This window comes from Stieleria neptunia, from assembly GCF_007754155.1.
GTDB lineage: Bacteria > Planctomycetota > Planctomycetia > Pirellulales > Pirellulaceae > Stieleria > Stieleria neptunia.
In genome coordinates this window covers 4804865-4862535 of record NZ_CP037423.1, presented here as the reverse complement: position 1 = coordinate 4862535, position 57671 = coordinate 4804865, and the positions used below count along the sequence as shown (strand labels likewise).

At 59.5% G+C, this 57671-nt stretch carries 41 protein-coding genes (1 of these 41 cut by a window edge); 22 read left to right on the top strand and 19 right to left on the bottom strand.

The window, feature by feature from the left end; genetic code table 11:
* Nucleotides 1-282 carry the 3' portion of a potassium channel protein gene (locus Enr13x_RS16890; RefSeq protein WP_197456084.1) on the top strand. Its footprint begins 921 nt before the window's first position, so 282 of the gene's 1203 nt are visible here — the last part of the coding sequence; its start codon lies off the left edge, out of view; it ends in the stop codon at nt 280-282.
* On the opposite strand, the gene Enr13x_RS16885 is transcribed toward Enr13x_RS16890, so the two are convergent.
* Nucleotides 225-659 carry a VanZ family protein gene (locus Enr13x_RS16885; RefSeq protein ID WP_145387979.1) on the bottom strand — a complete coding sequence of 145 codons (435 nt, stop codon included), beginning with the start codon at nt 657-659 and terminating at the stop codon, nt 225-227. The two genes, Enr13x_RS16890 and Enr13x_RS16885, sit on opposite strands and share 58 nt — an antisense overlap.
* Before the next feature lie 105 nt (nt 660-764).
* On the opposite strand from Enr13x_RS16885, the gene Enr13x_RS16880 reads away from it, so the two are divergent.
* The 3 genes from Enr13x_RS16880 to Enr13x_RS16870 all read left to right on the top strand — a co-directional run bounded on the left by Enr13x_RS16880 (nt 765) and on the right by Enr13x_RS16870 (nt 3608).
* Nucleotides 765-1682: a family 16 glycoside hydrolase gene (locus tag Enr13x_RS16880; protein ID WP_145387977.1), complete on the top strand. Its 918-nt coding sequence runs from the start codon at nt 765-767 to the stop codon at nt 1680-1682.
* An 8-nt stretch (nt 1683-1690) separates the two neighbouring features.
* A complete protein-coding gene (tadA, locus tag Enr13x_RS16875) occupies nt 1691-2167 on the top strand; it encodes a tRNA adenosine(34) deaminase TadA (protein ID WP_261344186.1) in 477 nt (158 codons plus the stop codon).
* A 319-nt stretch (nt 2168-2486) separates the two neighbouring features.
* Nucleotides 2487-3608: a hypothetical protein gene (locus Enr13x_RS16870; RefSeq protein WP_145387975.1), complete on the top strand. Its 1122-nt coding sequence runs from the start codon at nt 2487-2489 to the stop codon at nt 3606-3608.
* A gap of 108 nt (nt 3609-3716) precedes the next feature.
* On the opposite strand, the gene Enr13x_RS16865 is transcribed toward Enr13x_RS16870, so the two are convergent.
* The 4 genes from Enr13x_RS16865 to Enr13x_RS16850 form a co-directional block, all read right to left on the bottom strand.
* Nucleotides 3717-3899 (bottom strand): hypothetical protein, encoded by a 183-nt coding sequence (locus Enr13x_RS16865; protein ID WP_145387973.1) that lies wholly within the window; start codon nt 3897-3899, stop codon nt 3717-3719.
* A gap of 187 nt (nt 3900-4086) precedes the next feature.
* Nucleotides 4087-4773: a TIGR04283 family arsenosugar biosynthesis glycosyltransferase gene (locus Enr13x_RS16860; RefSeq protein WP_145387971.1), complete on the bottom strand. Its 687-nt coding sequence runs from the start codon at nt 4771-4773 to the stop codon at nt 4087-4089.
* Nucleotides 4770-5912, bottom strand: coding sequence for an LptF/LptG family permease (locus Enr13x_RS16855; RefSeq protein WP_145387969.1), 1143 nt, complete (start codon nt 5910-5912; stop codon nt 4770-4772). Before Enr13x_RS16855 ends, Enr13x_RS16860 begins: the two co-directional genes overlap by 4 nt.
* Before the next feature lie 179 nt (nt 5913-6091).
* Nucleotides 6092-6295 (bottom strand): hypothetical protein, encoded by a 204-nt coding sequence (locus Enr13x_RS16850; RefSeq protein ID WP_145387967.1) that lies wholly within the window; start codon nt 6293-6295, stop codon nt 6092-6094.
* Nucleotides 6296-6579: 284 nt separating this feature from the next.
* On the opposite strand from Enr13x_RS16850, the gene Enr13x_RS16845 reads away from it, so the two are divergent.
* Nucleotides 6580-7692, top strand: a complete 1113-nt coding sequence (locus Enr13x_RS16845) for an aminotransferase class V-fold PLP-dependent enzyme (RefSeq protein ID WP_145387966.1) — start codon at nt 6580-6582, stop codon at nt 7690-7692.
* Nucleotides 7693-7774: 82 nt separating this feature from the next.
* Complete coding sequence (gene coaD, locus Enr13x_RS16840; protein ID WP_145387964.1) at nt 7775-8281, top strand: pantetheine-phosphate adenylyltransferase; 507 nt, start codon at nt 7775-7777, stop codon at nt 8279-8281.
* On the opposite strand, the gene Enr13x_RS16835 is transcribed toward coaD, so the two are convergent.
* From Enr13x_RS16835 to Enr13x_RS16825, 3 genes are all read right to left on the bottom strand, one after another.
* Entirely contained in the window at nt 8278-9123 is an 846-nt protein-coding gene (locus Enr13x_RS16835; RefSeq protein ID WP_145387962.1) for a sugar phosphate isomerase/epimerase family protein, read from the bottom strand. The two genes, coaD and Enr13x_RS16835, sit on opposite strands and share 4 nt — an antisense overlap.
* A gap of 82 nt (nt 9124-9205) precedes the next feature.
* Nucleotides 9206-10120 carry a sugar phosphate isomerase/epimerase family protein gene (locus tag Enr13x_RS16830; RefSeq protein WP_145387960.1) on the bottom strand — a complete coding sequence of 305 codons (915 nt, stop codon included), beginning with the start codon at nt 10118-10120 and terminating at the stop codon, nt 9206-9208.
* 7 nt (nt 10121-10127) lie between these two features.
* Nucleotides 10128-10622 (bottom strand): hypothetical protein, encoded by a 495-nt coding sequence (locus tag Enr13x_RS16825; protein WP_145387958.1) that lies wholly within the window; start codon nt 10620-10622, stop codon nt 10128-10130.
* A gap of 494 nt (nt 10623-11116) precedes the next feature.
* On the opposite strand from Enr13x_RS16825, the gene Enr13x_RS16820 reads away from it, so the two are divergent.
* From Enr13x_RS16820 to Enr13x_RS16800, 5 genes are all read left to right on the top strand, one after another.
* Complete coding sequence (locus Enr13x_RS16820) at nt 11117-13402, top strand: Hsp70 family protein (RefSeq protein WP_145387957.1); 2286 nt, start codon at nt 11117-11119, stop codon at nt 13400-13402.
* Between the two features lie 188 nt (nt 13403-13590).
* Nucleotides 13591-14994, top strand: a complete 1404-nt coding sequence (locus Enr13x_RS16815) for a vWA domain-containing protein (protein ID WP_231744345.1) — start codon at nt 13591-13593, stop codon at nt 14992-14994.
* 589 nt (nt 14995-15583) lie between these two features.
* Entirely contained in the window at nt 15584-17254 is a 1671-nt protein-coding gene (locus Enr13x_RS16810) for a sensor histidine kinase (RefSeq protein ID WP_145387955.1), read from the top strand.
* A complete protein-coding gene (locus Enr13x_RS16805; protein ID WP_145387952.1) occupies nt 17255-17965 on the top strand; it encodes a response regulator transcription factor in 711 nt (236 codons plus the stop codon).
* Between the two features lie 228 nt (nt 17966-18193).
* Nucleotides 18194-19117 (top strand): sugar phosphate isomerase/epimerase family protein, encoded by a 924-nt coding sequence (locus tag Enr13x_RS16800; protein ID WP_145387951.1) that lies wholly within the window; start codon nt 18194-18196, stop codon nt 19115-19117.
* 91 nt (nt 19118-19208) lie between these two features.
* Here the strand turns inward: Enr13x_RS16800 and Enr13x_RS16795 are convergent, their stop codons facing one another.
* Nucleotides 19209-20051 carry an alpha/beta hydrolase gene (locus Enr13x_RS16795; RefSeq protein ID WP_145387949.1) on the bottom strand — a complete coding sequence of 281 codons (843 nt, stop codon included), beginning with the start codon at nt 20049-20051 and terminating at the stop codon, nt 19209-19211.
* Between the two features lie 483 nt (nt 20052-20534).
* Between Enr13x_RS16795 and Enr13x_RS16790 the strand changes: the two genes are divergently transcribed.
* Together Enr13x_RS16790 and Enr13x_RS16785 are read left to right on the top strand one after the other, a co-directional pair.
* The gene (locus Enr13x_RS16790) at nt 20535-21428 is read left to right on the top strand and encodes a phosphatidylserine decarboxylase (RefSeq protein WP_145387947.1); all 894 of its coding nucleotides are present in this window, start codon (nt 20535-20537) and stop codon (nt 21426-21428) included.
* Between the two features lie 172 nt (nt 21429-21600).
* Nucleotides 21601-22785 (top strand): serine hydrolase domain-containing protein, encoded by a 1185-nt coding sequence (locus Enr13x_RS16785; protein WP_145387945.1) that lies wholly within the window; start codon nt 21601-21603, stop codon nt 22783-22785.
* Nucleotides 22786-22914: 129 nt separating this feature from the next.
* Here Enr13x_RS16785 and Enr13x_RS16780 read toward each other — a convergent pair whose 3' ends face one another.
* The 4 genes from Enr13x_RS16780 to Enr13x_RS16765 form a co-directional block, all read right to left on the bottom strand.
* Nucleotides 22915-23451 (bottom strand): hypothetical protein, encoded by a 537-nt coding sequence (locus Enr13x_RS16780; protein ID WP_197456183.1) that lies wholly within the window; start codon nt 23449-23451, stop codon nt 22915-22917.
* A 769-nt stretch (nt 23452-24220) separates the two neighbouring features.
* Nucleotides 24221-25363, bottom strand: coding sequence for a BON domain-containing protein (locus tag Enr13x_RS16775; protein ID WP_145387944.1), 1143 nt, complete (start codon nt 25361-25363; stop codon nt 24221-24223).
* 215 nt (nt 25364-25578) lie between these two features.
* Complete coding sequence (gene trpA, locus Enr13x_RS16770) at nt 25579-26394, bottom strand: tryptophan synthase subunit alpha (RefSeq protein WP_145387942.1); 816 nt, start codon at nt 26392-26394, stop codon at nt 25579-25581.
* 80 nt (nt 26395-26474) lie between these two features.
* Entirely contained in the window at nt 26475-27770 is a 1296-nt protein-coding gene (locus Enr13x_RS16765) for a hypothetical protein (RefSeq protein ID WP_145387940.1), read from the bottom strand.
* 350 nt (nt 27771-28120) lie between these two features.
* On the opposite strand from Enr13x_RS16765, the gene gpmI reads away from it, so the two are divergent.
* Nucleotides 28121-29731 (top strand): 2,3-bisphosphoglycerate-independent phosphoglycerate mutase, encoded by a 1611-nt coding sequence (gene gpmI, locus Enr13x_RS16760; RefSeq protein ID WP_231744343.1) that lies wholly within the window; start codon nt 28121-28123, stop codon nt 29729-29731.
* A gap of 128 nt (nt 29732-29859) precedes the next feature.
* Nucleotides 29860-32091, top strand: coding sequence for an NADP-dependent isocitrate dehydrogenase (locus Enr13x_RS16755; RefSeq protein WP_145387936.1), 2232 nt, complete (start codon nt 29860-29862; stop codon nt 32089-32091).
* A gap of 91 nt (nt 32092-32182) precedes the next feature.
* Here the strand turns inward: Enr13x_RS16755 and Enr13x_RS16750 are convergent, their stop codons facing one another.
* From Enr13x_RS16750 to Enr13x_RS16740, 3 genes are all read right to left on the bottom strand, one after another.
* Nucleotides 32183-33886: an EF-hand domain-containing protein gene (locus Enr13x_RS16750; RefSeq protein WP_197456083.1), complete on the bottom strand. Its 1704-nt coding sequence runs from the start codon at nt 33884-33886 to the stop codon at nt 32183-32185.
* 137 nt (nt 33887-34023) lie between these two features.
* A complete protein-coding gene (locus Enr13x_RS16745; RefSeq protein ID WP_231744342.1) occupies nt 34024-35337 on the bottom strand; it encodes a DUF1501 domain-containing protein in 1314 nt (437 codons plus the stop codon).
* 88 nt (nt 35338-35425) lie between these two features.
* Nucleotides 35426-36985, bottom strand: coding sequence for a DUF1549 and DUF1553 domain-containing protein (locus tag Enr13x_RS16740; protein ID WP_145387932.1), 1560 nt, complete (start codon nt 36983-36985; stop codon nt 35426-35428).
* Between the two features lie 205 nt (nt 36986-37190).
* Here Enr13x_RS16740 and Enr13x_RS16735 point away from each other — a divergent pair, with 205 nt between their 5' ends.
* Genes Enr13x_RS16735 through Enr13x_RS16720 form a run of 4 tightly spaced genes read left to right on the top strand, consistent with a single transcriptional unit; the run spans nt 37191 to nt 44333 of the window.
* Nucleotides 37191-39884, top strand: a complete 2694-nt coding sequence (locus Enr13x_RS16735; RefSeq protein WP_145387930.1) for a hypothetical protein — start codon at nt 37191-37193, stop codon at nt 39882-39884.
* Complete coding sequence (locus tag Enr13x_RS16730) at nt 39881-40894, top strand: ABC transporter ATP-binding protein (RefSeq protein WP_145387929.1); 1014 nt, start codon at nt 39881-39883, stop codon at nt 40892-40894. The genes Enr13x_RS16735 and Enr13x_RS16730 overlap by 4 nt, the downstream gene beginning before the upstream one ends.
* Nucleotides 40891-42555, top strand: a complete 1665-nt coding sequence (locus Enr13x_RS16725) for an ABC transporter permease subunit (protein ID WP_145387927.1) — start codon at nt 40891-40893, stop codon at nt 42553-42555. Before Enr13x_RS16730 ends, Enr13x_RS16725 begins: the two co-directional genes overlap by 4 nt.
* Complete coding sequence (locus Enr13x_RS16720) at nt 42555-44333, top strand: HEAT repeat domain-containing protein (RefSeq protein WP_197456082.1); 1779 nt, start codon at nt 42555-42557, stop codon at nt 44331-44333. The genes Enr13x_RS16725 and Enr13x_RS16720 overlap by 1 nt, the downstream gene beginning before the upstream one ends.
* Before the next feature lie 68 nt (nt 44334-44401).
* Here Enr13x_RS16720 and Enr13x_RS16715 read toward each other — a convergent pair whose 3' ends face one another.
* Both Enr13x_RS16715 and Enr13x_RS16710 read right to left on the bottom strand, forming a co-directional pair.
* Complete coding sequence (locus Enr13x_RS16715; protein ID WP_231744341.1) at nt 44402-45778, bottom strand: hypothetical protein; 1377 nt, start codon at nt 45776-45778, stop codon at nt 44402-44404.
* Between the two features lie 215 nt (nt 45779-45993).
* Nucleotides 45994-47289: a transposase gene (locus tag Enr13x_RS16710; protein WP_197455625.1), complete on the bottom strand. Its 1296-nt coding sequence runs from the start codon at nt 47287-47289 to the stop codon at nt 45994-45996.
* 569 nt (nt 47290-47858) lie between these two features.
* On the opposite strand from Enr13x_RS16710, the gene Enr13x_RS16705 reads away from it, so the two are divergent.
* From Enr13x_RS16705 to Enr13x_RS16695, 3 genes are all read left to right on the top strand, one after another.
* Nucleotides 47859-49013: a DegT/DnrJ/EryC1/StrS family aminotransferase gene (locus Enr13x_RS16705; protein ID WP_145387923.1), complete on the top strand. Its 1155-nt coding sequence runs from the start codon at nt 47859-47861 to the stop codon at nt 49011-49013.
* Between the two features lie 128 nt (nt 49014-49141).
* A complete protein-coding gene (locus Enr13x_RS16700) occupies nt 49142-51361 on the top strand; it encodes an O-linked N-acetylglucosamine transferase, SPINDLY family protein (protein WP_197456081.1) in 2220 nt (739 codons plus the stop codon).
* Between the two features lie 926 nt (nt 51362-52287).
* Complete coding sequence (locus Enr13x_RS16695; RefSeq protein WP_145387919.1) at nt 52288-55722, top strand: FG-GAP-like repeat-containing protein; 3435 nt, start codon at nt 52288-52290, stop codon at nt 55720-55722.
* A gap of 482 nt (nt 55723-56204) precedes the next feature.
* On the opposite strand, the gene Enr13x_RS16690 is transcribed toward Enr13x_RS16695, so the two are convergent.
* The gene (locus Enr13x_RS16690; protein WP_145387917.1) at nt 56205-57308 is read right to left on the bottom strand and encodes a hypothetical protein; all 1104 of its coding nucleotides are present in this window, start codon (nt 57306-57308) and stop codon (nt 56205-56207) included.
* Nucleotides 57309-57671: the final 363 nt, after the last annotated feature.

The following is a 57671-nucleotide window of genomic DNA, read 5'->3' as shown; positions in this document are numbered from 1 at the left end:
CATTCCCGTTTGTTGCGTCAACGCATCGCCAAGTTGAAATTCAAATGCGCCGAGCAAGAGACACTGGAGCAAGAGGCACTGGAGCAAGAGGCACTGGAGCAAGAGGCGGACGGTTTGAAATCGATGTCCGCCGGGATGCCGATCGCCGAGCTGCCGGTTTGTACCCTCTGTAACGTCGCGTCACTGCAGCCCTGTCGTTGTTCTGCGGCTCACGACTCGCAGCTTCACGACTCGGTGGCTTCGGTGGACACCGGCGGCGACGAAAATCGACGGACGATTTGACGGGCGGCATTGTAAAGGCCGACGGCGGTCAGGATTCCCAGCACATCGGCCAGCGCATCGAGAACGTCGGGGTGCCGGCCCGGCGAGAACGCTTGCGTCAGTTCGTCGAGGCTGGCGTAGACGGTCAACACGATGATCACGCCCAGAAAACGCCGCGCCGACCGGCGGCGGTCGTTGCCGGGAGACTGGGTGACGTAGCAGCACAGGATCGCCAGGCCGAAGTAGCCGGAGAAGTGTTTCACCTTGTCGTTCAATTGGGGGCCGACATCGATCCCCGCCGGCCAGTGTGTTCCCAGAAAAAGTGCGATCCAATAGAGGGCCAGAGCGATGACGCCAAGGCGAAAGCCGAGTATGGTGATGCCGGTGATTGGACGCATTGGATTGGTCGGTTTGTCGGCCCGCCGAGGTGGGGCCGGATGTCGTCTGATCGAACAGAAACTGAATCGTGAAGCTTATTGATCTTTAGGCAAGAGGACACCAACGTGCAGCGTCTCCATCGAACCACCACCCGCAGCCGGATGCTGTTTGCCGCCCTGGTCGCTGCGGCGGTTGTAGCAACCGTGACGCCTGCCCGGCAAGCCACAGCTCAGCAAGCTCCAGCAGAGCATGCCCCAGCAGAGCAAGCTCCAGCAGAGCATGCCCCAGCCGCGCAAGCCGAAACGGCGGGTCAGGAATCTGACCAGGCTGTCGGCGGCGAGGTCTCCGAAAACTCCTCCGCAAAAGACTCTGCCGCACAAAACCCGACGGCGGCCGAAAACTCGGCGGACAAATCCGAAAAGACGCCCTGGATCTCGCTGACCGGCCACTGGAAAGCCTGTCAGTTCGGAGGGGAAGGCGACGTGATCATCAAAGACGATGTGATCAAGTTGGAACACGGCGACCCGTTGACCGGCGTGGTTTGGACGGGGCCGTTTGAGGGTGATGCGGCCAAGACCGGAGCGAACGAGCCGGCATCCGACAGCGCCCAGCCGCTGCCGCGCGACAACTATGAAGTTCGCTGGGAATGTCGACGCAATTCGGGCTATGACTTTCTGTGCGCCTTCACCGTTCCGGTGGCCGACCAATACATCAGCCTGGTGATGGGCGGATGGGGGGGCGGGATCACCGGGATCAGCAGCATCGACGGCCGCGACGCCAGCGACAACGAGACGACGATGTTCATGAGTTATGACGACAAAAAGTGGTACAGCGCCCGGCTGCGTGTGGAGACGACCAAAATCACGGTCTGGGTCGACGGCAAGGAATTGTTCAGCCACCCGCGCGCGGACCACGAGTTTGACATCCGTTTTGAGATGGATCCCTGCACGCCGATGGGGATTGCCAACTTTGAATGTGATTCGCAAATCCGCAACGTCCAATTGCGGCGGCTGCACGCTTCTGAAATCGCAGTGGCAAAGTAGGTTCGCCGGTGATTCCACAACAGCAGGTCGACGAGCACTTCATGGGCCGCGCCCTTGAGCTGGCCTATCAGGCCGTCGAACTCGACGAGGTGCCGGTCGGGGCGATCGTCATCCGTGACCACCAGATCATCGGTGCGGCGTCCAACCAGCGGCAAATGCTGAAGGATCCCACGGCGCATGCGGAGATGATTGCGATCACGCAAGCGGCCGCGGCGATCGGCGATTGGCGGTTGGAGAACACGACACTGTACGTGACCCTGGAACCGTGCCCGATGTGTGCCGGGGCGATCCTCCAGGCCCGGGTCCCCCGGGTGGTCTTTGGTGCCAGCGACGGCAAGGCCGGCGCGGTGACCAGCCTGTTTCAGCTGCTCAGCGACGATCGGCTGAATCATCAGGCCGAAGTCATCGCCGGTGTCCAGGCGGAGCGCTGCGGTCAAATCTTGACCGATTTTTTCGCTAGCAAACGAGCGATGGGGAAAAAGTGAGCCTGTGAAGGTGTACCGGTATTCAAGATTCTCGGACTTTTGCGACTTCTCGCGATAATCGGACTAAGCCCTGGCGTTCCACCTGTCCGATAAGACCGTCACGACCGAATCTTTGTGTCAAGAGACAAAAGAAAATCGGTCAATGCACCCCAACGCGGGCCGCGGATGGAATCTGCAGGCAGGTTCCGGCGGCCACTACGGACGACTTCTAATAGACGGTGGAACAGCGATGTCGGTACGGAAGCTGACGGCTAGAATTTTTGGATCCCTTGTACTGCTCTGTGGTATGGCTTCGGCCCAGGCTCAGGAGCACGTCCCCGTGGCGGATCCGCTTCAGTTCGATCCCGACTTCCGTTGGTTCGAGCCGATCTACGACATGGACTTGGCGGACATGAAGCCAAAGAAGCGAGCCAATACGGGTTGGTTCGCCACCTACGACCGCTTGAACCTGTACGGTTCGCGGCCTGAACTGGAAAACAATGCCCAGGGACTTGAGTCCGGACTGGACAGTGGCTGGGGCCACCGTTACGAGGTCGGGTTCATGTTGCCCGATGCCGACAAGGGCTGGTTATTCAGCTGGGTCGACAACGACGTCGGTCAGTTCTTCAGCGTCCGCAAGGAACGCGGCAATCGCTTCAACGAAGACGAGCTCGACGGCGAAGCGACCAACGCGGCACCCCCGTTCGGATTCGAAGCGATTCCCGGGATCAGCAACAATCGCGGATTCAATTATCGATTCGTCGATGAGAAGCGAAGCGAAAACGTGATCGATTTCGACAGCTACGAACTGAGCAAGACGTGGCGGTTGGAACCCTATCATTACGGTGGGATGCTGGAGCCGATGGTCGGATTCCGTTGGTTCCGAATCGAAGACACCAACGTCCGTCAGAACTTCATCAGTTCGAACGATCCGGATCAGATCGCAGACGGGCTCGCCGGACGTCCGAACTTGGTCACCACCTACGGTGCCGCGTCGGAGTTGATGACGACCGATCAGGCATTCACCGAGAACGAAGCGATCACCGGACAGATCGGATTCCGATACTTCAAGTTCTTTGATCGATTCACCTTCGCGACCGACTTCAAAGTCTTCTCGGGGGCGAACTTCCAAAGCAGCTACAACAACCGACACACCGAAGCGGTCGTGTACGACGGCACCGACACGATCGAAGAAGGCGACGAAATCTCTCGGATCCTGTATGAGGAAACCGACCGCGACTACACCCGCAACGAAGAGTTCTTCCTCGGGTTCGATGTCCGCGGCGAACTGGGCTACCAACTGTCCCGTGCGATCACGGTGCGAGCCGGGTTCCAGCTGATCGATGTTGCCCGCGGTCTGTGGCGGGGCGGTGACATCGACAATTCGATCCTGCGAGGCGGTGACAACGACCAAGACTACTTGATGGTCGGCGGCACCTTCGGGATCACGCTGAACCGCTAGGCGGGCTCAGCCATCGGTCTTACAAAATGAAAGCCGCGGCGGAATCATTCCGTCGCGGCTTTCTTTGTTTGATGCGGCATCGGTGGCCGCGATTTTTCGGAGAGGTGATCAAGCTTTCTCGGCCAACTCTCGCAATTCCTCTAACTCCTGGCTCAATCGGTGCCGCAACGGGCTCTCCGGCCGGAGTTCTTCGTCCAGGAGATCTTCTGCTTCATCAAAAACGTTTTCCCCACGTTGGGGGTCGCTAATCAACTTGCGGAACATCTCTTCAACGGTGGCTTCAGTAAGCAAAACGATAACCTCGAGGGGTCATCCGAGCGGCAAAACGTGATTGCGTGTTTGTCCCGATCAAACACTCACTGCGTCAATCGCGCGCCCTCAGACGGACAATCGATTCTAAATTCAGTGCAGCCGGCCGCAAGGTCCCGCGTCGGATTCGAACGAGAATTCGAGCTGGAAAGACCAAAAACGCCGCGAATCATCGATACCATTTTTCAAGATGGCTCTCGGACACCCCCAAGCAATGAGCGAGTTGAATGCCCCAGTTTCGAGCGGTCTGTCTCAAAACGCCGCGTTTTGTCCAGCGCCGCGCGTCGATGTGAACGAGGGCATCGACCAGCATCGGCCAAGAATGTCTGCGCAGTGCGCGCGACAGCAGAACGTCTTCCATCAACGCAACGGACGGGAATCCTCCCACGCGGTCATACAGCGTTCGGGTGACAAACACCGCTTGATCTCCAAATGGTACGCCGCGCCATCGGATGCGGATGGCATTGCCCCACTCCAGCAACCTGAACAGGACTCTGGGCTCCTCAATTCGCTGCTTGAATCCCCCCCAACACTGTTGTGGTTGGGCGGACGCATCAATGCGCTGGCACATCGCATACAAACAGCCGTCGCTCAATCGATTGTCGGCGTGCAGGAACAGCAGCACGCATCCCGTGGCGGCTTGGGCCCCGGCACCGAGTTGGTTGCCTCGGCCGCGTGCGGCGGTGACGACGGTCGCCCGTCGGGCCCGCGAAAGCTGGGGGGTTGAATCGCTGCTGCCGCCGTCGCAAACGATGACTTCGCCCGCATCGTTGTTCCAGGCCGATTCGATTGCCGCTTCGATCCGTGCGGCTTCATTGAGCGCCGGGATGATGACCGAAACCTGTTGCGGCGTCATACCGTTTCAACTTCGCGAAGTCTGACATAGGCGATCGGTCCGAGCACCAGAAAGGGCATCCACGCGGCGACCGCGGGTGAGAGCAGGTAGCCCCCGCCGCCCATCGCGCTGCCGGCGGTCTTGAGCGCGAAAAACAGCATCACCGTGCCGATGGCCGCGCCGATCATCATGAACAGGTTGCGGCCGCGACGATTGACCACCAATGGCAACCCGAGCAGGAACAGCGAAAAGTCCAGTGGCACCCTCATGATCCGCTCGTGCAACAGCACACGCGTCGCCATCGAGTTGTGAACCGCAGGATTGCGCAGGCGTTCCAGCAGCTGCAGGCTGCTGCACAGCCGGGTGGAGGACTGATCGGTCTGCAGGATTTCTGCATTGACCGGTGTGACCACAAAGCATTGCCCCGGCGCGAGCCAGGGTTGGTCGTGGGCCGTCATCAGAACCAGACGCCCGTCACGTCGCGCCGAAGCGATGGAGTCGATCGCCGGTGGGTTGAAGACGTCTTGCATCAAGTAGCCTTCATCGTGGTTTTCGTCGGCCGGCAACCAGCGCGCCGAGGCCGAGACGATGGCTTCACCAAAGCCCGCGTATTCGACATCGAGGCGAAAATTGGGCTGATGGATTTCTTTGCTGCGCGGGCGGATCGAGTGACCTTCGAGCAAGATCCCGCTGATCTTGTCATAGCTGGGCAAGATCGGCTGGGGGGCGTCGCCGGAGAGATCTTTGCTTTTCATCGACAACGCATCGCGCATCGTGGGCAACAGCAGTTCGCGGCTGGCCAGTTGAACCAACACGATGGCCAGGGCGGCGCAAACCATCGCGCGGAAAATCCGTCCGTGCGACACGCCGGCGGCCAGCGTCGCGGTCAATTCGCCGGTTCGGCGCAGCCATCCGACCACGAACAACAGCGACATCAAGGCGATGATCGCACCCGTCCAGTCGAACAGCAGCAGCATGTAGGGGCCGTAGTAATACCACATGACGCGGGAGATCCCGACGCCGCGTGATTCGGCCAGTTCCGCCAAGTCGTTCATGTTCTGGAAAGCATGGAAAACGACAAAGATTCCAGACAGCGAGGCGAAACAGACCAGAAACGTCCGGAAGAACAGCCCCAGAATGTAACGATCGATTTGCGTCACGGCGGATCGGACTCACAGAGATGGAAACGTTTTGCCTGCCACGCTGACCATACCGGCCGAATCCCTTGACGATTTTCCGCGACGCGAAAACGACGCGTTGAAAGAGCACCAGGGGGATCCTCAGCGATCGTGCAAGCATCCCACCGGGTCGGCGGCCGACGCAAGATCGAATCGAAACGCTATCGCTGTTCGCGATACGTCGACCAGCTCAAGTAGATCAGAACGCCGCCCAAGATCGCAAAGGTGAGGTCCATCATCAGACTCGCACCACCCAAAATCGCCAAGCTGGTTTGGCCAGACAGTAAGGCAACGGCGTCTAAAATGAACAGGCTGACGACCAAGATCGACGCGACAAGGCTAAAAAGACAGAGTGCCTTGGGCATCAATTGAACCTCGGAACGAATGTGAAATGAGGGAAGGGCCAGACGGAACGCTCGTATCGCGGCCGGGAAAGGGCCGCAGTATAGTTGCCCGAGTACATGTTTCCCAAGCCTACGTGATATCGCTAGTTTACCGAGAGCCACTCTGGCCCCGGATTGGGACAATTTTTCGGTAAATTCCGTTTAGAAGGGCGATTCGACGATCCAAAATCATGCCAAACACGTCCTCTCAGCCGATTTCTGACCCACAACTCCGTTCCGACCCATGGGGCTGGTGGCGAAAAAAAATGCCGATCACGGAAAATTGGGCCTATTTGGACCATGCCGCCGTCGGCCCGCTTTCGATGCCCGCCGCCGCAGCGCTGCGGAACTATGCCGACGAAGCCGAACGCCAGGGAGATACCGTTTGGCCCACTTGGGCGGGGCGGGTGGAATCGCTGCGTCAAGCGTTCGCCGAGCTGTTGCACACCGAGACGGACGAGGTCTGTTTTGTCCCCAACACCTCGGCGGGGATCAATCTGGTCGCCGAGGGGTTTCCCTGGCAGAGCGGCGATTCGGTCGTGATTCCCGAGGGCGAATTCCCCAGCAATCTGTACCCCTGGCAAAACCAGGCCTCCCGCGGCGTCGAGGTGCGGATCGTGCCGCGCCGCGATGGACGTGTCGAGCCGGATGACTTGTTTGACCACGTCGATGATTCGACGCGCATGATCTCTCTGTCATGGGTCGGGTATGCCAGCGGTTTTCGCGCCGATCTGGAATCGATCGTCCAGCGGGCGCACGCGGAGGGAGTCTTGGTGTTCCTCGATGCGATCCAGGGGCTGGGGGTGTTTGATCTGGATCTACAGAAGACCGACGTCGATTTTCTGGCCGCCGATGGTCACAAATGGTTGCTGGGTCCGGAAGGGTTTGGCGTGGCGGTGATTCGCAAGCGTCATCTGGACCGGCTGCGTTGCTGTAGCGTCGGTTGGAACAGTGTCCGCAACACATTCAATTATGCGGAACCGAAACTGGATCTGCGGCGAACGGCGGCACGGTTCGAGCCGGGGTCGGCCAACATGTCCGCCGCGGCCGCATTGGGAGCCAGCGTGGCGATGTTCAACGCGATTCGCCAGACACATGGACCCAACGCGATCGGCGACCGGGTGCTCGGTTTGGCGACCGAACTGGATGACCGGTTGCGCGCGGTCGGTCTGCCGACCCAGATGCCCGGCAAGCGTCAGCACCGTTCGGGGATTGTGACGTTTGGGGTGCCTGGGAAAGATCCCGCGGCGGTTCGCAACCGGGCGTTGGAGCAGGGCTGTGTCGTCAGTTGCCGCGGGGGCGGCATCCGGGCCGGCATTCATGCTTACAATGACAGCGCGGACCTGGAGCGCCTCGTCGACGTGGTTGCGTCGGCATAGTGCTTTCGCACCACTCGTCGGATCAAACGAGCGATCGAATCAAACGAGCGATCGAAACCTTTTCTACCCCCCCGAATCACGCATGAATGAAAACAACGAGCGGCGGATCGCTGTTTACACCGGATCCTTTGACCCGATCACGCTGGGGCACCTTCACATCATCCATCGAGCGAGTCGCTTGTTTGAAACGTTGGTCATTGGGATCGGGATCAACGCTGAAAAAGGGTCCCTGTTTTCGCCGGAGCAACGCCGCGAGTTGGTGCGGACGGTGACCAAGGACATCGAAAACGTCCGCGTCGAATTCTTTGACGGGCTGGCGGTCGATTTCGTCCGTTCGCTCGGGTCGCGACTGATGGTGCGTGGGATTCGCCCGATGACAGATATCGCCGGCGAATTCACGATGATGATGGCCAACCGGCAATTGGACGAAGACGTCGAAACCGTGTTCCTGATGGCTGACGAACGGTTCTCGCACGTCAGCAGTTCGCTTTTGAAACAGATCGCCAGCGTCAGTCGGGACGATGAGCAGTTGGCGAAGTTTGTCCCCCGCGAAATCATCGCGCCGTTGCGAGAGCAGATGGGGGCCTAACCCAGGATGTCGTCGCGGAGTCGGGTGAGCAGATCGATCGCGCCGCCGATTTCTTGTTTTTGTCGGACGGGATCCTCGGGGATTTCTCGTTCGATCGTCAGCGGGCCTTGGTAGCCGATTTCGTGCAGCGTTTCGAGATACTTGCGCATGTCGACATCGCCTTTTCCCAGCGGCACTTCGCAGCCCCAGGTTTCGCCCGGCTTGTCGCTCCACGTGGCGTCTTTGCAGTGGATGCTGCGGATGTGTTTGGCGAGCATGCGGAGCGCTTCGATCGGTTCGCCGGTGCCGTAGAGGATCATATTGGCCGGGTCGAAATTGATTTTCAGATTCTCGCAGCCGACCGCGGCGATGAATTCCAGCAAGCCTTCGGCGGTCTCTTGTCCGGTTTCCAAATGCAGGAATTGATCGTTGCCGGCGCAGTGTTGGCAAAGTTCCGCGGCGACCTTGACGATCTCGGCGTATTGCGGATCGGAGCTGTCGTGGGGAATGAAACCCAGGTGCAGCGCGACGGCGTCACAGCCGAGCCAGTTGGCGAAATCGGCGATGTCACGCATCTCGGCCAAGCGGCTTTCGCGAGTTTCTGCCGGCACCAAGCCGATCGTTTTGACGACCGTGGGGATGTCGGCATAGCTTTCGCCGTCGAATCCGCCGAACACCGCCGTGCAACGCACGTTCATTTGGTCCAGCTGTTGCTTGAGTTCTTCCGCCGTCGCCCGGTCACGCTTGGCGGGCTGCGGTGCGTGCAGTTGGATGGTGGGCAGTCCCAGTTCTTTGATGACGTCCCATTTGACGCCGAGTCCGGCGTCGAGCGAAGCGAACACACCGATGGGCCAAGATTCCATTTGTTTGATATCCGAAAGAGTGGTAAAGCGTGATTGAATGATTGAGATCACCGACGGCGATCGAGGCGTTGTCGGCGGAACGTCAGACGACGAAGTTGCGAAGAAAGTTGTATGACTGTTTCAACGCCCGCAAACAGTCCTCGTCGGATCCTGCGTAAGCGCGATCCTCGACTTCCACGCAAACCGGACCGTTGTAGCCGGTGTCGGTCAACGCGGCAAAGAACGGTCCCCAATCGACGTCGCCCATCCCCGGTAATTTCGGCGAGTGCCACTCGTTGGGGTTTGCCAGGACGCCGACGCGGTCCAGTCGTGCCCGATCGACGCGGACGTCCTTGGCATGGACGTGAAAGAGTTTATCGGCGAATTCGGCCAGCGGTGCAAGGTAATCGATGTGCTGAAACACCAGGTGCGAGGGATCGTAATTGAGCCCGAAATGGTCGCTGGGGATGTCGTCGAACATCCGCTGCCAGATGGCGGGCGAATGGGCCAGGTTTTTGCCCGCCGGCCACTCATCGTTGGTGAAAAACATCGGACAGTTCTCGATCCCGACTCGCACGTCGTGTTGTTCGGCCAGTTCGATGATCGGTTTCCACGTCTCCAGAAAACGTGGCCAATTGTCGTCAAGATTCTTGGTCCAATCGCGACCGATAAACGTGTTCATCGTGCCGATGCCCAATCGACGGGCCGCCAGGATCACCGCCCGAAGATGCTCGACCGCCAAGTCGGCTTCGTTGCGATCGGGGGACAGGGCGTTGGGGTAGTAACCCAACCCGCTGATCGTGACCCCGCTGTCTTGTTGCAGGGTCTGGATGGATTCGACGGTCGCGTCGTCGAGTGCGTGGACATCGATGTGGGTGATGCCTGCGTACCGCCGCGTCGCCTTGCCGCGCGGCCAGCACATCACTTCCACGCAGTCGTAGCCGATCTCCCCGGCGGTCTGAAAAACCTGCTGCAGATCCGCTTCGGGAAGAATCGCGGTGACGTAACCGAGTTGCATGGCTGATCTACTCGTCGAGTTGGGTGTCGGGGACGGTTTCGCCTTTCCCATTCCAGTTGGGGGCGCGATACCGGGTGGTGGGAGGACGCACGGTCGTCTTGTTCGTCAGCAACCGCAATTGGTCGCCCGAAAACAGCTTGGGGACCAGTTGTTCGCCGCGTCGCAGCCGGTACAAGATACAACCTTTGCGTTGGACGTAGTACATGCCCCAGACGGTCGCCACGAAACGCTCGCGCTCGAGCCCCACGCCTTTCGTTTCGACTTGATCGCCGATTTCAATCGCTTCGATGCGGATCGGCAACCACATCGCCGGTCGCAATCGAAACCGCAGCCGGCCATAGACGTAGTGGTAATAAACGCCATCGAACGAAACTCGCTTGAGCACCCGCGGGCTGGGGATCAATTGAGTCGCGATCGGTGTGTCGTCGGGGTGGATGAACCCTTGGCCATTTTCCGGCCATCTCAAGAAACATCCGTAATCGGGTAGCTGCGGCCATTGCATGGGCGGGCAAAACTTCACAACGCGGAAATGGACGTCGACGCGGGGGCAATAGTGTACAGGATGCGACAGTCTAACCGAATCGATCGCACCCGCCGCGCGGCCGCTTTTTCGGGTACGACGGCCCTTCCGGGCCGTCGCCGCCAGGACTCTCCCTATTGGGTACGACGGCCCTTCCGGGCCGTCGCCAGCAGCACTCTCCCTCGACGACCTGGAAAGGACGTCGTACGCCGTCGGCGGCAGGACTCTCCCCCCGACGACCTGGAAAGGACGTCGTACGCCGATCCGCAAACCGCATCACACTGAATCGGCAAACTCGTTGGTCTTGGTCGCGTTTCGCGTCCTTTTCCGGAAGCGAACCGCGGGAAGCCTCTCCTGCAGGAACGTAACGGCATCACGTCGGACAGACCGGGCGGGTACAATCTGATACCTTCGGCGTTCTCCTACGACAATCTTTTCTCTCTACTTCGTTCCGTTGGACGGACTCGTTTTTCTTTATGACTGACAGCAAGACGCAGCCACCGGTCGGAATCGACCTCGGCACAACCTTTTCGGCGGTCGCCTTCCTGGACGGTGAGGGTCGGCCCGAAACGATTCGCAATTCCGAGGGCGACCTGACCACGCCCAGCGCCGTGTTCTTCGATCAAAAACGCCCGATCGTGGGGATCGAAGCCGTCGAAGCCGGACTGCTCGAGCCCGATCGATTGGCCCAGTTTGCCAAACGGAACGTCGGCGAGCAGTATTATGAAAAAGCGATTCGCGGCAAACATCTGCCGGCGGAAGTCATTCAAGCCTTGGTGTTGCGAAAGCTAAAAACCGATGCGGAATTGAAACTCGGCCGAATCAGTGAAGCGGTGATCACGGTGCCGGCATTTTTCAACGAGCCCTGTCGGAAGGCGACCCAGGATGCGGGGCGACTGGCCGGACTGAAGGTGCTGGACATCATCAATGAGCCGACCGCCGCGGCGATCACCTATGGTGTCCAGCAAGGTTTTTTGGGTGCCGGAGTTGCCAACCAGCGGCGCGAGACCGTGTTAGTGTACGACCTCGGCGGCGGCACCTTTGACGTCACCGTGATGGAGATTGAAAAAGGAAATTTCAATACGATCGCGACCGCCGGCGACGTGTACCTCGGCGGTATTGATTGGGACAGCCGACTGGTCGACCTGATCGCCGAAGCGTTCCTCGCCGAACACGGACTCGATCCCCGGCAGGATCCCCAGGCCGAACAGGAGTTGCTGCGCAAGGCCAACCAAACCAAGCACGCGCTGACGCAACGCGAATCGGTCACCGTGGCGTTCGCCAACGACGGTCGGCGGCTGCGGACCGAGATCACGCAAAAGGAATTCTCCGAGCGCTGCGTGGATCTGGTCGAGCGGACGATCATGACCGTTCATCTGGTGCTCGACGACGCCGGCATCGATTGGCCCGATCTGACACGATTGATTTTGGTCGGCGGCTCGACGCGGATGCCGATGATCCGCGACGAACTGCAGCAGCTCAGCGGAATGGAACTCGATCGATCGCTTTCGCCCGACGAAGCGGTCAGCCACGGCGCGGCGTTGTATGCGGGCATGTTGTCCGCCGGCGCGAATGACAAGACCGGCATCTCCGTCAGCAACGTCAACTCGCACGATCTGGGCGTCTTGGCCCTCGATCCCAAATCGAACCAACCGCGACGCAAGATCATGATCCCACGCAACAGCAAGTTGCCGGCGCGGAAGATGGTGCGGTTTCGAACCCACGTCAACAATCAAGCCAACGTCAAAATCCAGATCGTCGAAGGCGGCGATAAACGCGGCATCAATGCGACCCCGATCGGCAAATGCGTCGTCGCCGACTTGCCCAAGGGCACGCCCAAGGGAACCAACGTCGAAGTGCGATTCGATTATCGCGCCGACGGCCGGCTGACCGTTCATGCGTCGCTGCCCGAAATCGATCGAAAAATCACCATGACCCTCAATCGGGCTGCCGGATTGTCGGGCGACGAACTCGCAGCCTGGACGCGTCGAATGGACGACGGACTCAGCGACGCCATGTTGGCCAGCCTGGCCGAGCACGGTGACGACGCTTCCGCCCTATTCTCGCCGGACGACTTGACCGGCGACGCCGCCGACGTTTTGCCCGATGAAAGTTCCATCGACAAATCCGCAGCTCCCGTGGCCGATCAAGTCCAAGGGTTCGCCGCCTTGCAGCACGCCGAACCGGAACCCGCGTCACCGGCAACGCCGGTGGTCGCTTCCACGGCCGCCGCGATTTTGGGTGTGTCTCAGCCGCCGAGTTCGCCCGCACCGGGCGAATCGGCCGACCGCCCAGATGCCGACCACCCAGACGGCGACCGCCCAGGCGCCGTGCGTGAATCCAGGCCCGTCTACGCCGCCCGCTCGGTCGGGTCAGGAAACGCCGCCTCCGCCAAGCACGCCTCGGGCGAACGAGCCGCGATCAAGATCGAGACCGACGACCGCGCCGCCGCTCCGAAGCTGTCGGTCGCCGACGCCCAGAATCTGGCGGTCGCGGCCGGATCGGCCAAGCCGACCGTTTCGGAAAAACCGAAATTGGATTTGGATCCCAAGGACGCGGCGCCGACGGTCAAAGCCGACGCCGACGATTTGGCCATGTTGGCGGCGTTGGGCGGCGAGGCAAAATCGCCCCGCAAGGGCGACGTGCCGTTGATCGTCACCGACGCGCCCACCGGCAAGGGGCGAGGAAAACCCGCGGCGGAATCGAAGGATCCGGCCAAGCCGCGCAAGGCCGGCGGCCTGTTCGGTCGCAAACGAAAGTGACGTGACATTTCTTTTACATTGTTTTGAGACGATCCAGACCATTAAATCGCTGAATCATCGTTTACTAGGATAGCTGCGGCGTGCCATTGGTTCTGAGCCGATGGCGTGGATCGGTGTGTCGGCGATTTCTGTGATCGCCCCCGGATGTGCAGCTGACGAGTGACCACCTGAACAAGGGAATCGAAACGATGTCTGCGACTCATTGGAAAAACGCGCCCGTCCTGCTGGCGATCGGGCTGGCGGTGGCGGCGATGCTCGGCAGCGGATCGAACACGTTGCGTGCCGAACAGTTGTCATTGGACGTCGGGGTGTCCAATCCGACGATGCTGGCCGGGGAAAAGCAGATCAATCACATCCGCATTTCCTTGACGGGGTTTGACGTTCCGCAGAACGAAAAACGTCCGCCGGTGAACACGGCGATTGTGATCGACCAAAGTGGGTCGATGGGCGGTCAAAAGATCGTTCAAGCCCGCGCGGCGGCGATCGCAGCGGTCCGCCGGTTGCGCGATGACGACATCGTGTCCATCGTGCTGTATTCCGATTCTGCGACCGTGCTGGTGCCGGCCACCAAAGCCACCGATCGCGAATCGATCATCCAAAAAATTCGCTCGGTCAACGCCGGCGGCAGCACCGCCCTGTTTGCCGGGGTCAGCAAAGGGGCCGCCGAAGTCCGCAAGTTCCTGGACAGTGATTCGGTCAATCGGGTGATCCTGCTCTCCGACGGCCAGGCCAACGTGGGGCCGAAGAGCCCGCGTGAGTTGGAACGATTGGGGGCGTCGCTGGTCAAAGAAGGGATCAGCGTCAGCACGCTCGGACTCGGACTCGGATACAACGAAGACCTGATGAGTCGGTTGGCGTCGGCCGGCAGCGGCAACCACATGTTTGTCGAACAAGCCGATGATTTGGTAGCCGTCTTTCAAAAGGAATTCAATGACTTGATGAGCGTGGTGGCCAGCGATTTCAAGATTCACGCGAAAATCGGCGAGGGCATTCGTCCCGTCCGCGTGCTCAACAACAAAGCGGACATCAGCGGACAAGACATCTACATTCCGCTGGCCCAACTGTACGCCCGCCAACAACGCTACTTTGTGATCGAAGTCGAAGTCGACGCCGGCGAAGCGGGCAGCAAACGGCCGCTCGCCTCGGTCACCGTCGAGTACCAGAACATGCTCAGCCAGACGACGGACACGTTGACCAGCAGCATCGAAATTCGGTTCAGCGACGACAAACAAGCGGTGGCCCGAGAATGCGATCACGAAACCGCGGCCTACTGCGCGATCCAACTGGCCAACGAAAAGAACGTCCAAGCCACCGCACTGCGTGACGCCGGACGCATCCAAGAGGCCAAGGAGCTGTTGCTGGGAAATAGCGTGCAGTTGCAAAAACTCGAAGACCTCTACGGCGCCCAGCTCGGGGAGGAACTGTCCAGGGAACTGAAACGCAACGCCAAGCTCAATCAGGATCAATCGGTGATCATCCAGAGTCCGGCAGAATGGAATTACTCGCGCAAAGCGATGCGTTACGAGCAAAGCAAGAACGCGGCGCAGCAACAGATGCGAGTGAAAAAAGCTCCCCCGGCGGACAAGAATTAGGTCCCACCGCGAAAGGTCATGTCGCGACTCGTTCCCAGGCTCCGCCTTACGCCGCGAACGATTTGTTAGCGGCAGGGCGCGAGCCCTCCGGTGTGTTGGCAATAGAGATCGTCCAGCTTAGGGCGAGCGCGAAACGCGACAAATCTGAATGATCTGCCGAATGGGTGAGAGGTGGTCGGCGGAGGGGTGTACGACGTCCTTTCTAGGTCGTCGTGCAGAGCCCCACGGGCGACGGCCCGGAAGGGCCATCGTACGTCAGAAAAGCGATCGCCTTAAGCTGGACGGTCTCAATAACAAAGAACCGGAGAGCTTGTGGCGGTCGATGGTGAGCCGCTGGCCGTAAGGCCTCGGGCGGGCGCCTGGATGCCCGGCCGCTGACGCGCCCGCGGCTCACTCAATCGACAGCGCGCTTGCGCCCTGCCGCTACAACCTCGTCAAACACAGGAAATATATCGTTCCCAGGCGGAGCCCGGGAACAAGTCTTAAGACCTCTGTGAAGGAGGGGAACGTCATAGCGCGACGCCGGGCGGTTTAAGGTCGGGAGCCCGACGATACAATGAACGGAATTCAGGAATAGGACCCTCCCCCCATGCCGCGTCGATTGTTCCTCGCACTGATCCTGCTAGTCGCGGCACCGATGGTGCTGTTGGGGTGGATGAGTGCCAACGCGGTCAAGGCCAGCCAGGTGGCGGCGAAAGAGAATCTGGCCGCGCTGCTTTCGTCCCAGCTGACCGATGCCGACCGCCGCATCGTTCAACTGTTCGATGCTTATGCGTTGCGTTTGGACGAACAGCTCGACGCTTCGTCCTCCGTGTTTGAAACGCTGGGACGGATGCGGCGTGAGGTCCCGATCGTTCGCCAGGGGATTGTCGTCGACCCCTCCGGAACCATGGTCTTTCCCAGACCCAGCGATTCGGTCGGCATCGATGCCACCGAGGTCGCCGCGGCGCTTCCCGGCCTGGTCGACGCGCGTCCGTTGCCGAACGTGAATTCGGATTCACAATCGTCCGGCGGGAAGGTCTCGTCCAAATCGACCACCGCCAAATCTTGGTCTACCGAATCGGCGTGGCAGCAATGGTACATGGCCGATGGCGCGCAAGTGGTTTATTGGCGAACCCGCGGTGACGGTTCCACCGTGGGCGTGTTGCTGGAACGGAGTCGTTGGATCGCGGATTTGATCGCCGCGTTGCCGGATCATCGCGGCCGGTCGGTTGCGCCATCGTCGTCGCGAATCACCGCGGCAGGGTCAAAGGTGGATCTTCCGGAACTGACGTCAACTCCGATCGGCAGCCTGACGTTGGTCGATGAGGCGAAGCGATTGGTCTATCGATGGGGCAAGGCGGAAGAGTTTTCGTTGCCTCCCCTGGTCACGTCGCCGTTGTCATCGCCGTTGGCCAGTTGGCAGTTCAGGTTGCACGTCGATCCATCACTGATGCCGTCGTCCAGTTCGATCCCCACGTATCTGTCGTCGGCGGGGCTGGCGCTGATCCTGCTGTCGGTCGGTTTTTATGTGCTGACGTCGGTGCAGCGGCAGGTCAACGAAGCCAAGAGCCGTGTCAATTTTGCCGGTCAGGTGTCGCACGAATTGCGCACGCCGTTGACCAACATCCGGCTTTACACGGAACTGGCCGAGTCCGATTTGCAGCGCGTCGCCAAGAGTGATGCGAGCGATTCGCTTGCCAAGCGGCTGGAGGTGATCGACCATGAAAGTCGGCGTTTGCAGCGTCTGGTCAGCGGCGTGTTGGAAATGATTCGCCCCAGCGGAAAACCGCTCGGGGTGCGCCGCGAGCCGACGGACATCGGTGAGCTGATTGCCGGGATCGCCGAGCAATTCACGCCCAGTTTTAAAGCGGCGGGGTTGACGTTGGAGACCGTGTGCCGGTGTCGCGATCAGGTTTCGATCGACGGCGACGTGGTCGAAATGGTCTTGGTGAATCTACTCAGCAATGTCGAAAAATACGTCCCCCGCGGCGGCCATTGTGTCATCGAGTGTGATCTGTTGGACGACCCCTCGGGGCCGACACGCACGTTGCGGGTGGTGGTCAGCGATGACGGACCGGGCATCGCAACGGCTGATCGGGAAAAAATCTTTCGTCCCTTCCAACGCGTCGATGATTCGATTCATGCCCCCAGCGGAACCGGCATCGGTCTGACCATCGCGCGCCGCGCCGCGGCACGTCACGGCGGCGCCTTGCTGTTGTCTTCGGCAGCTCCGCTTGGTGGAGCGACGTTTTCATTCACCCTGCCGATTGGTGATTAAATGACACATCACATCTTGATTGCCGAAGACGACCCGAACACCCGAGCCGCGTTGGCCGAAGTGCTGCGAAGCGAAGGGTACCTTGTCACCGAAGCCGCCGATGGACGGCATGCCAAGGACCTGTTCGATGCGTCGCCGCCCGACATCGCTTGCCTCGATGTGATGATGCCCGGGCTCAGCGGCTTTGACGTTTGCAAGTACTTTCGCCAACAGTCTCCGACGATGCCGATCTTGTTCATCACGGCCAAGGCGGAAGAGATCGACAAGGTGATCGGACTGGAACTCGGCGGTGACGACTACATCGTCAAACCCTTCGGGACCAAAGAAGTGATCGCGCGAATCCGCGCCGTCGCCCGTCGCAGTCTGGCCGAATCCACCGACGTTCGGGAGACCTTTTCCGACGCGCCCTTTTCAATGGGGGGACTGGAGGTGTGCCCAAAAGAACTTCGCGCCCGCCGGGGGGATGAAGCGATCTCGCTGACCCGCCGCGAAGTCTTGATCCTGCAAACCCTGTTCGCCCGGCCCGGCGAAGTCGTCAAGCGGGCCGACCTGTTCCGCTCCGCGTGGGAGGATGACCACGTTCCCAACAGCCGAACGATCGACCAGACGATCAGCCAGCTTCGAAAACGGATCGAGATCGATCCCAAACATCCCCAGATCGTCCAGACCGTCTACGGCGTCGGCTACCGCTACGAACCTACGGTGGGGTAAGCATCCTGCTTGCCTTCCCCGGAAGCGTCAGCTTCCGCGTTACTGTGGAGCCGCAAGCTGGAAGCTTACGCCACCGTGGGGTAAGCATCTTGCTTGCCTTCCCCGGAAGCGTCAGCTTCCGCGTCACTGTGGAGCCGCAAGCTGGAAGCTTACGCCACATGGGCCCAGATTGGTGTAGAATTGCCGGGCCGTTTTGAGTTCTCCCTCCTTTGTTCTTTCCATGTGACCATGACCAACCGCCGTCAATTCCTCCAATTTGCGTCTGCCTCCGCCGCTTCACTCTCCATGGCTCCGCTGTTCGCGGCCGATGCGGGCGAAGCTCCGTTCAAGATTTCGCTGGCCGAGTGGTCGTTGCACCGCACGCTTCGCGACGCCAGCAAAGGGCTGACGAACCTGGATTTCCCCCGCGTTACCAAGGAAGAGTTCGGCATCGATGCGGTTGAATACGTCAACCAATTCTTTAAAGACAAAGCCAACGACCAAAAGTACCTCGGCGAGTTGAAGACCCGTTGCGACGACTTGGGCGTCAAGAGTTTGTTGATCATGTGCGACGGCGAAGGAAACTTGGGTGACCCCGACGATGCCAAACGCACCAAGGCCGTCGAAAATCATTATCGTTGGGTCGACGCCGCCAAGTTCTTGGGATGCCACTCCATCCGCGTCAACGCCAGCAGCTCGGGTAGTTACGAAGAACAGATGAAACTGGCCGCCGACGGGCTGCGGCGTCTAAGCGAGTACGCCAAGCCGCAGGGATTGAACGTGATCGTCGAAAACCACGGCGGCCTCAGCAGCAACGGCGCCTGGCTGGCCGGGACGATCGCCAAGACCGAAATGGACAACTGTGGCACGCTCCCCGATTTCGGCAACTTCTACCTGTCGCGTGGGAAAGAGCCCAAGATGTACGATCGCTACAAAGGCGTCGAGGAATTGATGCCGTTCGCCAAAGCGGTCAGTGCAAAATCGCATGACTTCGACGAAGACGGCAACGAAGTTCACACCGACTATTTCAAGATGATGGAAATTGTGCTGCGGCACGGCTACCACGGCTACGTCGGCATCGAATACGAAGGCGGCAAGGTCTCCGAGTACGAAGGCATCAAGTTGACCAAGGCGCTGCTGGAACGCGTCGCGGCGAAATTGGCCAAAGCGTAGTCGCGATTCGGGTGAGCGAAAAAAGGCAGAACGATACGGGGCAGAATCATTTTAATGCCCGTATCATTCTGCCTCTCCTCCGTACGGCGACCTATTCCCCTTGGAGAAACCCGAGCGACGTTAGAAACCGGATCGATTTTGCCAAGGTGTCTTTGTAGGCGTCACCCTTGTTGAAGAAACCGTGGGCGGCATCTTGGTAGAGGTGCAATTCGTTTCGCACACCCAGCGTGTCGAGTTGGGCTTTAAACGCCTGGCCGGTTGCGACGGGAATCAGTTTGTCCTTCGTTCCCAGATAAACGATGGTCGGCGGAGTGTCTTTGCTGAGGTTGTGCAGCGGTGAGATGTCTTTCCAGTACTCTTGGACGCGGTCGTAGCCGTACCCGTCGGGGCCGTTGTCGTAGACGGGATTGAACAGGACCAGTGCGTCGGGACGGCAGCTGATCGAGGTGTCATCGGCCGGATCATCAAAGGCGGTCACCGTTGCGGTCGCCGCGGCCACATGCCCGCCGGCTGATCCGCCGCCGGCGGCGATTCGATTTGGATCGATTCCGTAGCGAGGCGCGTTCTGGCGGGCCCATCGCATTGCAGACTTGCCGTCGGCGACACAGGTCTTTGGTGGCGTCCCATGCGTCTTCTTGACGCGATATTCGGCGCACATCGCGACCATGCCCCGATCCGCCAAGGCACGGCTTTGGCCGTAAAACTGGCTCGGAGTTCCGCCGTTCCATCCGCCGCCGAAAAAGAAAACGATCGCGGCACGCGGTTCGGCCGAATCCGACGGGGCGGGTTTAAAAACGTGCATCGACAATTGCACGTCGCCGACGGTTTTGTAGACGACCTTTTCATCGGGTTCGGGTTTCGCATCGGCGGCAAATGCGAGCGGCGAAGTCAGCAGCGCCAAACTGCAGACGGTGATCCAGGGGCGAAGGTTCATGATCAGGCAACGAATGGGGAAGGAAAGGTGGCGGGAAAGCATCCGATTGTATCCGAGAGACGCCACATCATACACCGAATCGCACACGCTCTCGCCAAAGTCGACGCGGCATGTCACTCTATGTCTGCCGGCACGCGGCGTAGGCCCAATGCCACCTGTCTTTGACACGGAAGGGGGCAGCGGAACAGCGCGAGCAGGCTGTCGATTGAGTCGGGATCTGCTGAGTCAATGGTGAGCCGCTGGCCGTAAGGCCTCGGGCAGCGTCGCAGTGCCCGGCCGCTTACGCACCCGCGGCTCACAAAAACGACAGCCCGCGAGCCGTCCGGTTTCGGCTTGAAAACAACCCGAAGGACCGGAGGGCTCGCGCCCTGCCGCTAACAAAACGTCTGACCGTTCGGCGTCATTCGCAAAACCGTCCCACGCCGGTCGCTCACGCGTCCCGCTCGTCTGTTCATCTTCCTGTTGGTGTGCAAGAATCCACGAATGGATGAAATCGTCTATCACGACCGTTACCGCAATGAATTGTGCGTCGAAAAAGTCTACGGCGACAAGGCGCTTCGTTGGACGTACGGGACGTGGGGCGGAAAACTGGCCTTGGCCGCGATGGTGAAACGGGCTTGGTTTTCCCGCTGGTATGGTTGGCGGATGGACCAACCGAAAACCCGCGAGAAAATCCGACCCTTCATCGCGGAGTATGGGCTTGATGCGAGTGAGTTTGCTCGCCGGCCGGACGAATTTGCCAACTTCAACGAGTTCTTTTTTCGCAAGTTGAACCCGTCCGCCAGGCCGATCGATCCGGATCCCTCCACGATCGTCTTTCCCGCCGACGGACGCCACCTCTGCGTGCCCGATCTGTCACGTTGCGAGGGACTGTTTGTCAAGGGACAGATGTTTGACCTGGCGACGTTGCTGGATGATCCGGAGTTGACGCGGCGGTACGCCGAGGGAAGCCTGCTGCTCTCTCGGCTCTGCCCGGTCGACTATCATCGGTTTCACTTTCCCGCCGCGGGGCGACCGGGGCCGGCGCGTTTGATCAACGGACCGCTGTACTCGGTCAACCCGATCGCGCTGCGTCAAAACATTCAGATTCTGGCGACCAACAAACGTGTGATCACGAGTCTGGAAACCGAAACGATTGGCAAGGTCCTGTTGTTGGAAATCGGTGCCACCTGCGTCGGCGGGATTCGCCAGACCTATCGCCAGGGCGACACGGTTTCCAAAGGGGACGAGAAGGGGTACTTCCGTTTCGGCGGCTCATCGACGATCGTCATTTTCGAACCCGGGCGTGTCGAGTTCGATGACGACTTGCAGCAGCACTCCGCCGATCAGCGTGAGTTGTACGCCCGGATGGGCGATTCGATGGGCAGGATCATTTAGTGCTTTGTCATGAAATAAAAGTGGGGTAAGCTTCTAGCTTGCCGTCGCGTTTCACTTGTGAAACGCAAGCTGGAAGCTCACGCCACATTCTTGCTGATCCTAAAACTTTGGCGTTGGCAATGCACTGGTGCCCCCGTCTGAGTGTTCTTCTCCACCTGCCAAGAGTCTTTCCATGATTCGCACGCTGTCGTCCTGTTGTCTTGCCCTGATTCTGAGTGTTGCATCCACGGCGTTTGGCCAGGAAGCAACGGCACCGAAAAAAGTGGCACCCACGCCGCCGCCCGTGATCGACCCGATCAATGCGGCGATGCAAACCTTTGTCGAGCAAGGGAAAATTTCCGGCGCGGTGACCTTGGTCGGCCACCGTGGCAAGATCGTGCATTTGGGCGCGGTCGGATTGGCCGACATCGAAGCACAAAAGGAGATGCGAACCTTCACGATGTTTTCGATCGCTTCGATGACCAAGCCGATCGTCGCGACCGCAGTGATGATCTTGCAGGATGAAGGCAAGCTCAGTGTGGACGACAAGGTCAGCCAGTACATCCCGGCCTACAAGGATTTGAAGCTGAAAGACGGGACAACGCCCAGTCGTGAGATCACGATCCGTGACGCCATCACGCACACTTCGGGTTTGGCCGGCGATCAACTGTTTGATGGATCGCTGGAAGAAGCGGTCGATCAACTGGCCGAGCGACCGCTCGCGTTTGAGCCCGGCACCAAGTGGAAATACAGTCCGGGCTTGAACGTCGCCGGCCGGATCGTCGAAATCGTCTCGGGACAACCGCTTCAAACGTTCCTTCAAGAGCGGATCTTTACCCCCGCCAAGATGACATCCACCACGTTCTTTCCCGACCCAAAACAACAGCGTCGGATCGCAACATTGTATGGCCCGGGTGACGAGGGGCAGTCGCTGGTGGCGGTTGCCAATCGCATTTCGACTCCCGGCGACGTGAAAGCACCCAATCCGTCGGGCGGCCTCTTTGCCACCGCTCGTGACATGTTTCGGTTCTATCAAATGGTTTTGAACCAAGGCAAGTTGCGCAAGCAGCGGGTCGTGTCCGAAGAGGCGGTGGAACAGATGACGTCACCGCAGACCGGTGATTTGGAAACCGGGTTCACGCCCGGCAACTGTTGGGGATTGGGCTGGTGCATCATCCGCGAACCGCAGGGCGTGACCGAGACGTTGTCTCCGGGAACCTTCGGGCACGGCGGGGCGTTCGGAACACAAGGCTGGGTCGATCCGAAAACGCAGACGATCTACGTGTTGATGATCCAGCGGACCAAGATGGGCAACAGCGATGGGTCGGACGTTCGCGAGACGTTCCAGCAAGTTGCCGGCGAGGCGCTGGGGCTGTAATCCCGGGATGCCCCCTGCGTTGGGCGGGCGCATCGAATTACCCGCAACCCACGGCGCAAAAAAAGTCGGCCCTGCGTGGATCACGCAAAGCCGACTTTTGAGTGTAAAGCGGAACGCTTGTTAAAGCGGCTAGAGCGCCGGAGTGGTGTAGGGTTCGACGTCGCCAACCATGTGGAAGTGGTTGTGGTCGATGTAGACGACTTCGACGGCTTCGCGATCGTGCAAGGTGTGTGGCACGGGGTAGCCGATCGTGGTCTTCTCTTCGAAGTAGATCGTGCACTTGTAGTGGGCGTGGTGCAGTTGGGCGGGGCCGATCAGCGGATAGAATCGCGGCGGATCGATGTAATCGGCGATCTTCTCTTTGATGATCCGCACGTCGTTGCGTTGCTTTTCATACAGCAACGGAATGCCGCCTTGGACGGGACGGGCACTTTCCAGTGCGTGCATCACTTCGTCGTCACTGGGGGGGTCGAGCGCGACCGGGGCACCACCGGAGGTGGTCGGGCCGAGGATCGGCACCTTGTCGTAACGCTCGTTCTTCCAAAATTCCTCTTCCGCCTTATGTTGATAATAAGGACTCACCGGGATCGGGAATCCCAAGAAGCCGAGGTTGTAGTTCGTGCCGACGCCCCAGCAACCCGTCGTTCCAACGGCGACGCAGGCCATCGTAAACAGGGTGACTTTGCGTGCGAGAGACGAAAGGGCACTGGCACCTTCCGTGGCCGATTCCAGACGGTCTGCCTGGGCGGCGTGGTTTGTTTGACTGTTCGTCGTGTTGGTCATCCGAGCAACCTTCCCTGGTGTTCGATAACAAGACCGCGCGTCGGAGCGCGATTGGGTTCCGCTTGTACAGACAGTTATCGTGTCAACTTATACGGATCTTGCGGGTAATTCAGGAGTTTTAGCGATTCGCAGGGCCGGGTCTGTTTCACGACCGCGGATGTTCCACGAGGGGCCTGCTGGAAACCGGAGTGCGTTGGTGTCGTTGCTGGAGCTCTGAGAGTACTTTGGTTCGAGAGGTGTTAGCGGAACGTCGCGAGCGGGCTGTCGTTTTTGTCGGGATCTGCTGAGTCAATGGTGAGCCGCTGGCCGTAAGGCCTCGGGCAGCGTCGCAGTGCCCGGCCGCTGACGCTGCCCGAGGCTCACGACATCGACAGCCCGCGAGCCGTCCGGTCGCGTTTCAAAAACATCATGAACGACCGGAGGGCTCGCGCCGTGCCGCTAAGACGAGGTGAGAGGTGAGTTTGCGCCAGCGTGCGGGCCGTCGTGCAGTTCGCTTGCACGACCACCGATCACGGCGTCGCCCGCTGGGGGACGGAGCGTGGTGCACAGGGAGCCGCGAAACCATAAAAAAAGCCGCGAGGGACGATTGAGTCCCTCGCGGCAGCGATTTCCAGAACTGTGGCTGGAGTCACCTTCGTCTACCGAGTCCGCGTTAGCGGTCGGTAAAGTCCAGGAACCACCATCCGTCATCCCATTCCAGTGAGACCTTACGCCATCCCATCGGGACTTGCGGGTAAGGATAGAAGGGACCGATGTAAGGCCACGCCGAAGGGCTGTACTGCTGAGGGTAAGTCAGGGCAGCATAGTTCGGGTAGGATGCGTAACCTGGCCAAGCGTAGTTGGGCAGGTTGGGAGCGTCGTAGCGAGGGGCTCCCATGCCGGCACCATGATTCATCGCAACGGGAGTGCCTTGCATCGGCATTCCCATGGCGGGGGAACCCATCACCGGCGTCGCAGCTTGGGCGACCGGAACGGGCTGATTCATGTGGTACGGCGAAGCCATCGCGGGCACTTGGTCCACGTTGACCGGCGCCATCCGATTGCTTGCCAGTTGAGCTGGCACGCCGGCGGGTCGGCTGAGTGTCGGTGCGGGCTGACCGATCACGGTGATCGCTTGATCGATCCCTTGAACACCGGGTGCGGATTCAGCGATGCTGATGATCCGCTGGCGTTGCTCGGGCGATCCGGCGCGGCCTTCGATCGAGACGATTCCATCGAGGCATTTGACATCGACGCCAAATCCCTTCAGTCGTCCGTCTTTTTGGGCGGCACCGAGAGCCTGCACGACGCCGGCAACGACTTGTTGGTCGCTCATTCCGGCGGGTGCTGCCAGTTCGACCGCGGCGGTGGTTTGAATCTGGCCGGGGGCGATTTCCAAAGCCGCAACGCTTTGGGGGGCCTCCGCAATTCCTTCACTGGGCTGAAACAGGTCGGCCGACAGCATGTTGCGGAGTGACTGATCGCTTTCCGCGACCGCCGGTTCCACCGCTTGCGGTTCGGCTGGTTTCGCAGCTTTGACGGCGACTTCGTCGACGACCTTTGCGATCCCTTCAACGCCTTCGGCGGCTGACAGGACGAGCTGCTTTTGTTCACTTTCGCTAACACTGCCGCGGAACAGGACGACGCCCTGGTCCACTTTCATGTCAAGCGTAAAGTCTTTGAGGACACCCGAGTCACGGCTGCCCTTCAAACGGGTCATAATTTCTTCGGCAATCTCTCTGTCGCCGCCAAAGGCCGAAGCGGGGCCCAACGCGGTGATCGCAGCGATCGCCAATCCTAGATACTTTCGTCGCATGGGAAATGCCTCCTACAGTTCCAAATCGCTCCGGCCGGTGACGTTGCAAGAGCCGCCCGCGACGTTCGCGGGACTCTCTATCACGGGTGGCACAACGCCTACGGAAAATCCGTGTGGGACCGGTGTTGCTGTAGATTTCGGCGGTTCCACCTGCTAACAGGTAGGTTTTTTCGGATTTTGCCGTCGAATCAAGCGTGCGAAGCCGCAAAGATTGCCTAGCTTGCCGCAGAGGTCACCGAATCAATCGCTGATCGCAGCTGGGCAACAAATTTGGCCACCGCATCGCGTGCCTGGGCGGCATCGGCGTGCTCGGCGATCCGTCGCACAATCGCCGAACCGACGATCAGCCCGTCGGCGACCGGAGCCAGCTTGGCGGCGATTTCCGTCCCGCTGATCCCAAATCCGATGCAAATCGGCAGTTCCGTCTGGCCCCGCAACCAGCTCACGCTCTCCAGCAAATCCGCCGGAAGCTCGTTCCGCTCTCCCGTGATGCCGGTCACGGACACGTAATACAGAAAGCCCGACGACGAGTTCGCGATTTGAATCTGACGTTGCCGAGGCGTCGTCGGCGTGACCAATTGGATCAAACTGAAATCTTCGTCGCGACAGATCTGCGACAGCTGGCCGGCTTCTTCGACCAACAGATCCGGCACGATCGCGCCGGCATACCCCGCCGCCTTGGCACGTCGGACGTATTCCCGCAGGCCCACACGATAAATGATCGCGTAGCTGACCATCGTCACCAGCGGCATGCCCAGCCCGGCGGCTTTGTCGCTGCCCAATTGAAACGCGTCTTGCAACCGAAATCCGTGATCGAGCGCCCGTTGATAGGAGGCTTGGATCACCGGGCCGTCGGCAATCGGATCACTGTACGGAATCCCGATTTCACATAAATCTGCACCCGCGGCGGTCAGGCCGTCCAGAATGGCCCCGGTCGCCTCGATGCTCGGATCGCCCGCCGTGATAAACGGCATCAATGCCTTTCGCTGTTCGGATTTCAAACGGGTAAAGAGGTCGTCGATGGCGGACATTTCGTGGCGTCAACCGTATTTGATGGGAAAGAGGGACGGCAGCAGGGAGTGGAAAGGGTACTCAAAACAACGGGCGCGGTTTAGACCCCCGAGCCAAACCGACCGGCCGCCCCTTCGGATTCGATCGCCGCGGCCAACATCAACATCTGCAGCAACTGTCCCAGCGAATGCGTGTCGATCACCGGCAGCGTGATCGTGTTCTGACGAATGCCCCTGTCGGTCAGTTGTTGAGAAACGGTCGCGGCCGTCTCCGCTTGCCGTTCAGCGACCGATTCCCGGGCCTGGTCCCCTTGCGGTTCCCGGTTCGGCGTGACGGGGAGCGGGTCGGTGCGAATCGCATCGACCTGGACGTGATTGCAAACCAGTTCTTCGCAACGGGGGGAGCCGGAATCGAGTCGCGCGGCGAACTCCTCGCGGTCGGAATCGGCTGCCAAGTCAAGTCGGCAATGATCCGATGTCAGTGATTCCAGCCAGCGATCCAAACCGCACAGACGACGCGGCCACCAGGCAAACAAACGCTGCCGGCCCCGGCACATCGCCGCATACCGCAGCACGATGTTCTGCTCAAACGGTTCGTTGCGAAAGTTTTCGTTCATCGCCGCCGCGCCGACCAACAACTGAATGCAATCCAGCCCCAGGAAGGCCGACGAGAGCAGCCCGATCGGTGTCAGCACGCTGTATCGATCGTCGATGGCATCCGGAACACGCAAGGATTGATCCAAACCGAGTGCCGCGAGCGGCTCGGGAATCGCCGCGCCGGTCGAGCCGATCGCCGTGATCAGTCGCCCGCCAAAGTCCGCGTCGGCTGCCGTCGTCGAGCGCAGCGTTTCGACCAGATGATCCAGGACGAGGGGAGGTCGGTCGGCCGGCGTCGCCCGATCGGCTGCGATGATCGCCCACAGCGCGTCGGCCGCGCCGTCGCCGTAACCGCCCGCCGTCAGCCGTCCCAGCAAGGACTGGATCTGATCGTTGTCCATCGAGTCGTCGGCGAAGTAGATTCTCGGTTTGCTGCCCCGAGCGGCTCGACTCAGTTCGTTGTGGTACGGATCGCAACATGCCGTTGCAATCGCTTGGGCACCCACGCAACCCGCTCCCGATCCGGTCATCACCACCGCATCGATGAAATCGTGAAGTCCGTTGGCGATTCGAAAGATGTGTCCCAGCTCACTGATCTCGCGATGCTTTTCGTAAGCCAGCAACTGTTGTTCCGGCAACGCAAAGAATGACAGATCCGTCGGCAGTCGTGGGCATCGGTTGGCGTCCATGTCAAAATCGACGGCATCACCAAGAACGAATTGATCGCGAACCGTTTCAAGCGATTCGGAAAATCCGGGCGCGAAGGTTTTCTCGGAGCATTCCAGACGAATCAGCGGCATCAAGGGGCCTTGCAGGTAAATCGCGGGTCGGTTCGTTCCCGCGTCGATCGATTGACAGCGGTCCGGTGGGTACGTGTGTGTGCCGCGGAAAAGGGGGCAGGTACCAAAAACCAAATGGCCCGCAGGGTGCTTCGCATTTTTGGTACCTGACCCCTTTTCCGCTTGAGCGCTGACAAAGCACCAGGGGTTGGAATCTTGGCCACAATCGACGGTGGAGGGAACCCGTTTCCCTGGCCCACTTTGGAGGACGCCCTGTCTGGGCTAACATTCTCCTTATTCGCTGCCGGGAATCGCCGGCAGGTTGGCAACCCAGCCCCCCTTTCGATCCACGCCCTATCGATCTCAGAATCATGACCGAAGTCCGCCGAAAACCTGTCGTTTTGATTGTTCGTGATGGATGGGGCGAAAACCCATACCCCCGGTGGGACGAGGCCAACGCCGTCGTCCAGGCCAAAATTCCTGTCTCCGACGCGTTGATGGAAAACTACCCCAACGTGTTGATCAAGACCTCCGGCGAAGACGTCGGGCTGCCGGCCGGCGTGATGGGCAACAGCGAAGTCGGCCACCAGAATATTGGTGCCGGACGGATCGTGGACCAAGAAGTGATGCGAATCACGCGTTCGATCCGCGAAGGTGAGTTTTTCAAGAACCAAGTCTTGCTGGGAACGCTCGATCACATCCGCAAGACCGGCGGCAAACTGCACATCCTGGGGTTGATGTCTGACGGCCGTGTCCACAGCGACCTGGATCACGCACTGGCCGTCGTCGATTTGTACAAAGACAGCGGGCTGCCGGCGGATCGGTTGGTCGTGCATGCGATCACCGACGGCCGCGACACCTCGCCCAACGGCGGCTTGGGCTACGTGCAAAAAGTCCAAGACAAACTCGACGCCGCCGGCGTGGGCCGAGTCGGAACCGTCGTGGGACGCTTCTATGCGATGGACCGCGACCTGCGTTGGGATCGCGTCCAACAAGCTTACGATGCCTTGACCAAGGGGGCTCAACGCACCGCCGCGTCGGCCAGCGAGGCGATTCAGGCCTACTATGACAACCCGACCGAGTCGAGTCGCAGCGGCGATGAATTCATCGAAGCGACGTCGATCGTGCCCGAGGGCGGGTCGGCCGCGACCATCGGTGACGGAGACGCGGTGGTGTTCATCAACTATCGCGGCGACCGAACCCGTGAAATCACCAAGGCCTTTGTGTTCGACGACCAACAATGGGCGGACATCCCCGGCGGCGGTTTTGATCGCGGTGCCAAGATCAACGATCTGTACTACGCCACCATGACGGGATACGAAACCGGACTGCCCGTCGAAGTGATTTTCGAAAAGCCGGCCAAGATGCCCAACATCCTCGGCCAATACGTCAGCGAGAAAGGGCTGAATCAGTTCCGCTGTGCCGAGACGGAAAAGTACCCGCACGTCACGTTCTTCTTCAACGATTACCGCGACAATCCGTTCCCCGGCCAAAACCAGGAAATGGCCCAATCGCCGCGCGACGTTTCGACCTATGACCAGAAACCCGAGATGTCGGCGGCGGAGGTCACGCAGTTCGTGCTCGACGAAATCAACTCCGGCCGCAGCGAGCTGATCATCGTCAATTTTGCCAACGGTGACATGGTCGGCCACACCGGCGTCTTGGCCGCCGCGGTCAAAGCCGTGGAAACGGTCGACGCCTGTGTCGGAAAGATTGTCGATGCGACCCTGGGTGCGGGCGGATCGTTGGTGATCACCGCCGACCACGGCAACTGCGAACAGATGATCAACCCGGAAACCGGCGGACCGCATACCGCGCACACCACGTACGATGTTCCGCTGATCGTCGTCGAGCCCGGGTTGGAAGGGAAAACCTTGCGCGACGGCGGCCGGTTGGCCGACATCGCACCGACGATCCTGGCCTTGTTGGGGCTGGAAAAACCGGCCGAAATGACGGGCGAAAGCCTGATCGACCTGTCGTGATCTCGATTCGGAATCCGCAAGGGGCGGCGCGCCACCGGTGACAATTTCGCTCGCCCCTGCTAATTTTTCATCCGCTCCGCCACACGTTTTTTGCCCGCCGATCCGCCAACACCGCCCCTGAAACGACCATGAGTGATTCTGCATCGAGCATCGTTTACACCTTCACCGACGAAGCTCCCGCGCTTGCGACGCTTTCCTGGCTGCCGATCGTCCAAGCGTTCGCCGCAAAGGCTGGCGTGTCGGTCCAGACCAAAGACATTTCGTTGGCGGGCCGAATCCTGGCGAATTTTCCAGAGTCGCTCAGCCCGTCACAACAGCGTGAAGACGCGCTGACGTTGCTCGGCGAACTGGCCAAAACGCCGGAAGCGAACATCATCAAATTGCCCAATATCAGTGCCTCGATCCCGCAATTGACCGCGGCGATCGCGGAACTGCAGGCCGCCGGTTTTGACATCCCCGATTACCCCAGCGATCCCAAGACGGACGCCGAGCAGGAGATCCGTGCCCGCTACGCCAAGGTGCTCGGCAGTGCGGTCAATCCCGTGCTCCGCGAAGGCAACTCGGATCGCCGGGTGGCAACCGCCGTCAAAAACTACGCCAAAGCCCATCCGCATTCGATGGGCGAGTGGTCCGCCGACTCGCCGTCACACGTCGCCCACATGACCGAAGGCGATTTTTATGGCAGCGAAAAATCGGCGATCCTCGAAAACGCCGGTTCGCTGAAAATTGAATGGGTCGCCGGCGACGGAACACGCACCCCGCTGCGTCCGCCCTTGGCCGTGGAGGCCGGCGAAATGGTCGACGCATCCGTCATGAGCGTCACGAAACTGCGCGCCTTCTACGAAACCCAAATCGCCGACGCGCGAAAGTCAGGGATCCTGCTCTCGTTGCACCTGAAAGCAACGATGATGAAGGTCTCCGATCCGATCCTGTTCGGCCATGCCGTCAACGTCTACTTTGCCGACGTGTTCGAAAAGCACGCCGACACCTTCGCCGAACTGGCCGTCAATCCCAACAACGGCGTGGGAGGCTTGGAGGCCAAGTTGGCGGAGCTGCCCGCAACGAAAGCTGATGAGATCCGCAAAGACATCCAAGCGGCCTACGAAAATGGACCGTCGCTGGCCATGGTCGATTCCGACCGCGGCATCACGAACTTGCACGTGCCCAGCGATGTGATCATCGATGCGTCGATGCCGGCCGCGATTCGCAGCTCGGGGATGATGTGGGGGCCGGACGGGAAACTGCATCCCACCAAAGCATTGATCCCCGATCGCTGTTATGCCGGCGTCTATCAAACCGTGATCGAGTTCTGCAAAGAGCACGGTGCGTTTGATGTGACCAAGATGGGATCGGTCAGCAATGTCGGGCTGATGGCCAAGAAAGCCGAAGAGTATGGCTCTCACGATAAGACATTCGAAATCCCCGCGGACGGAACGGTCGTGGTGACCGACGACTCGGGGGCGGTGATTTTTGAGCACGCCGTCCAAGCCGGCGACATTTGGCGGATGTGCCAAACCAAAGACGTGGCGGTTCGAGATTGGGTCGGACTGGGCGTCCAGCGTGCCCGGTTGACCGGCTCCCCCGCCATCTTCTGGCTCGACGACCAACGCGGTCATGACGCCAACCTGATCAAAAAGGTCAATGAGTACCTGGCCGACCACGACACCGACGGGTTGGACATCCAGATCATGAACACCGTCGACGCGACGCGACACGCTTGTCAACGTGCTCGCGAGGGGCAGGACACCATCGCGGTGACGGGCAACGTGCTGCGGGATTATCTGACCGATTTGTTTCCGATCCTGGAACTCGGCACCAGTGCCAAGATGCTGTCGATCGTTCCGCTGTTGGCCGGCGGAGGCTTGTTCGAAACCGGAGCCGGTGGGTCGGCGCCCAAGCATGTCCAGCAATTTGTTTCCGAAGGTCACTTGCGATGGGATTCCCTGGGCGAGTTCCTGGCACTGGCGGTTTCGCTGGAAGACCTGGGCCGAAAAGCTGACAACGAAAAGATTGCCGTCTTGGCCGAAACGCTCGATGCCGCGACCGATCAATTTCTGGTCGAAGACAAGTCGCCCAAACGCAAGGTCGGAGAGCTGGATACCCGCGGCAGTCATTTCTACATGGCGCTGTACTGGGCCGAATCCCTGGCATCGCAATCGAAAGACGCCGAACTCGCCGCCGCCTTCGCTCCGCTGGCCAAGACGCTGCGTGAAAACGAAGCCAAGGTTGTCGACGAACTCGGTGCGGCACAGGGCAAGCCCGTCGACCTGGGAGGCTACTTCCAACCCGATTGCGAAAAAGCCACCGCCGCGATGCGCCCCAGCGCCACCCTCAACGATGCCATCGCAAGCGTGACCTAAGCATTTCAAAAGTGGGGTAAGCATCCTGCTTGCCTTCCGGGAAGCGTAGCTTCCCCTCGCAAGCTGGAAGCTTACGCCACTTAAGAACACCCTAATCCGCGATCACTTCGCCCGCCGACAAGAATCCATCGCCGTCTCGGTCCAACTCGCGGAACGAGTCGATCGGGCCCAGGAATTCGTTTTCCGACACATCGCCGTCTCGATTGGCATCCATGTGAATCGCCCAACTCGGCCGCTGGTCCGGCTGCAGAGAAGCACGGCGGCTGAATCCGAATCGCGCGTCGTCTTGATCCGGTTCGCCGCGGCAGAACTGGATCATCAGGGTGTCGGGGATGTCGTTGGCCGCGAGCGTCGCGTTCTCCGTGGCCAAGGCTTTCAAGCGCGCAGGCGCGGATTGAATTTCGCGACTGGAAAGGAATTGATCGTGGTCCCGATCCAACCACGCGAAGACACCGTCGGGATGTTCGGCCGCCCTGCCGCGCACTTGAAAGTTCCAGATTGATTGTTTTTGCCCGAGCGTCTGGTTGATCTCCTGAAAACTCAGTTTGCCGTCGCCGTTGGCGTCCAATGACTCCAGTGGAAACTGGTCTTTTGCGCCGTCTGGGATTTCATTTTCATCAATCCCGCCATTCTTATCGGCGTCAAGCTGAAGGAACACTTGGCGTGGAATGCGGTTTTGCGCTGTCGGCATGTCCGATGCAACGACACCGACGTGGATGGACTGCCCGGCGATCCAACACGAACCGGGGTGGTGTTCGATTCGGACGTTGGCGCGAACCGCTGTGTGGACCTGCGTTTGAACCGTTGATGCCGACGGGGCAGAGCTGTCGAATCGGACGGCGAGCGCCAGTGCCGGGTCGAGTGTCAGGATCGATTCTGCCTCCGACGCGGAGATCCATTCATCCTGATCGGCGTCAACGGATTTGACCGGGTTGGACGGAGAGAGGACGGGATTCTCTTTCAGCATGCCGCCCATGGTGTAAGACAGATTCGACCAATTGACGAATCCAGACAGATCCATCGCGACGTTGCCTTGGCGGTTGGATCGATTGCGCTGCCAGGCATCGCCTTCGTTTTCACGCAGTCGAGTCGATTCGGCAAAGTCGATGCATTGGTCGGAATTCAAATCGATCTGCCGCAGCAACGATTCGCCGGCCGATTCAATCTCGTCCGGATCGAGTTTGCGATTTCGGTTGCGGTCGATGGCTGCGAACAGCGGCGACGCAGACCGGTTGGACCATCGAAATGCGTCGGTCCCGAACAGACGAAATTCTTGCGGGACGCTGGAATCCCGAAACAGAAATCGCACCAACTCTTGTTCGTCGACCGATTTGTCTTTGTCGCGGTCATAGCGTTTGATGAGCGCCTGTTGTTGAGCGTCGACGCGTGAAGCGGTTTGCCCGAACGTGGCGGGGTCGCCGGCGATGTGTTCCAACAGCCGATCCCAGCGAATCGCTCCGCCATCGGCTGGCTCCAACGCCGCGCGGACGGACGCAAGTTTCTCGGCGAAGGCGTCACGCAGCGGTTGGTCGTCGACCCAGACGTCCAGGTCGACCAACAAGGGGCCTTTGGAGGTCGGCAGCCACAGACGATAGGCGGCGGCTGTGGGGGCCACCGATTCAGGCTCCACTGCATCGACCTCAGGGCTCTCGCGTACCGTTTCGACCGTGGACGTCGGATCCGCGGGGGAATCAAGCGGCGGATGGTGCTCCGTTTCCGACGGCGGCGGACTGGCGTCAGATTGCTCGACAATCGACGCGGCGTCGTCTTGCGCGGGGGCTTGCTCCATTTCCATCGTCGGGACCGTAGCAGGTGATGCAGACTTTTCCGTCACCGCGGGAGGGATTCCCGTTTTGGATGGCGACGATTTCACCCCGCGGTCACACCCGACCATCAGGAGAATGCTCGTGAGTGCGACCAGGCGTACGAGGATCACAGCAACACCTGTTCGACCGGGTTGCCTTCGGCGATCGCGATCGGTCGGCCGCCCTCGGCAATGTTTTCGCTGGTCGGGTCCACACCCAACGCCTTGCAGAGCGTCGCAAGGAGGTCTTGTTGATCGATCTTTCCGTCAACCACTTCCATGCCGTCAGTGCTGGTGGCGCCGAAAGCCTGTCCGCCCGCGACGCCTCCGCCTGCAAGCACGCAGCTGAACGCTTGGGGAAAATGGTCTCGTCCGCCGTTGGAATTGATCGCGGGCGTGCGTCCGAATTCGCCCGCCCAAAGGATCGTTGTTTTTTCCAGCAGCCCGCGGTCGGCCAGTTCCGTCATCAGGGTCGACCAACCGGCGTCCAATTGCTGACAGAGGCGTTGAACCTGTTCAAAGTTGTTCGCGTGCGTGTCCCAACCCAGGCCGTCGCCCAGCGTGACTTCGACCAGCGGGACACCGCGCTCAATCAGCCGTCTGGCCATCAAACATCCTTGCCCGAACGTGCCGCGTCCGTAGGCTTCACGCACCGTGTCGGATTCAGCCGAAAGATCAAAGGCGTCCTTGGCGTTGCTGCCCAACATGTCGATTGCCGATCGATACACGGTGTCTTGGGCAATGGTGTTGGGGGCGTTTCGGGTCTTCAAGTACGCCGCCTGCATCGATTCCCACAACGCCAATCGGCTTTCAAAGCGTTCCGGGCCGACGAATCCATGTGGCTGCAAATGATCGACGCGCAATTGGGCAAAATTGCCCGCCGCCGGTGGTCCTGAAACACTGACGGAGGTCGCTGCGAATTTTGGACCCAGGAAACCGGGGCTCAGCGAACCGCGGGCGAAGGGGCCCGGAGCGACCGTGACGTAGTGGGGCAGTTTGGAATCAGGGTTCCGTAGCGATTTGGAAAGCGAGCATCCGATCGCAGGGTAGCGGACGGGGCCGCCGGCGATGTGACCGGTCCGCATCACGGTGGTCCCGCGCTGGTGATCCCCTTCCTTGGTCGCCATGCCACGCAGGATCGCCAGTTGATCCGCCTGTCGGGCCAATTGGGGAAGGTGTTCACTGAACCGCAGCCCCGGTACGGCGGTCGCGATCTCTTTGATGCTGCCTCCGTTCTTGTGCGCCGGCTTCATGTCGAACGTATCGATCTGGCTGGGACCGCCGGACATCCAAAGCAGCACGCAGTGACGCTGATCGTTTTCCGACGCTTCGCCGGCGACCGCAGTGATCGATTGCAGCAGATCGCTCATCCCGAGCGACCCACCGATGGAAACGGCGGCGGCGATCGCTTGGCGGCGATTGAAGACGGGTGTTTGGAACATTTGATTTTCGATGATGGGTGTGCGGCACCATGTGGGATAGGCTTCCAGCCTGTCGGCTCAACAGTGACAGGCTGGAAGCCTATCCCACTCACGGACAAACAAAACATTCAGCGGTGTTGAGCAATATCCAAGTCAGATCACTCAGCCGTGCGGCGGAGGGTTGCTCGGCGGAGGCGTCGTTCAAATGGGCCAGAAACATCTCCAGTTCGGAGTCGCTGGGCGGTCGTGACAGGCAAGCCAGGAACAGGGTTTCGATCCGCTCGGTATCCGAAAAGAACGGCGCATCCATCGACGCGATCAGCCCGCTCTGTGCTTCGGCGGTCGCCGCCAGCATCTCCGGGCCGTTCATCATTCCCAGCACCTGAACCACGCCGTGCGGATAGTCACTCGGCGAAGCATCGGGGGCTTTCATGCGACGAAGGAATTCGTCACGAACAGCTTGTTCGACTTGCGGCGAATCCGCCGATGCGTTCAGCCGGCCCAACAACACGTTTTGATGAAGGCTGTCGAAGTACTGTGACGCTGAAAGCGTTTTGACGTTCATCGCGGCGAAAGAATCCGGCGGATGCCGTTGCCCGTCGACGATCGCGCTGGTCCGGTGGTAGGCCTGGGTGCTGGTCAGCATGCGATAAAGTTCACGTAAGTCAAAGCGTTGCTCCACCAGGTAGTCGGCCAGGTATTGCAACAACTCGGGATGGCTGGGCGGGTTGCTGGAATCCATGGCGTCCACCGGATCGACAAGGCCACGTCCGAACAGATGCGCCCAAACGCGGTTGGCCGCGGCGCGTGCGAAGTAAGGGTTGTTGCGCGACGCCAGCCAGATCGTCAGTTGGCGCCGTCGAAAGTCGGTCGGATCGGCTTCGGGTGGCGAAGTCACGCCCGGGTAACGTGGTGCCATGACGCGTTCAGATTCGGGGAACGTCACTTCCGCACCCGATCGGTCTTCGATCGCTTGGCCGCCACCGCGCAGATTCGAATCGCTCAATTGCAGCTGCGCGAAAAATGCAGCGAACGACCAAAAATCATCTTGCGTCCAGCTGGCAAAGGGGTGATCGTGGCACTGGGCGCACTCCAGTTGGACGCCCATGAACAACCGCGATGTGGCGGCGGCCAGTTTCACCGGTTCCAGGTTTCGCGACGTGTAAAAGATCGCCGGCCCCTGATCACTCTTTCCGCCGGCGGTCAAGAATCCGCCGACCAGATGATCATACGGCGTGTTGTTGAGGAATTGTTGTCTCAACCAGGCGTGCAGCGCCGCCGCATCGCCCTGGCGGTCGTCGGACGACTCAGCCGGAAGCAGAAACGCGTTCCAGCGATGGGCCATGTGGGTCGCAAAGCGAGAAGAACTCAGCAGCGATTCGATCAATTGTTTCCGTTTGTCGCCCGACGGGTCTGCCAGAAAACGTCGTAATTGCCAAACCGGTGGCGCGACGCCGGCAAGGTCCAACCAGGCACGTCGACAGAACTCCGCATCGCCGCTTCGCGGGCTGGGGCGGGTCGCCGTTTCTTGCCACGACGCGGACAGATACTGATCGACACGATCCGACGGCGACGCAAATCGATCCCCCGTCGTCTCTCCACATCGAGCCACGGCTCCGATGGAGACGAACAGGGGGAGAACGAAGAGAATGCAAACAATTCGCATCATGACGCCAATGGAGAAGAAGGCATTGCGATTGTGTTATACCAGTTGCCGCAACGCCACGCACAACAATTCAGATGCATGGCGATTCAAAGACAGGGACCCGAACCAAAGAAATCGGGCGGTTTGACGCCGCTGAGTCGCTGTCGCATCGCGAAGACGTTAACATTGGCGTGACGCGGAACCCACTTTTGAAATTGAGCAGTAGCGGATGATCCCAACGACCCTGAGTGCGGCCAAAATCCACCACATGGTCTGCGTTCTTGCGATGTGCGGTTTGCTGGTCCATCCGGCAGGATGCTCGACGGGGGCGATGGCACAGGACGATGTGTCCGCAACGACCGCGGCGGCATCAGCAAATGATCCGTCCGCAAATGATCCGTCCGCAAATGATCCGCCCGCAAATGATCCGCCCGCAGACGACCCCCAGGCAGGCGACCCGGCGGGGATCGCCGTCACGGTCATGCCGTCCGGTGTTCAGCGGTTTGCCAGCGGCGGATGGGCGTCGCTGGCCGTCGTGGGAGTCAATCCCACGGACCAGGATGTCGAAGAGGTCGTTTCGGTCTTTGTGGGAGATGATCCCAACCTTCAATTTTCGACGCGGTTTTGGCTTCCCGCGCGGAGCAAACGCCAATCCTGGTTGCCGGTGGCGATTCCGCCGAGCGGGCGAATCGACGGCAACCGAGTCGACCTGTCGATGATACGCATCGCCGAATCGGAGGGAGAAGAATCGTTCACCGACAACGTCAATCAGATGCCCGTGTCGGTGCGGTCGCTGATGTTGGTCGACAATGAGATCAACACGGGGCTGTTCGCCGATCCACTTGATTTTGAGGATTCAACGGAACGTGACGCCATACGGGAGCGATTGAACACGGTTCTGAACGCGGGGCGTGATGCGGTCACCATGAGTCCGAGTGATCTGCCGATCGTGAGTTTCCTGTCCAATTTCATGCCGCCGACTTATGGTGCGTTGGACGAACTGGACCAGGTCGTGATCGCCGGCGACCAGTTGCGATACGATTCCGATGGCGTGCTCGCGATCCGTCGTTGGATTCGCCGTGGCGGCCGGGCTTGGATCATGCTGGATGCAACCAGCCGGTCACTTGTCGACGATCTGCTCGGCGACGACGCGGACTTTACCGTGATCGATCGCAGCGAATTGAATGCGTTTGAATTGCAGACCATTGATCCGATCAAGGGGACGGACGGTTCGACCGAAAGCTGGTCTTCGGAAAATCCCGTCACGATGCTGCGGGTGTTGACGCAGTCCGATGACGTCGTTTGCCGCATCGACGGATGGCCGGTTGCGTTCTGGAAACCTGTCGGTGATGGCGAAGTCTTGTTCACGGCTTTGGGCGCCGATGGCTGGATCCATTCCGACCGCCGAGTCACCGCCGGATTGAACCAACTTGCGCGAGAATTTTTTGAACCCAAGAACCAATCGCAGGATCTGGTCGCCGCAATGAAGCCGATCGTCGACGACCAGATCGGCTATCAGATTCCCCGTCGCTCGACGGCCGCCATCGTGCTGGGCATCAACGCGTTGGTGATCTTGATCGGCGGTGTTTGGTGGGCCCGCCAACGGCGACTCGAACGCATGGCGTTGCTGGTTCCCGTCTCGGCAATCGTGACAACGGTGATCATGCTGGCGATCGGCTCTTCGCATGCCACCGCCATCCCGTCGACGGTCGCCACCAGCCAAGTCGTCCAGGTTCGCCCGGCGACCGACGAAGCTGACGTGTCCACGATCCGAGCCGTCTACAGTCAACAGAGCGGTGAGTTGGGTTTGATTTCCAGCCACCAAGTGATGACGATGCCGATGGAGAACGTGGGGACGTCGGAAACACGTCGGGTCAGTTTAGAAGACGACGGCACCAGCCGTTGGCTCGGTCCGGGGCAACCGCCCGGAGTCGTCCGACACTTGGGGTCCGATTCAGCCATCACGCTCCAACAACCGATCCGTTTGCGCGGCACGTTTGATGGCGAAGGCTTTCGCGGCACACTCAGGGGAATTGACCCCAACACGTGCCAGGACGGATTGATCGTCGCCTCACCGGCGCCGATGACCGCGGTCACCATCGATGCGGATGCCGCCGGTGGGCAGGTCATCGCGCCCGTCTCCGATCGGCTTCCACCCGGTCAGTTCATTCCCGGTTCCATGCTGACCGATCAGCAGCGGACGCGCCGGGACTTCTTCGATACGGTGCTCAGCTCAGCCGATGGTCATTCGCTCGGCCAAGGGCCGTCGCTGTTGGTGTGGACCGATCCGCTCGACTTGGGCGTTCAGTTTGCCGACCGTTTCGATCACAGCGGAGCCGCGTTGATGTCCATTCCCATTCAATTGGAACGACCCGCTGCCGGAGTCGAGTTTCGGATTCCATCCAGCTTTATCCGAACCAAAGCCTTCTGGGGACCACAGGGGCGAACGACTCTGTTTAATCCGCGAACGGGAAAGTGGCTTCCGGAGATGACGAAGGCGGCCGAAGCACGGTTGTTGTTTCAGTTTCCCGATGCCGCCCGCCCGATGACGCTTCAACGCGTCAATGTGACGATGAAAATCAACGCTCCTTCGCGCACGTTTTTTGTCAACGCGCTTGTCGATGGCCAGCCCACGAGAGTCTTTCAACGAGACAACGCAACCGGGGTGATCGAATTCGCGATCGAATCGGAAGACGCCTTGCGTCTGCACGCCGACGGCGGTTTGTGGTTGGCGTTTGGTGTCACCGAATCGTTCGAGGCGACCGAGCAACGGGCCACCCGCTCGGGCTCGGGTGAAGCGGGCGATCAAGTGGTCGACAACGCGACCTGGCAAATCGACTACGTTCATCTTGATGCGGTGGCGCAGATCAACGCCAGCGATCTTCCCTCTCTCGACGAAGCTTCCGATACAGGCACACCGTGACCGATCAACAACCCATCATCGAAACCGTGGATCTGACCAAGCGGTATGATGAATTCACCGCCTTGGATTCCCTTTCCATCACCGTCCACAGCGGCCAGATCTTGGGATTCATCGGACCTAACGGTGCCGGCAAAACGACCACCATTCGTATCCTGGTCGGGCTGCTCAAACCGACCAGCGGCACGGCCCGAATCGCCGGTGCAGACTGCTTGACCGAATCACGCAAGATCAAACGTCTGGTCGGTTACATGCCCGATGATTTCGGCAAGTACAACAACATGCGAGTCGGCGAGTATCTAGATTTTTTCGGCGCCGCCTACGGCATCGGGCGTCGCCAACGGATCGTGCGGATTGATGAAGTGCTGGAGATCGCCGGCGCGACCTACATGAAAGATCTGTTCGTCGATGCGCTCAGTCGCGGGATGCAGCAGCGTGTGGCGATCGCTCGGACGTTGATGCACGATCCCCAGGTGATGATTCTGGACGAACCGGCCAACGGGCTTGATCCACAAGCACGGATCGACATGCGAACAATGTTGTTGCGGCTGGCGGAAATGGGAAAAACATTGATCGTCACCAGTCACATCCTGCCCGAACTGGCGCGCGTTTGTGACATCGTGGCGATGATCACCAAGGGACGGCTGCGGGCGTTCGGGACGCTGGACGAAATCATGCGCGACATCCAGCAACGACGGACCTTTGAAATTCAATTGGTCGACCACGATCAAGTCGATCGCGTGGTCGCGTTGGTGGAGTCGTGGTCGAGTGAAATGAACCATGAATCCGAAGTGACCGGGGCAACCGCCGAGACGATGGTTCGTTTCACCACCGGATTGAACGATCGGGAAATCACGCCGCTGTTGACCCACTTGGTGGGATCCGGCGAAGCGATCGCCCAATTTCGCGAAGTTCCGACCGATCTGGAAGACGCCTTTTTGTCGGTCGCCAGCGGCAGTCACGGCGGCGATACGCCGGAGTCACAGCCGGCAACGCAAGAGGCGACGTCATGAGTTCGGCCTTCAATCCCGTCGTACAGCGTGAATTCTTCGGAATCGTCCGCTCACCCAAGGCGTTCGCAACGCTGCTGGCGCTGACGGTCACGTTTTCCATCGCGGTGCTGATGCGCTGGCCGACCGATGCCACCGTTGACCTGAGCGGCGTGCAGTCGATCCAGGTGTTTCGTGTGTTCGGTTACGGCTTGTTGGCGGGTGTCGTTTTTCTGGTTCCGGCGTTTCCGGCCACGTCGATCGTCAATGAAAAAAACGCCGGCACGTTGGCCCTGTTGTTGAATTCGCCACTGAGCCCGCTGTCGATCTATTTCGGCAAACTTGCCGGCGTCTTGCTGTTCGCCCTGCTGGTCTTGCTGGCCAGTATGCCGGGGGCCGCGGCCTGCTACGCGATGGGAGGGATTGACTTGCGCAGCGGACTGGGGCTGTTTTACTTCGTGCTGTTGGTGTTGGTGTTTCAATACGCCACGTTGGGAATGTTGATCAGCAGCTATGTGCAATCGACCGACGCCGGAGTGCGGCTGACCTATTCGATCATTTTTGCACTGTTCTTTTTGACACTGGTCCCGGATGCGTTTTTTCCCGGTGGGAGCGGGGTGATGGGAACCGTCGCGCAGTGGGCACGCTACCTTTCGCCCGTGCCGGTGGTGATGCAGATCATGGGACAGGGCGGACTGGGATCCAGGGGACTGATCGCGTCACCCGGCAACGTGCAATTCATCGTGGTCACGCTGGTCAGCAGCTTGATCTTTGCCGCGGTCACGATTTCCAGATTGAATTATCGGATTTTTGACCAGTCGCGTGCGCAAGGCGTGATCACCGACGAGCGCGGATTGGTAACGCGGCTGCTGCGTCGATTCCTGTTCATCGTCGATCCACAGCGCCGCAAACCCGGCATCCCCTGGTACCTGAACCCGGTCATGGTCAAGGAGTTTCGTTGCCGTCGCTTCGGCCGATCCCAATGGCTGTTTCGATTGGTCGCGCTGTGTGCCGTCGTCTCCATGGTGCTGACCTTCGCCGCCGCCACGAGCGTGACGAGCTGGGGCACCGAAACCATCGGCGGGTTGGTGGTGATACTGCAAGTGATCTTGATTGTCGTGATGACTCCCAGCTTGACCTCCGGATTGATCAGCGGCGAACGTGACGGCGGTGGTTGGGAATTGCTGCGTCTGACACCGCTGACGTCGCTGAAAATCGTGCGAGGAAAACTGCTCAGTGTGCTTTGGACGCTGTTGTTGGTATTGATGGCGACGCTGCCGGGGTACCTGGTGATGATCTACATCGAGCCCCAAATGTGGTACCAGGTCAATTTGGTGCTGGTCTGTCTGGCCTGGACGGTGGTTTACACGGTGGCGGTCAGCGCCGCGGTCGGCAGTTTGTTTCGAACCACGGCCGTCGCGACCACCGTCACCTATGTCGTCGTCATGGCACTGTTCTTGGTCCCGCTGTTGGTTTGGCTCGGACGTGGCGCCCCGTTCGGATTCGAGATGGTCCAACGCGTGTTGCTGGTCAATCCGGTCGGCGCGGCACTTAGCGTGATCGAAACACCGGGGTTTGAAAATTACAACTTGCTGCCCGCCGCGTGGTACATCTCCGGCGGCTTCTCGGCTCTCATGTTCTTGGTCTTTGGTTTAAAAGTATGGCGTCTCACTCGTCCCGTTTAATGCTCTCGGTCTGGATTGCCGTTGCCCTCGCGTCGCTTCCGGTGTGCGGCATCCCCGCGGGTGCAGCCGATCCGGTGCCATCCATCTTGAACGTCGATGACGTGATGGGAACGGATCCTGCGTTCTCCTATCGTGAAACGCAACTGAAAGTATCAAACGATGCGATACCGCTATGGTTGGACGCATTGGCACGGCCCAACGCCCAACTGCAACGCGTCACGATCGACACGATTGCGATTGCACACCGCCGAGGGATGGAAGGCATTGACGCGGCCTTGCCGGCCTTGGTTGAATTGGCCGGAACGAGTGAAGTGGACGCTTCGGTGCGACGCGCGGCGGTTCGTGCATTGATCGAATTGGACGCCCGCGATCAGGCTCCGCTGTTGGCGAGGTTGGCCCAGAAATACGGGGCCGCGATTTCGTCGCTCGTCGAGCCCGCGTTGGTGAAGTGGAAGTCGCCGGAAATGTCTCAGCAGTGGCTTGCGCGGTTGAGCGAAACCGGGGCGCGGCGGCAATCTCTGGTCATTGCGATCCAAGGGGTGGGCGCACTGGAACTGCACGACGGATCGAAACCGCTTCGTCGCTACGTCCGCGACGATTCGTTGCCTGGTGGAATCCGACTGGCCGCGGCGCGGTCGCTCGGTCAACTGTCCGCGTCGGGGCTCCAGCCGCTGGCTGCCGAGTTGATCGGCGGCGCGGAGGGTGACGGCGACATCGTTGCGGACGTGTTGGCCATCGCCTTGTTGAGCCGGCATACCGATCCGGCGGCGATCAAGTTGCTCCGATCGTTGATGAGCCGCAGCAGTACCGTCGTGCAATCCGAGGCACTTCGGCGGCTCTACGAAATCGATTTCAAGATCGTGCTCGAGTTCACCGACCAGGCGATCGCCAGTCCAGACGTCAACGTCCGCCGCACGATCGCCTCGGCACTGATCGACAGCAAACAGGCAGCTCGCATCGCGCCCCTCGCAACGCTGCTCGACGACGTCAATCCGGGCCTGCGCCAGCAAGTAGCAGTCGCGTTGTTTCAACTCGCCCAGCTTCCGTCACTCCGCGATGAAGTCCTCTCGCAAGTCTCGGGGATTCTTGATCAAGACTCCTGGCGAGGCTGTGAGCAAGCCACACGGGTGCTGGTCAGCTTGGACCACAAACCGGCCGGAGATCGACTCGTCGATTTATTGCGACACCCGCGCGGCGAAGTGATGGTGACGGCGGGTTGGGGGCTCCGGCGATTCGGGCAACGGCAACACTTGCCGGCAATGCTTGGGCGTGCGACCGAAATCCACGATCAGTTTCAGAAACGAAAACTCAATGCGGGCTCTCCCGGCGTGGTCGATCTGATGTCCCAGCTTTTCCAAGCGTTTGGACAGATGCACTACCGCGAAGCCGACGCGTTGGTCAGGGCCTACGTGCCTCGCAACTTTTCACTCGGCGAACGGGCGCGAACCGCTGCGGCGTGGAGTGTCGGATTCCTGTACCCCGACGAGGCCCCCGACGATCTGGTCGACATGCTGCTCGCACGGCTCAATGATGTCGAATCGCTGGAACCGGAGTATGGCACCGTGCGCGCGATGTGTGCCCAAAGCCTGGGGCGGATGAAGGCGAAGGCTGCTTTGCCGGATTTGCGACGGTTTGCGACCAAATTCGGCAGCGAAGTCAGTTTTTCCTGCCACTGGGCGATCGAGCAGCTGACCGGTGAATCCTCGCCGCCGACCGTCTCGCCGATCATCACCGACTACGAAGACTGGTTCCTGAAACCGTTGTCCGACGATCAGTGACGATGCAAAGCGGTCGCAGGTCGTCGTCGAGACTCTCGGCATGTTAGCGGACCATTCCGCCCAACATGCTATCCCAGACTCAGCCGACTTGCACCCTTGGGCAGATCCAGGCAAACCACCACGTCGCCATCGACGCGGACAAAGGTTCCGTTTTGCAAACGTGAAAGCGATGCCACCTGTTGCAGCGGCCATTGCGAGCCGACATGTGAAAGTGATGGAACCTTGCTGATCGATGTCGAACCGACCGAGACCGTAAAGTTCTCGCAGGCGAGCGGGGCGTTCAATTCGATCGTGTTCGCGTCGCTTCGCGTCAGGCTGGTCATCTCTTTGGCGGCCCAATAGCGTCCGATTTCACTGACCTTCATCCAAAGCGTCTGGTCACCAAACCGTGACGCCAGTGATTGGACCACACGTTTGAAGGCGTTGAATCCCGTCTTGGTGCCGTTGCAATACATGCCCGGCCAATGGCACAGCATCACCGCCGGTTGACCACGCTCGATCAATTCCACCATCCGCCCCGACGTGGCGTCGGGGGTGCAATAGCGATCCGGATCAGACACCTTGCTGCCTTCCCAGCTGCCGAACCAATCACCCGTCCCCGCCGGGACGTTCATGGTCAAGTTGGAAAGAACGCGATCGCCGTCAAACTCCAATTGCGGTTCGGTGGATTCGTCGCCGGTTTTGACGTACTTGAAATAGTGTGGCAACTCGCTGCCGTACACATCACGGACCGCTTGGCCGGCGGCGACGGGCAGCTTTTCTTTCACGCGGTTTCCGAATCCGCCCGGTGTGGTGATGCCGTCGCAATTCAATCCGCAATTTTTCAAGATCCGTAGCGCGTAGGCCAGGTATTCGGTCAAGTGATCGGTGCTGATGTCGGTTTGCGGATAGCTGTTCTCCATCGTCCCCGCGTTGACTTCGGCCATCGGTCGACCAGTCTTCAAGTCGATCACGCGAGTGTGGGTGATCATTTCAGGGTGAATGTCCCAGTTGGGCATCATCAGATCGCGGACCAGGGCCAGGCTGTTGTCCAGATCCTGCCGTGACCATCCCGGCAGGGTCCTGTCCAGCCATCCCACACAGGCGGGATAGGGAACGATGCTGTATTTTCCTTTGACATCGTGCTGGGCGCACCACTCGCCGAACTCGCGGACAAACCGGTCCGGGATTTCACGCGGCCATTCGCGCCACGGTTGTTGGTAGACGTCGCGCTCGGGCCAGGCATGGGCGAATTGCGGCATGCAAAAATGCCCCATGTTCACCAGGCAAGTCGAATCATCGATGATGAACGACAACGGTACCCGAGCCCGCGGATGCAGCACTTGAATGGTTGCCGAGGTTGGTGTCGTTTCTTCGGCGACGGACACGCCAAACGAAGGCAACGCGGCCACTGAGCCAAGGGACGCAGCTGTCACGCGGATCGCGTCACGTCGGTTGATATTCATCGCCAATCCCATACGCCTCGTGTGTGTCGGTCCGCGCTGGTCTCGAATCCTGCTCCAGAGCGTCGCTAGTGCTTCGTCAACTATTAAACGGAGGGTGCCGCGATTGGAACGGGCATGAGTAAAACGGGATTCAGCAACCGTTGGTGTCTAGCTTTGAGGAGCGTCGGAAGAATAAGTGGGATAGGCTTCCAGCCCAGGGCTGTAAGGGTATCCTGCTAGGTCAATCCTAGCAGTTTCGCGGTCGAAACATGAGACGAGGCTACATTCCTTGATCGGTGCGGCTTTTTCTTCTTCGGGCCGCGGACCGATTTTCTGTACTCCTTTAGGTCGATCGTCCGAGCGATCTTCTTCAGCATCGCGACGAGGCCTTTGATTGTCGTCGGAATCAATTCTGCCCACTCGTCCTCGGTGATCGCAATCAACATCCCTTCGGTTTTATCGGAGACATTTTTTGAGACGTGAAAGTGGCTGATCGCTTCCACCTCTGATTCGTCATGGGTCGCAAACAAAGCCGCAAAGATGGTTTGTCGAAGATTGAACGCGAGCAGCGACATACAAAACAGGAACGTTGCTGCTTTGGGATGACCGACACCTGATTTCTCGCAAGTGAGCGTCATCTGTAAAATATTGAACGCGGTTTCTTCTTCCCAGCGATGCCGGTAAACCTCTGCCACGTCCTTAGCCGAAACTGTGGCGGGAAGATTCGTCAACACGTGAATCTCTTCGTCGCCATCTCGCGTTGGCGAGTCCAATATGACAGTGATTCGGCGAACCACCATGGCATCTTCGGCAGCAGATAGTTTCAACGCTTGTTCGTAGACTACGCCTGTGCTGCTGCGGCCAATGCGTTTGCGTTTTCCCAGTAAAACGCCTTTCAAACGCCCGTGCTGGCGGATCACGAAGAAGCTTTTGGATTGAGCGAGTTTGTTGAGGAATGGGACGATGCAATAATGCCGGTCCGCAATTACGACATCATTCGGCTGGATATCATCCACGATCCGATCGCAACACGTCGACTCTTGCGCGTGGCCGTCAAGCAGCACGTACGCGCGGTCAAACACCTGTCGCTGTAGGTCAAACCTCGCGACTAGTTTACCCGGCAACGGTGCACCCTTGACGTCTCGAAGGTCTTTCAATCTTTTGTCAGACTTCGCCAAGACATTCCCATCAATACTCAAGCAACGATAACCTGGAAGCAATTCCCAGGGTGTGAACCCCATCGCGTCTTGCATTTGGATAGTCCGCTTTGCCGCGTGCGAAACGAGCGACTCACTTACCGCTGGTTCTATGCCTCTGGTTTTGGCATAGAATGACTGTCGAGAAACGTCGAGATTCTCTTTGTGCTCCTTGTAGGCTTGATTGAAATTCTCGCTGAAATTCAAGGCCACGTCAGCGACCGTCATCGCCACTGCCTGGAATGTGGCGAGGTACTCATACTGCTTTTCTCGATTGTTATCGAAAACCAGTTGCAAATCGCTCCCGATAAAGTCCTGCGTGAGCGCCCTGGTCATGACAGCAAATGGTGCCTTGGTTACAAACCGATCAAAAACTTTCGATGACATCGCGAACCTCCGTGTAGCGTAAAACACGGGAATACACAAAAATCGCGGTCACGCGATACCCTTACAGCCCTGGGCTTCCAGCCTGTCATGGCGAAAACGACAGGCTGGAAGCCTATCCCACAATCAATCCCCGCCACTTATTCTTCCGACGGTCCTTAAGCGATTCCCGGTCGCTGCGGCGCAGCGAAACGAGGCAGCTAAAGCCTGCACACCAACGCTTATGCCCTTTTCATTCGTACGTGCCCCCTGTTTCGCTCGACCAGTATAGCGTGCAGTGAGCTGGCGAGGGAAAACCCTCGTGACGCTGCGTCGGGTTGCGACTGTTGTGCCGAACACGCTTCTTCGCCCGTGTTTCTTCATGATTTCCACGATTCGGCACCACCGATTCGCCTCGTTGATGCCAAGGGCAATCAGCCCAATCGCAGCTTATCCTGTAGGAGGATGAATCGACCATCCGACAACAAGTGGTGCGTCTTCAGAGATTCATCCCAGCTGTTCCATTGGTCTGCGTATCGCGAATGTCAGTCACAAAGACCACGCATCGGATCGATCGAAAGGTCGTCCGAGATGACGTGCTGCACGTCGGGGCTCCGAATGTCGGTGACCGCGCCTACTTCGATCAACTCGTCGACCAGATCTTTGAGCGGCGATGGTTTACCAACGACGGTTGCGTGGTCAAAGAGTTGGAAGCGAAGTTGCGTGCGTATTTGGGCGTCAAGCATTGTTTTGCGGTTTGCAATGCGACGATCGGTTTGCAGCTGGCCTACCACGCACTGAATCTGACCGGCGAAGTCATTGTGCCGTCGTTCACCTTCGTTGCGACCGCTCACGCGGCGCAGTGGGGCGGACTGACACCCGTCTTCGCAGACGTCGATCGCGACAATCACACAATTTGTCCGCAGAGCATCGAGGCGCTGATCACGGAGAAAACGAGTGCGATTGTCGGTGTGCATCTTTGGGGAAATCCCTGCGACACCAAAGCGATCGAAGACCTGGCACGTAAGCACGGTTTGGCGGTGGTCTACGATGCCGCTCACGCCTTCGCCTGTTCGAAAGACGATCAGATGATCGGCAACTTCGGTGATTGCGAAGTGTTCAGCTTCCACGCCACCAAATTCTTCAACACGTTCGAAGGCGGAGCGATCGCGACCAACAACGACGCGCTGGCGGAGCGACTGGCGTTGATCAAAAATTTTGGCTTTGCCGGAATGGACACGGTCGTTGATTTGGGCACGAATGCAAAAATGCCCGAAGTCTGCGCCGCGATGGGATTGTCGCTGTTGCCGTGCTTGGATCAGCTGCTGGAAAAGAACCGACACAATCACCAGCTCTATCGTGCACACCTGGAAGGGATCGCGGGATTGCGGCTGTTGACGTACGACCATCTGCAGCAGACCAATTGGCAATACGTGGTCATCGAGATCGACGAGAGTCGTTTTCGTGTCAGCAGAGACGAATTGGTGGCTCGGTTGCACGCTCAACAGATTCGAGCCCGTCGGTACTTTTATCCAGGGTGCCATCGGATGGAACCCTATCAATCGATGCCTCGCCATCAAAACCTTGCGTTACAGAACACCGAGACGCTCTGTGATCGAGTGATTTGTCTGCCGACCGGTTCGGCGATTGACGAATCAGACATCGATCGCGTTTGTCGGGTGATCCGCGGTTATTGATGTCCAGGCTTCTCGCACCCGTTTTCATTTGGAACAAGGTTACGATGGCACGCAGCAAACCAAAACTCCCGAAACGACGAAAGCCGCGCCCGCCGCATCGTCCCGCTGCGGACACGCGTGGTCTGGCGATGAAAATTGAAACTGCGCTATCGCTACAGAAAGCGGGGAATCTGGAACAGGCCAAGCAATTGTATTGCGAAGTACTGAGCGTGGATCCGAACCACGCCGATGCCTGGCATCTGCTCGGGATGACGCTTTATTCCGCCGCAGCCTACCCGAGTGCATTGGATTGTTTGCAAAAGGCTCAAGGGCTGCTCGGGGATCATCCGGAATTGATGGGCCATCTGGCGCTGGTGTATCACGCGATGGGAGACCTCCAACGGGCTCATCAGATGCTCAGCCAATTGGTGGTTGTTGAGCCAGACAACCCGGATACGCGAAACAATTTCGGAGTCTTCTTGCTTGATCTTGGGCAATTGGAACAAGCCGAGGAGCAGTTCCAACAGGCGATTCGGATCAGTCCAGATTCCGAACATGCGGCCATGAACCTGGCAAATTGTTGGGTCCGACAGAATCGTCTTCACGACGCCGAACAGATCTATGATGATCTGCTCCAACGCAACGCCGGCAACCTCGACGTGCTGGGGAATTTGGGTGAATGCTACCGACGCCAATGCAAGTGGGAGCAGTCACTGGAGTTGCTTCAGCGTGTGGTGCAGGCCCGTCCCAGCGATTTGGTTTCCAAGTTGACGCTCGCGCGGACACTGGTCAATCTTGGGCGACTCGACGAGGCGGCCGAGCGTTTCAAGCAACTGGTCGTGGAATTTCCCCACTATGCCAAGGCACACCATTATTTGGGGACCGTGTTGCTCAGCATGGGCGATGTGGCGAAGGCGGAGTCAGAGATTCAGCTTGCCTTGGAACTCGATCCGGCCGACGCACACGCGCGTTGCTCGTTGGGGTTTGTCTACATCGAGTCCGATCGGCGGCGTGAAGCGGCCGAATGCTTTGCCGAAGCCGTCAAGCAAGATCCCCGCATGAGCGGCGCCCACGGCTGTTTGTTGTATTTGATGAGCGGTGATCCCGACATCGACCCTCGGCAGTTGTTCGAAGAACACGTCCGTTGGGGCGAGGTGCACGGAAACGTCCAGCCGCTGCAACGACGCCGCAACGTGCGTGATCCGAACCGAAAACTGCGAATCGGTTACGCCTCGGCTGACTTTCGCGAGCACGCCGTCACGGCATTTTTTGAGCCGCTTTTGCGACTTCGCGACCGGTCAGCGTTTGAAATCTATTGTTATTATGAGTCCGGTCTGGGAGACCACGTGACGGAACAGTTGAAGACGCTTTCGGATCATTGGCGCGTCACGCTGGGGTATTCGGACCAGCAGGTTGCTCAGCAGATCCTCGATGACCAGATCGACATCTTGGTAGATCTGGCCGGACACACGTCGGGGAATCGGTTGCCGGCGCTGGCGTACAAACCCGCGCCGATCCAGATCTCCTGGCTCGGTTATCCCAACACCACGGGATTGAAAGCGATCGATTATTGCCTGACTTGCGACGTGCAAAATCCCATCGGCGAGCCGACGTTGCACACCGAGGAGCTGATTCGGATTCCGGGTGGGTCGTTTTGTTTCGCGCCGCCTAACAATGCACCCGAATTGTCCTCCTTGCCTGCCCGTCGCAACGGCTATGTCACGTTCGGTTCGTTGCACCGACCATTCAAGATCTCCTCGTCGACGCACGATTTGTGGGCGGCCGCCTTGAAGGCATGTCCCGATGCACGGCTGCTTGCGTTCAACACGCGTTTTAACGAGCCGTTGAAAAAGGAGTTGATCAGCGCGTTGGTTCAGCGCGGGATCGATGAAAGCCGCATCGAAGTCCGCAGCGTCTATCGCGGCGATTCGTATTTGGAAACGTATCACGAGATCGATCTCGGACTCGACGCGACGCCGTGGGCGGGCGGGACGACGACGATGGAGGCCTTGTGGATGGGAATTCCGGTTGTCGGCTTTTATGGCAACAACCGGCCATCGCGAGGGACTGCGGGGATCGTTCACCACCTCGGCAAACCCGAATGGATTGCCAAGTCGATCGACGAGTACGCGTCCTTGGTCGGCCGACTCGCCGGTGATCTTGAAGAGCTGGAAGGGCTGCGCCGAACGCTACGGGAGACGACGCGGCGGACGATCGCTGATCAACAGCGTTTCGTCACCGAGCTCGAGAAAGCGTACCGACAGTCCTGGAAACGTTGGTGCGACGAGCAGCCCGCAACCGCAATCACGCCGGTGACGCCAGGCATCGAGACGGCGTCAAGCCAAGCTTCTGGCGAAATCTGTTCTTAACGGAACAACGTCACTGAAGGAGTTAGCGGAACGGTGCGAACGGGCAGAAATCGACAGCCCGCGAGCCGTCCGGTACCAGCTTGAACACACACTCGAGTACCGGGAGACGCGCGCTCTGCCGCTAACCAATCGAAACCACCCCGGCCGACAGACCCCGCCGTCAAGGGTTTAGCCCACGCCATCCCGGTGGCGTTCCCCACCGTTCCGGGGACAGACCCCGATGTTCCGGGGACAGACCCCGATGTTCCGGGGACAGACCCCGATGTTCCGGGGACAGACCCCGATGTTCCGGGGACAGACCCCGATGTTCCGGGGACAGACCCCGATGTTCCGGGGACAGACCCCGATGTTCCGGGGACAGACCCCGATGGTCCGGGGACAGACCCCGATGGTCCGGGGACAGACCCCGATGGTCCGGGGACAGACCCCGATGGTCCGGGGACAGACCCCGATGGTCCGGGGACAGACCCCGATGGTCCGGGGACAGACCCCGATGGTCCGGGGACAGACCCCGATGGTCCGGGGACAGACCCCGATGGTCCGGGGACAGACCCCGATGGTCCGGGGACAGACCCCGATGGTCCGGGGACAGACCCCGATGGTCCGGGGACAGACCCCGATGGTCCGGGGACAGACCCCGATGGTCCGGGGACAGACCCCGATGGTCCGGGGACAGACCCCGATGGTCCGGGGACAGACCCCGATGGTCCGGGGACAGACCCCGATGGTCTGGGGACAGACCCCGATGGTCTGGGGACAGACCCCGATGGTCCGGGGACAGACCCCGATGGTCACATTTGTTCAGGCTTCGTTCGGGGACTGACCCCAGTCGTTTGGATCCCAGTCGCTTTCCGGCAAACGCTTCGGCGTTCGGTTAAGATTCGTTCATTAGGTTATGATCAGCGGCGAACGAGGCGGCGGAGACGATGAAACAGTATGCTCGCAAGAAGCGATCGCAGGCGCGCGTTCGGGGCCACCTACGCCGACTCGGCGGCGAGGTTTTGGAACGCCGCGATTTGTTGGCCAGCGACTTTGGCGATGCGCCGTCACCGTACCCGACCGCGTTGGCAGCCGATGGGGCACGGCACATCGCGACCGGACCAACGCTCGGTTTTCTGCGCGACACCGAATCTGACGGAGTTCCGTCAGTCGTCGCGCAGTCGGACGGGGCTGATGAGGACGGAATCACGATCGGAAACCTCCGCGTCGGCCAGGTGGGAGCATCGGTCTTCGTGAACGTTCAAGGCGGTCCGGCGAAGCTGGATGCCTGGATCGATTTCAACCGCAACGGACGGTGGGACGGCGGATCGGAAAAAATCGCCTCGTCGTTATCGCTCGATAGTGGCTTCAGCACCGTGACGTTTGACGTGCCCATCGACGCCAAGCCGGGGCTGTCCTTTGCCCGCTTTCGATTGTCCACGGCGGGAGGACTCGGCGTTTCTGGCGAAGCGAATGATGGTGAGGTGGAGGACTATCCGCTGTCGATCGGTGGGCTTGCCGCGACAGAGGCGGTGTTGCCGCATCATGTGATCGGATCGAGCGGAACGCCCGAAATCGCTGCGTTCACTGCGTCCGACATCGACGGCGACGACGATGTGGACTTGATTGCCACGTCGCCCACGACGAACCAGTTGCTGTACTTCGAAAATGACGGCAGCGAGCGATTTGAACAGCACGTGATTGACCAAATCAACGCGACCGAGATTGTTGCCCGTGACCTGGACCGGGACGGCGACGTGGACATCGTCGTCGCACAGGGCACGGGCGACCGAGTGGTTTCCTGGTACGAAAATACTTCCTCCGGAGTCTTTGTGGCTCGTTCGATCAACACCAGACTTTCATCAGTCGGAGTGACCACATTAGACGTTGGCGACATTGATGGAGATGGCGATATTGACATCGCGTTTGGTGTACCGCGCGACGATAGCGTGTATTGGTTTGCCAATCGGGGTGACATGAACTTCGACATTCGATCGACGAGCACCTTTGGTTACATTGCGGACGACCCCCGCGACCTCACGCTCATCGACTTCGAAGGGGATGGAGACCTTGATATTTTTGTTTCCGATGAGAAGCCCAATGACTCCACCGGGATTGTCTATTTTGAAAACCAGGGGGCGTCGGGCTTTGGAATCGACAGCCTGGGCGGGGTTGTCAATCGTACGTTTGTGTCGTTTGACGTTTCGGACATCGATGGCGACGGAGACTACGATTTGCTGACGGGAGCTTCCACCGGCAAGATCGAGTGGTTCGAGAATCGCGGGACCGGGGTATGGTCTAACGGCGGAACGTTACGATCGGCGGGTAATCCGGTCGGTAACGTCGATATCGGTGACTTGGACGGCGACGGTGACTTCGACGTGGCGGCGACGCTCTTTGATGACGATCAAGTCGTTTGGTACCGCAACGATGGGACTGAAAATTTTACCGAAGTGTTGGTGCGGTCGATCGATGCACCGGATCCAATCTCCATCGTCGATCTGGATCAGGACGGTGATCTGGATGTTGTCAGTGCGGCCGCAGGCGACGACGGCTTCGTTTGGCATCGAAACATCAACTCACCCGATTTCGGAGATGCCCCGGCGCCTTACCCGACTTCGATTGCCGACCGCGGCGCGTACCACGTTGCGACGGGGCCTAGGCTGGGGGCGACTCGCGATGCCGAAACCGATGGCCAACCGTCGCCCAACGCCGACGGCGACGGGGCCGACGAGGACGGCGTTTTGTTCGGCGACATTGAACCCGGGCAAATGGCCGGATTCAACATCGATCTACAAAACGCATCAAGCGGAAAAGTCACCGCCTGGATCGACTGGGATGACGACGGGGTCTGGGAATCCGATGAGAGAATCCGTACCGGTGCCGACGTGATCCCCGGTCTGCAAACGCTCAATTACAACGTTCCCGCCGACGTCCAACCTGGCCGGCGGATGGCCCGAGTGCGGCTCGCATCGCAGGCCATCACCGACCCCACCGGCTACGCCGCCGACGGTGAAGTGGAGGACTATCAGGTTGCGATCGGCGGAGACGTTGAGGTTGTTCTGCCTGATTCGCTATCCGAAGACGTGTATGTGGAACTCAGCGGTAGCGACCTGCAGGTGGTCAGCTACACCTTTCCGCCACAGGTTTTCTCGTCGACTCCCTTGGCTTCGACCCGCTCGTTGTCAATTCAAATGGGGACCTTCGACAACGGAACCTACCTCAGTCGAGTCGTCGTTGATTTCCGTGACGGCTTCTTTTCCCTTCCGGGTGGGATTCTGGTCGAAGGGGAATGGTTGAACGGGATACCACGAAGCCGTCAAAATGTTAGCATCATCGGCACGGGAGCCACCAACGCAATCTACAGGACAGAGAATCTTCCGCTGGGCAACGGTCGGTTCGAAGTCGCGCAAGGTGGGATTCCGTCCGTGATTCGCTTGAAGGAGATCCACAATGTTCGCATCAGTCAGATGGTACAGATCACGATTGATGGTGAACTGGAAATTCGATTCAATGACCTGTATCTCGATGCGGATGCCCCCATCGAATTGGGGCCCGTGACAAAGTTCACTGGATCCCAACTCGATATCATCCGTTCCACCAGTCCGATCGTATTCGGCGGCGATCTGTTTGTTGATGTCTTCTTCCGCGCCGGAGTCAAGGTGGGAGCCCGTAAGGAACTCTTTTCCGCCCCGAGCTATAGCGGAGACTTTACATCAAGGACGTACCAGGATCATCCTCTTGGGACCGAATGGGGGATTCGAACGGACGAAGAGCATTTCTACACGCTGCAATTGTTCGACGTCGCCCAAGTCGGGGATGTCGTCTTGAACAACGACCCCGATGACAGTCAACGATCCACCGTTACCGAGGTCAATGTTGAAATCGAAGGTTACGTCGAGATCGATCCGGGGGCATTCCAAATCACGAAGCGTGGCAGCGATGGTGGCCCCGTCGATCACAGCGTCACGGTTGCGACGGTCCAGGGAAATACAGTCGCCACGCTTGCGTTCAGCGGAGCGATGACGCGCGGCGCGAACCGGGCACTGGTCGACGGCAACTATCACTTGACGATCGATCCCACGAAAGTCCGTCGCATTCGCAGCACCGTCATCCTCGATGGTGATGGCGATCAACTTTCGGGCGGAACGTTTGCGTTTGGTGTCGCAGAAACGGACGGTTTCTTTGCACTCTATGGAGATAGCGACGGCGACCGGGATGTGGACGGCCAAGACTATGGCCGTTTCGGATTGACGTTTTTGAAATCGGAGAACGACCCGTTATTCAACTCCGTCATCGACAGCGACGGAGACGGAGATGTCGACGGTCAAGACTACGGCCGTTTCGGGCAACGTTTCCTGAAGAAACTCCCCTTCGATTGAACGCACCCGCCCCGTCCATCCACCCAGCCCCCGCCATTTCACCCCTGCGCTCACCCGTTCCCCGGGGACAGACCCCGATGGTCCGGGGACAGACCCCGATGGTCCGGGGACAGACCCCGATGGTCCGGGGACAGACCCCGATGGTCCGGGGACAGACCCCGATGGTCCGGGGACAGACCCCGATGGTCACATTCGTTCAGTCGGTTTCGGCTTGGAGTCAACGAAAAAGGTTGTCGAACCACTCAACGTGTGCCGCGGGCGAGTTGCCACGGGGAGATCCACGTTAGAGGATCTGTCGCCGGGTCACTGGGGATGAAGATGCCGTGATTTTCTCGCCGATGACCAAGTGGCCCGTCCGTTTGGGCACCTAGCTGATACGAAGCTTGCATTGCTTCCCAGCGGTCACACCGTGCGTTCCGCGAGCGACGCTCAGCAACGTGGCTTTGATTCCTTTGAGGGGGATCGTTGGAAGGCGGGGCGGGCTAAGCTGCTTGCCCGAATAGGTCGCGGGCTTGCTTTGGAACGTAGAAACGACGCCCTGTCTGCTTGGTCCGCTCGGTATCGAGATGCTCCGGACGGCCCGCGATGGTGGAAAACAGGCTGCCGAAGTCTGCAACGAGCGACAACCAGAGCGTCGGCGATAAACCAAGACGCTCCAAGATTGGCGGATGGCCTTCGGGCGTGCTGCCTCGCTTGCCCGGCGCCAAGTGGCGAGCACTCCAGTCCAACAGCTCCAAGTACTCTTCCTCGCTCATCGCCAAGAAGCCTTTGTCACTGCAGCGGGCGTTGGTCTTGCTCGGCTGCGGTCCAGCCGGGGCGGTCCCCTCGTGAAGATTCACCGGCGAAAGAAAGGCGTCTGCGCGGCGAGCTTGCGGATCGGCGGCTTGAGTTTCGCCATCGGCCGATGCTTTCTCGTCGTCCCGTGGAGTTTGTTGCGACGCCTGGATCGATTCAACACGCCGTTGTGCCGACGTGTGTTCACTCAGCTCCACCGTTTCCGCGATGCACGCCCGGATCAGATTCAGGTCGACATAGACAGAACAGGCCAAAACAGCCTCTTCGTCGACCAGCGGAATCGCTTTGAAGCGTTGTTCGAAGAAATGCCCCGTTGTGTCGTCTTCCTTGTTGGCACGCTGAGCAATTTGCTGATTCAAAAGACGCATCCACCACGAGAGGTTGCTCAGCCTAGATCGGATCTCGACAAGTTTCTCGGGGGATTTGCGAATGCGGTCCAGCTCCGCCTGTGAGGGCGTCATCGGGTTGCCCCGGTCGTCTTTCCGCTCGGGGCAGATCATCAGCCAGCGCCGGGCCACTTCGGTGTCGTCCCACGTTCCCACGATGTCGGAGCGGGATCGCAGCACGAGGTGGAAGTGGTTGGAGAGAATGGAGAAGGAAAGCAAGTCGATCGCGAAACAAGCCGCAAAGTGTTGCAGATACTCCTCGATCCAGACTTTTCGGTGGTCGTAATTCTTGCCAGAGATCGAATCCTGGCCGAAGAGCCAACAACCTCGTGTGGTTCGGCTGACGATGTGAAAGATTTGAACTTCGCTCGGATCCATCACTTCGCAACGATTGGATCTTGCCATCGCAGAGACTCCCCAACCCGTTTCCGGAAACTGCCGCGGGATTGAGGATCATTCTCAAACATCCGCGGCGAACAAAACGAGTCATCTCGTCGCCTGATTAACTAGGTGCATTCCACCCGAATGCAGCCGGCAAGTCAAGCACTTTTTTCGGTCATTCTTCCCAGATGGGGTCTGTCCCGTAAGCCGGGACAGACCCCGGGTTGTGGGGGGACAGACCCCGGGTTGTGTGGGGACAGACCCCGGGTTGTGTGGGGCCAGACCCCGGTTGTGTACAGACCCGTTGTGTGGGGACAGACCCCGGTTGTGTGGGGACAGACCGGGTTGTGTGGGGACAGACCCCGGGTTGTGTGGGGACAGACCCCG

Coding starts and splice junctions, on each gene's coding strand:
- Enr13x_RS16885 (WP_145387979.1), bottom strand. CDS start 659: ATGCGTCCAATCACCGGCATCACCATACTCGGCTTTCGCCTTGGCGTC.
- Enr13x_RS16860 (WP_145387971.1), bottom strand. CDS start 4,773: ATGACGCCGCAACAGGTTTCGGTCATCATCCCGGCGCTCAATGAAGCC.
- Enr13x_RS16850 (WP_145387967.1), bottom strand. CDS start 6,295: ATGCCCAAGGCACTCTGTCTTTTTAGCCTTGTCGCGTCGATCTTGGTC.
- Enr13x_RS16845 (WP_145387966.1), top strand. CDS start 6,580: ATGCCGATCACGGAAAATTGGGCCTATTTGGACCATGCCGCCGTCGGC.
- coaD (WP_145387964.1), top strand. CDS start 7,775: ATGAATGAAAACAACGAGCGGCGGATCGCTGTTTACACCGGATCCTTT.
- Enr13x_RS16835 (WP_145387962.1), bottom strand. CDS start 9,123: ATGGAATCTTGGCCCATCGGTGTGTTCGCTTCGCTCGACGCCGGACTC.
- Enr13x_RS16830 (WP_145387960.1), bottom strand. CDS start 10,120: ATGCAACTCGGTTACGTCACCGCGATTCTTCCCGAAGCGGATCTGCAG.
- Enr13x_RS16825 (WP_145387958.1), bottom strand. CDS start 10,622: ATGCAATGGCCGCAGCTACCCGATTACGGATGTTTCTTGAGATGGCCG.
- Enr13x_RS16820 (WP_145387957.1), top strand. CDS start 11,117: ATGACTGACAGCAAGACGCAGCCACCGGTCGGAATCGACCTCGGCACA.
- Enr13x_RS16815 (WP_231744345.1), top strand. CDS start 13,591: ATGTCTGCGACTCATTGGAAAAACGCGCCCGTCCTGCTGGCGATCGGG.
- Enr13x_RS16810 (WP_145387955.1), top strand. CDS start 15,584: ATGCCGCGTCGATTGTTCCTCGCACTGATCCTGCTAGTCGCGGCACCG.
- Enr13x_RS16805 (WP_145387952.1), top strand. CDS start 17,255: ATGACACATCACATCTTGATTGCCGAAGACGACCCGAACACCCGAGCC.
- Enr13x_RS16800 (WP_145387951.1), top strand. CDS start 18,194: ATGACCAACCGCCGTCAATTCCTCCAATTTGCGTCTGCCTCCGCCGCT.
- Enr13x_RS16795 (WP_145387949.1), bottom strand. CDS start 20,051: ATGAACCTTCGCCCCTGGATCACCGTCTGCAGTTTGGCGCTGCTGACT.
- Enr13x_RS16790 (WP_145387947.1), top strand. CDS start 20,535: ATGGATGAAATCGTCTATCACGACCGTTACCGCAATGAATTGTGCGTC.
- Enr13x_RS16785 (WP_145387945.1), top strand. CDS start 21,601: ATGATTCGCACGCTGTCGTCCTGTTGTCTTGCCCTGATTCTGAGTGTT.
- Enr13x_RS16780 (WP_197456183.1), bottom strand. CDS start 23,451: ATGGCCTGCGTCGCCGTTGGAACGACGGGTTGCTGGGGCGTCGGCACG.
- Enr13x_RS16775 (WP_145387944.1), bottom strand. CDS start 25,363: ATGCGACGAAAGTATCTAGGATTGGCGATCGCTGCGATCACCGCGTTG.
- trpA (WP_145387942.1), bottom strand. CDS start 26,394: ATGTCCGCCATCGACGACCTCTTTACCCGTTTGAAATCCGAACAGCGA.
- Enr13x_RS16765 (WP_145387940.1), bottom strand. CDS start 27,770: ATGCCGCTGATTCGTCTGGAATGCTCCGAGAAAACCTTCGCGCCCGGA.
- gpmI (WP_231744343.1), top strand. CDS start 28,121: ATGACCGAAGTCCGCCGAAAACCTGTCGTTTTGATTGTTCGTGATGGA.
- Enr13x_RS16755 (WP_145387936.1), top strand. CDS start 29,860: ATGAGTGATTCTGCATCGAGCATCGTTTACACCTTCACCGACGAAGCT.
- Enr13x_RS16750 (WP_197456083.1), bottom strand. CDS start 33,886: ATGGAAATGGAGCAAGCCCCCGCGCAAGACGACGCCGCGTCGATTGTC.
- Enr13x_RS16745 (WP_231744342.1), bottom strand. CDS start 35,337: ATGTTCCAAACACCCGTCTTCAATCGCCGCCAAGCGATCGCCGCCGCC.
- Enr13x_RS16740 (WP_145387932.1), bottom strand. CDS start 36,985: ATGATGCGAATTGTTTGCATTCTCTTCGTTCTCCCCCTGTTCGTCTCC.
- Enr13x_RS16735 (WP_145387930.1), top strand. CDS start 37,191: ATGATCCCAACGACCCTGAGTGCGGCCAAAATCCACCACATGGTCTGC.
- Enr13x_RS16725 (WP_145387927.1), top strand. CDS start 40,891: ATGAGTTCGGCCTTCAATCCCGTCGTACAGCGTGAATTCTTCGGAATC.
- Enr13x_RS16720 (WP_197456082.1), top strand. CDS start 42,555: ATGCTCTCGGTCTGGATTGCCGTTGCCCTCGCGTCGCTTCCGGTGTGC.
- Enr13x_RS16715 (WP_231744341.1), bottom strand. CDS start 45,778: ATGAATATCAACCGACGTGACGCGATCCGCGTGACAGCTGCGTCCCTT.
- Enr13x_RS16710 (WP_197455625.1), bottom strand. CDS start 47,289: ATGACCAGGGCGCTCACGCAGGACTTTATCGGGAGCGATTTGCAACTG.
- Enr13x_RS16705 (WP_145387923.1), top strand. CDS start 47,859: ATGTCAGTCACAAAGACCACGCATCGGATCGATCGAAAGGTCGTCCGA.
- Enr13x_RS16700 (WP_197456081.1), top strand. CDS start 49,142: ATGAAAATTGAAACTGCGCTATCGCTACAGAAAGCGGGGAATCTGGAA.
- Enr13x_RS16695 (WP_145387919.1), top strand. CDS start 52,288: ATGAAACAGTATGCTCGCAAGAAGCGATCGCAGGCGCGCGTTCGGGGC.
- Enr13x_RS16690 (WP_145387917.1), bottom strand. CDS start 57,308: ATGGCAAGATCCAATCGTTGCGAAGTGATGGATCCGAGCGAAGTTCAA.